Annotated in this window: 50 protein-coding genes and 1 other RNA gene; 15 read left to right on the top strand and 36 right to left on the bottom strand. The window is 73.4% G+C overall.

From position 1 onward, the window contains the following. Window positions 1-39 precede the first annotated feature (39 nt). Window positions 40-1167 carry a sulfurtransferase gene (locus CITRIK5_RS02580; protein ID WP_060974339.1) on the bottom strand — a complete coding sequence of 376 codons (1128 nt, stop codon included), beginning with the start codon at window positions 1165-1167 and terminating at the stop codon, window positions 40-42. Between the two features lie 111 nt (window positions 1168-1278). On the opposite strand from CITRIK5_RS02580, the gene CITRIK5_RS02575 reads away from it, so the two are divergent. After that, window positions 1279-1725: a Fur family transcriptional regulator gene (locus tag CITRIK5_RS02575; protein ID WP_060974338.1), complete on the top strand. Its 447-nt coding sequence runs from the start codon at window positions 1279-1281 to the stop codon at window positions 1723-1725. Window positions 1726-1743: 18 nt separating this feature from the next. Here the strand turns inward: CITRIK5_RS02575 and CITRIK5_RS02570 are convergent, their stop codons facing one another. The 6 genes from CITRIK5_RS02570 to CITRIK5_RS02545 all read right to left on the bottom strand — a co-directional run bounded on the left by CITRIK5_RS02570 (window position 1744) and on the right by CITRIK5_RS02545 (window position 8581). Next, the gene (locus tag CITRIK5_RS02570) at window positions 1744-2562 is read right to left on the bottom strand and encodes a metal ABC transporter ATP-binding protein (RefSeq protein WP_060974337.1); all 819 of its coding nucleotides are present in this window, start codon (window positions 2560-2562) and stop codon (window positions 1744-1746) included. After that, window positions 2559-3458, bottom strand: a complete 900-nt coding sequence (locus CITRIK5_RS02565; protein WP_036313946.1) for a metal ABC transporter permease — start codon at window positions 3456-3458, stop codon at window positions 2559-2561. The genes CITRIK5_RS02570 and CITRIK5_RS02565 overlap by 4 nt, the downstream gene beginning before the upstream one ends. Window positions 3459-3460: 2 nt before the next feature. Then, window positions 3461-4468: a metal ABC transporter substrate-binding protein gene (locus tag CITRIK5_RS02560; RefSeq protein ID WP_041104319.1), complete on the bottom strand. Its 1008-nt coding sequence runs from the start codon at window positions 4466-4468 to the stop codon at window positions 3461-3463. A 75-nt stretch (window positions 4469-4543) separates the two neighbouring features. Next, window positions 4544-5602, bottom strand: a complete 1059-nt coding sequence (locus CITRIK5_RS02555; RefSeq protein ID WP_041104317.1) for a hemolysin family protein — start codon at window positions 5600-5602, stop codon at window positions 4544-4546. Then, complete coding sequence (locus CITRIK5_RS02550; protein ID WP_060974335.1) at window positions 5599-6915, bottom strand: hemolysin family protein; 1317 nt, start codon at window positions 6913-6915, stop codon at window positions 5599-5601. Before CITRIK5_RS02550 ends, CITRIK5_RS02555 begins: the two co-directional genes overlap by 4 nt. 184 nt (window positions 6916-7099) lie before the next feature. Beyond that, on the bottom strand, window positions 7100-8581 hold the full coding sequence (locus CITRIK5_RS02545) for a GuaB1 family IMP dehydrogenase-related protein (RefSeq protein WP_049147194.1): 1482 nt from the start codon (window positions 8579-8581) through the stop codon (window positions 7100-7102). Window positions 8582-8781: 200 nt separating this feature from the next. On the opposite strand from CITRIK5_RS02545, the gene CITRIK5_RS02540 reads away from it, so the two are divergent. The 3 genes from CITRIK5_RS02540 (at window position 8782) to CITRIK5_RS12410 (ending at window position 13311) form a co-directional block, all read left to right on the top strand. Beyond that, window positions 8782-12510, top strand: coding sequence for a multifunctional oxoglutarate decarboxylase/oxoglutarate dehydrogenase thiamine pyrophosphate-binding subunit/dihydrolipoyllysine-residue succinyltransferase subunit (locus CITRIK5_RS02540; protein ID WP_060974334.1), 3729 nt, complete (start codon window positions 8782-8784; stop codon window positions 12508-12510). 76 nt (window positions 12511-12586) lie between these two features. Then, a complete protein-coding gene (locus tag CITRIK5_RS02535; protein WP_004167659.1) occupies window positions 12587-13192 on the top strand; it encodes a GDSL-type esterase/lipase family protein in 606 nt (201 codons plus the stop codon). A gap of 44 nt (window positions 13193-13236) precedes the next feature. Next, the gene (locus CITRIK5_RS12410) at window positions 13237-13311 is read left to right on the top strand and encodes a 50S ribosomal protein bL37 (RefSeq protein ID WP_095346645.1); all 75 of its coding nucleotides are present in this window, start codon (window positions 13237-13239) and stop codon (window positions 13309-13311) included. A gap of 138 nt (window positions 13312-13449) precedes the next feature. Here CITRIK5_RS12410 and rsrA read toward each other — a convergent pair whose 3' ends face one another. Both rsrA and CITRIK5_RS02525 read right to left on the bottom strand, forming a co-directional pair. Beyond that, window positions 13450-13728: a mycothiol system anti-sigma-R factor gene (gene rsrA / locus CITRIK5_RS02530; protein ID WP_060974333.1), complete on the bottom strand. Its 279-nt coding sequence runs from the start codon at window positions 13726-13728 to the stop codon at window positions 13450-13452. Further along, complete coding sequence (locus CITRIK5_RS02525; protein WP_036314006.1) at window positions 13725-14441, bottom strand: sigma-70 family RNA polymerase sigma factor; 717 nt, start codon at window positions 14439-14441, stop codon at window positions 13725-13727. The genes rsrA and CITRIK5_RS02525 overlap by 4 nt, the downstream gene beginning before the upstream one ends. A 216-nt stretch (window positions 14442-14657) precedes the next feature. On the opposite strand from CITRIK5_RS02525, the gene aroA reads away from it, so the two are divergent. The 5 genes from aroA to CITRIK5_RS02500 all read left to right on the top strand — a co-directional run bounded on the left by aroA (window position 14658) and on the right by CITRIK5_RS02500 (window position 19051). Beyond that, window positions 14658-16076 (top strand): 3-phosphoshikimate 1-carboxyvinyltransferase, encoded by a 1419-nt coding sequence (aroA, locus tag CITRIK5_RS02520; RefSeq protein ID WP_159833017.1) that lies wholly within the window; start codon window positions 14658-14660, stop codon window positions 16074-16076. Further along, the gene (gene rsgA, locus CITRIK5_RS02515) at window positions 16076-17176 is read left to right on the top strand and encodes a ribosome small subunit-dependent GTPase A (RefSeq protein WP_044659234.1); all 1101 of its coding nucleotides are present in this window, start codon (window positions 16076-16078) and stop codon (window positions 17174-17176) included. The genes aroA and rsgA overlap by 1 nt, the downstream gene beginning before the upstream one ends. A gap of 29 nt (window positions 17177-17205) precedes the next feature. Beyond that, complete coding sequence (gene hisN / locus CITRIK5_RS02510; RefSeq protein WP_041104303.1) at window positions 17206-18045, top strand: histidinol-phosphatase; 840 nt, start codon at window positions 17206-17208, stop codon at window positions 18043-18045. A 77-nt stretch (window positions 18046-18122) separates the two neighbouring features. Next, on the top strand, window positions 18123-18608 hold the full coding sequence (locus CITRIK5_RS02505; protein ID WP_041104301.1) for a CrcB family protein: 486 nt from the start codon (window positions 18123-18125) through the stop codon (window positions 18606-18608). Next, window positions 18605-19051: a CrcB family protein gene (locus CITRIK5_RS02500; protein WP_041104299.1), complete on the top strand. Its 447-nt coding sequence runs from the start codon at window positions 18605-18607 to the stop codon at window positions 19049-19051. Before CITRIK5_RS02505 ends, CITRIK5_RS02500 begins: the two co-directional genes overlap by 4 nt. 79 nt (window positions 19052-19130) lie before the next feature. Here the strand turns inward: CITRIK5_RS02500 and ssrA are convergent. The 15 genes from ssrA to CITRIK5_RS02425 all read right to left on the bottom strand — a co-directional run bounded on the left by ssrA (window position 19131) and on the right by CITRIK5_RS02425 (window position 30951). Beyond that, window positions 19131-19502, bottom strand: a transfer-messenger RNA (tmRNA) gene (gene ssrA, locus CITRIK5_RS02495). Between the two features lie 135 nt (window positions 19503-19637). After that, a complete protein-coding gene (gene smpB, locus CITRIK5_RS02490) occupies window positions 19638-20153 on the bottom strand; it encodes an SsrA-binding protein SmpB (RefSeq protein ID WP_044659238.1) in 516 nt (171 codons plus the stop codon). Between the two features lie 129 nt (window positions 20154-20282). Further along, a complete protein-coding gene (locus tag CITRIK5_RS02485; RefSeq protein ID WP_044659239.1) occupies window positions 20283-20948 on the bottom strand; it encodes a CoA transferase subunit B in 666 nt (221 codons plus the stop codon). After that, window positions 20945-21754 (bottom strand): CoA transferase subunit A, encoded by an 810-nt coding sequence (locus CITRIK5_RS02480; protein WP_041104295.1) that lies wholly within the window; start codon window positions 21752-21754, stop codon window positions 20945-20947. Before CITRIK5_RS02480 ends, CITRIK5_RS02485 begins: the two co-directional genes overlap by 4 nt. A gap of 31 nt (window positions 21755-21785) precedes the next feature. Further along, entirely contained in the window at window positions 21786-22994 is a 1209-nt protein-coding gene (locus CITRIK5_RS02475; protein ID WP_113913915.1) for an acetyl-CoA C-acetyltransferase, read from the bottom strand. 190 nt (window positions 22995-23184) lie between these two features. Continuing rightward, window positions 23185-24252, bottom strand: coding sequence for a 2,3-butanediol dehydrogenase (locus CITRIK5_RS02470; protein ID WP_041104337.1), 1068 nt, complete (start codon window positions 24250-24252; stop codon window positions 23185-23187). A 217-nt stretch (window positions 24253-24469) separates the two neighbouring features. Then, window positions 24470-25591 (bottom strand): peptide chain release factor 2, encoded by a 1122-nt coding sequence (prfB, locus tag CITRIK5_RS02465; RefSeq protein ID WP_049147200.1) that lies wholly within the window; start codon window positions 25589-25591, stop codon window positions 24470-24472. Window positions 25592-25603: 12 nt separating this feature from the next. Continuing rightward, window positions 25604-26338 carry an alpha/beta fold hydrolase gene (locus tag CITRIK5_RS02460; protein WP_049147203.1) on the bottom strand — a complete coding sequence of 245 codons (735 nt, stop codon included), beginning with the start codon at window positions 26336-26338 and terminating at the stop codon, window positions 25604-25606. Continuing rightward, entirely contained in the window at window positions 26335-26793 is a 459-nt protein-coding gene (locus CITRIK5_RS02455) for a Tad domain-containing protein (RefSeq protein ID WP_036381775.1), read from the bottom strand. Before CITRIK5_RS02455 ends, CITRIK5_RS02460 begins: the two co-directional genes overlap by 4 nt. After that, window positions 26793-27221, bottom strand: a complete 429-nt coding sequence (locus tag CITRIK5_RS02450; protein ID WP_036313982.1) for a hypothetical protein — start codon at window positions 27219-27221, stop codon at window positions 26793-26795. Before CITRIK5_RS02450 ends, CITRIK5_RS02455 begins: the two co-directional genes overlap by 1 nt. Next, window positions 27205-27633 (bottom strand): TadE/TadG family type IV pilus assembly protein, encoded by a 429-nt coding sequence (locus tag CITRIK5_RS02445; RefSeq protein WP_036381779.1) that lies wholly within the window; start codon window positions 27631-27633, stop codon window positions 27205-27207. Before CITRIK5_RS02445 ends, CITRIK5_RS02450 begins: the two co-directional genes overlap by 17 nt. A gap of 2 nt (window positions 27634-27635) precedes the next feature. After that, window positions 27636-27842, bottom strand: coding sequence for a hypothetical protein (locus tag CITRIK5_RS02440; protein WP_010079078.1), 207 nt, complete (start codon window positions 27840-27842; stop codon window positions 27636-27638). An 87-nt stretch (window positions 27843-27929) separates the two neighbouring features. Next, window positions 27930-28871: a type II secretion system F family protein gene (locus CITRIK5_RS02435; RefSeq protein WP_041104286.1), complete on the bottom strand. Its 942-nt coding sequence runs from the start codon at window positions 28869-28871 to the stop codon at window positions 27930-27932. After that, window positions 28868-29725, bottom strand: a complete 858-nt coding sequence (locus tag CITRIK5_RS02430; RefSeq protein ID WP_010079080.1) for a type II secretion system F family protein — start codon at window positions 29723-29725, stop codon at window positions 28868-28870. Before CITRIK5_RS02430 ends, CITRIK5_RS02435 begins: the two co-directional genes overlap by 4 nt. After that, window positions 29725-30951 carry a CpaF family protein gene (locus tag CITRIK5_RS02425; RefSeq protein ID WP_041104284.1) on the bottom strand — a complete coding sequence of 409 codons (1227 nt, stop codon included), beginning with the start codon at window positions 30949-30951 and terminating at the stop codon, window positions 29725-29727. Before CITRIK5_RS02425 ends, CITRIK5_RS02430 begins: the two co-directional genes overlap by 1 nt. Window positions 30952-31188: 237 nt before the next feature. Here CITRIK5_RS02425 and CITRIK5_RS02420 point away from each other — a divergent pair, with 237 nt between their 5' ends. Together CITRIK5_RS02420 and CITRIK5_RS02415 are read left to right on the top strand one after the other, a co-directional pair. Continuing rightward, the gene (locus CITRIK5_RS02420) at window positions 31189-34188 is read left to right on the top strand and encodes an FtsK/SpoIIIE domain-containing protein (RefSeq protein ID WP_119217429.1); all 3000 of its coding nucleotides are present in this window, start codon (window positions 31189-31191) and stop codon (window positions 34186-34188) included. 578 nt (window positions 34189-34766) lie between these two features. Further along, on the top strand, window positions 34767-35345 hold the full coding sequence (locus tag CITRIK5_RS02415; protein ID WP_123244100.1) for a dienelactone hydrolase family protein: 579 nt from the start codon (window positions 34767-34769) through the stop codon (window positions 35343-35345). 19 nt (window positions 35346-35364) lie between these two features. Here CITRIK5_RS02415 and CITRIK5_RS02410 read toward each other — a convergent pair whose 3' ends face one another. Further along, entirely contained in the window at window positions 35365-36768 is a 1404-nt protein-coding gene (locus CITRIK5_RS02410; protein WP_123244099.1) for an MFS transporter, read from the bottom strand. A 71-nt stretch (window positions 36769-36839) separates the two neighbouring features. Further along, the gene (locus CITRIK5_RS02405) at window positions 36840-37421 is read right to left on the bottom strand and encodes an LURP-one-related/scramblase family protein (protein WP_123244098.1); all 582 of its coding nucleotides are present in this window, start codon (window positions 37419-37421) and stop codon (window positions 36840-36842) included. A gap of 141 nt (window positions 37422-37562) precedes the next feature. On the opposite strand from CITRIK5_RS02405, the gene CITRIK5_RS02400 reads away from it, so the two are divergent. The 3 genes from CITRIK5_RS02400 to CITRIK5_RS02390 are packed head-to-tail and all read left to right on the top strand — an operon-like array spanning window position 37563 to window position 39956. Continuing rightward, window positions 37563-38753, top strand: coding sequence for an LLM class flavin-dependent oxidoreductase (locus CITRIK5_RS02400; RefSeq protein WP_123244097.1), 1191 nt, complete (start codon window positions 37563-37565; stop codon window positions 38751-38753). After that, a complete protein-coding gene (locus CITRIK5_RS02395; protein ID WP_123244096.1) occupies window positions 38750-39439 on the top strand; it encodes an FMN reductase in 690 nt (229 codons plus the stop codon). Before CITRIK5_RS02400 ends, CITRIK5_RS02395 begins: the two co-directional genes overlap by 4 nt. After that, a complete protein-coding gene (locus tag CITRIK5_RS02390) occupies window positions 39411-39956 on the top strand; it encodes a MarR family winged helix-turn-helix transcriptional regulator (RefSeq protein WP_227717910.1) in 546 nt (181 codons plus the stop codon). Before CITRIK5_RS02395 ends, CITRIK5_RS02390 begins: the two co-directional genes overlap by 29 nt. Window positions 39957-40055: 99 nt before the next feature. Here the strand turns inward: CITRIK5_RS02390 and CITRIK5_RS02385 are convergent, their stop codons facing one another. The 8 genes from CITRIK5_RS02385 to CITRIK5_RS02350 form a co-directional block, all read right to left on the bottom strand. Then, the gene (locus CITRIK5_RS02385; protein WP_223247523.1) at window positions 40056-41282 is read right to left on the bottom strand and encodes a trypsin-like serine protease; all 1227 of its coding nucleotides are present in this window, start codon (window positions 41280-41282) and stop codon (window positions 40056-40058) included. Between the two features lie 122 nt (window positions 41283-41404). Next, on the bottom strand, window positions 41405-42406 hold the full coding sequence (locus tag CITRIK5_RS02380; RefSeq protein ID WP_060973580.1) for an SseB family protein: 1002 nt from the start codon (window positions 42404-42406) through the stop codon (window positions 41405-41407). Beyond that, window positions 42403-43188: a bifunctional 1-(5-phosphoribosyl)-5-((5-phosphoribosylamino)methylideneamino)imidazole-4-carboxamide isomerase/phosphoribosylanthranilate isomerase PriA gene (gene priA, locus CITRIK5_RS02375; RefSeq protein WP_020628149.1), complete on the bottom strand. Its 786-nt coding sequence runs from the start codon at window positions 43186-43188 to the stop codon at window positions 42403-42405. The genes CITRIK5_RS02380 and priA overlap by 4 nt, the downstream gene beginning before the upstream one ends. 32 nt (window positions 43189-43220) lie before the next feature. Next, window positions 43221-43379, bottom strand: a complete 159-nt coding sequence (locus CITRIK5_RS02370) for a hypothetical protein (protein WP_004167696.1) — start codon at window positions 43377-43379, stop codon at window positions 43221-43223. After that, a complete protein-coding gene (hisH, locus tag CITRIK5_RS02365) occupies window positions 43379-44038 on the bottom strand; it encodes an imidazole glycerol phosphate synthase subunit HisH (RefSeq protein ID WP_004167703.1) in 660 nt (219 codons plus the stop codon). The genes CITRIK5_RS02370 and hisH overlap by 1 nt, the downstream gene beginning before the upstream one ends. Continuing rightward, window positions 44038-44619 carry an imidazoleglycerol-phosphate dehydratase HisB gene (hisB, locus tag CITRIK5_RS02360; protein ID WP_152743305.1) on the bottom strand — a complete coding sequence of 194 codons (582 nt, stop codon included), beginning with the start codon at window positions 44617-44619 and terminating at the stop codon, window positions 44038-44040. The genes hisH and hisB overlap by 1 nt, the downstream gene beginning before the upstream one ends. Before the next feature lie 181 nt (window positions 44620-44800). Next, window positions 44801-45922, bottom strand: a complete 1122-nt coding sequence (locus CITRIK5_RS02355) for a histidinol-phosphate transaminase (protein ID WP_060973582.1) — start codon at window positions 45920-45922, stop codon at window positions 44801-44803. 43 nt (window positions 45923-45965) lie between these two features. Continuing rightward, window positions 45966-46340 carry a LysM peptidoglycan-binding domain-containing protein gene (locus CITRIK5_RS02350; RefSeq protein ID WP_020628151.1) on the bottom strand — a complete coding sequence of 125 codons (375 nt, stop codon included), beginning with the start codon at window positions 46338-46340 and terminating at the stop codon, window positions 45966-45968. 291 nt (window positions 46341-46631) lie between these two features. On the opposite strand from CITRIK5_RS02350, the gene lexA reads away from it, so the two are divergent. After that, window positions 46632-47348 carry a transcriptional repressor LexA gene (gene lexA / locus CITRIK5_RS02345; RefSeq protein ID WP_020628152.1) on the top strand — a complete coding sequence of 239 codons (717 nt, stop codon included), beginning with the start codon at window positions 46632-46634 and terminating at the stop codon, window positions 47346-47348. A gap of 43 nt (window positions 47349-47391) precedes the next feature. Here lexA and CITRIK5_RS02340 read toward each other — a convergent pair whose 3' ends face one another. Beyond that, window positions 47392-49491, bottom strand: coding sequence for an ATP-dependent DNA helicase (locus CITRIK5_RS02340; RefSeq protein WP_060973583.1), 2100 nt, complete (start codon window positions 49489-49491; stop codon window positions 47392-47394). Beyond that, on the bottom strand, window positions 49488-51128 hold the full coding sequence (gene hflX, locus CITRIK5_RS02335; RefSeq protein ID WP_060973584.1) for a GTPase HflX: 1641 nt from the start codon (window positions 51126-51128) through the stop codon (window positions 49488-49490). Before hflX ends, CITRIK5_RS02340 begins: the two co-directional genes overlap by 4 nt. Between the last annotated feature and the right edge of the window lie 318 nt (window positions 51129-51446).

The raw sequence follows: 51446 nt of genomic DNA, 5'->3' as shown, positions 1-51446 counted from the left end.
GTCCTCCTGGGGGTCGGCGGGGCGGGGCCCCGGGGCTCGTCAGTCCCGGCCGGACGCGCCGTTGGGCTCGGGGCCGACCGCGACGGCGTTGGACGGGTCCTGGACCCATGCTGACCACGAACCCGGGTAGAGCGCCACTCCGGGTCGCCCCGCGACGGCCAGGGTGAGCACGGCGTGCGCCGCGGTGATGCCCGAGCCGCAGTACACGGCCACGGGAGTGGCGTCGTCCACGCCGACGGCGTCGAACCGCTCCGCCAGCTCCGCGGCGGGCCGCAGGCGGCCGTCCTCGGCGATGCTCTCCGCCGTGGGCACGTTCCGCGCCCCGGGGATGTGCCCGGCCACGGGGTCGAAGGGCTCGACCTCCCCGCGGTACCGCTCGGCCGCCCGCGCGTCGAGGAGCAGACCGCCGGAGGCCATCGCCTCCGCGCCGGCCGTGTCCACGACGGGCATGCGGCCCCACGACGGCCGGGCGGTGCCGGGCACCGGGATGACCTCGCCGGGCTGCAGGGGCAGGCCCGCGGCGCGCCACGCCTCGAGGCCGCCGTCCAGGAGCATGGAGTCCCGCAGCCCCGCGTGGCGCAGCAGCCACCAGGCGCGCGCGGCGGACAGGCCGTGGTCGTCGTCGTAGACCACGATGGTGTCGCCCTCGTCGATCCCCCACATCCGCACGGTCTCCGCGAACTGGCGCGCGTCCGGCAGGGGGTGACGCCCCGCCGCCGGGCCGGCGTGGCCGGCGAGCTGGCTGGGCAGGGAGACGTAGACGGCGCCCGGCAGATGGCCCTGGAGATAGGCGGCGTGGTCGGGCCCGCCCCCCGTGGCCCGGAACCGGACGTCGAGCAGGATCACCCGGTTCGGGCGGCATCGGCCCGGCTGGGCGTAGGCCGGGCCCTCGGGCACCGGCGGCAGGTCCTCGACGGGGGCCAGGCCGAGCCAGCCGGCCAGCACGTCCACCGTCACCAGGGTGGGCGGCTCGGCGGCCTCGGGATCGACGCCGTCGGTGTCCGCGTCCGGGTCGCCGCCGGCGTCATGGGACGAGGACGGGGCCGCCGTGGGCGCCGGGACGACGCGGCCCTGCCCCTCGTCGACGACGATCAGCGGGTCGGGTCGATCGGGGGCGGCACCGTCGCGGTCCGGGACAGGGGATGGGTCCGGGCTCTCGCTGTGCACCCGGACACCCTACTCCACGCCCCCTTCGGCGTCGCTGATAACCTGGAGGATGGCCCGCGCGGACCTGTTCCGGACCGCGCGGAGGAGGCGGCAGCCGCCGCAGAAGGAGTCGTGAGCACCGTGAGCGCCCCCGAGCCCGGCCCCCGTGCCGCCCGTCCCCGGGCGACCCGGCAGAAGGCCGCCGTCGACCGAGCCCTGGACCGCATCCCGGACTTCGTGAGCGCGCAGGAGCTCCATGCCCGCCTCCAGGACCAGGGCGAACGCGTCTCGCTGGCCACCGTGTACCGGACCCTGCAGCAGCAGCTCGACGACGGGCTCGTGGACATGCTCCGCCGCGACGACGGCGAGTCCGTGTACCGCCGGTGCGAGGACGAGGGCCACCATCACCACCTGGTGTGCCGGATCTGCTGGACCACCGTCGAGGTCACCGCCCCCCACGTCGAGGCATGGGCCACCGCCGTCGCCGCGGAGCACGGCTTCACGGACGCGGACCACACGGTGGAGATCACCGGTGTGTGTGCCCGCTGCCGGGCCGAGGGGCGCACCCGCGCGGCCTGACCCCGGGCCGGGCCCCGGTCAGTGGCGGATGCCGCCCGCGGGGTCGTCCAGGAACTCCGCCGCGTCCTCGACCGCCGTGGAGGGCCCGTGCAGGGCGCCCCGGCCGTACGCGATGTCCAGGTTCTCGACCGTGAGCACGTCCCGCGGCGGGCCGGAGGCCACGACGCGCCCGCTCATCAGGACCACGTGGTCCGCCTCCGCGGCCTCGTCGAGATCGTGGGTCGTGTAGACCACGGACACCCCGCGCGTCGGCTCCTCGTGGAGGAGGTCGTCGATCGTGCGGGCGGAGACGATGTCGAGGCCCGTCATCGGCTCGTCGAGCAGCAGCACGTCGTGGTCCTGGGCGAGGCCCTGGGCCACGTAGGCGCGCTGGCGCTGGCCTCCGGAGAGCTGGTCGAGGTGCCGCCGCGCCAGGTCCGCGACCTGCATGCGCTCCATGGCGGCCCCCACGATGTCCCGGTCCTCCCTCCGGAACCGACGGAACCATCCGAGCGTGGGGTATCGGCCCATCCCGACGACGTCGCGCACCGTCACCGGCACGCCCTGGGGCACGCCGATGGACTGCATCACGAAGGAGGTGCGCTGCGAGCGCCGCCGCGGGTCCTCACCGAGCACCTCCAGCGCACCGGAGGCCGGGTCGCTCAGGCCCGCCAGGGCGGTCAGCAGCGTGGACTTGCCGGAGCCGTTGGGCCCGATCACCGCGATCAGCCGCCGGGCCGGCAGGGTGAAGTCGGAGGGTCTGACGGCCACGTGCGCGCCATGGCGCAGTTCGAGCGCCCGGGCGACCGCGAGGGGAGGCGGGGCCGCCGCGGAGTCCGCGGGGAAGGACGCGCTCATCGGGCGGCCTCCGCTCCGGGCAGGGCCACGACCGGCACCTCCTGCTCACGCTGCGCGCGCGAGCGCACGTGCCGGCCCAGGAGCGCCAGCACGGCGGCGCGGACGGCGAGCACGACGAAGAACAGCAGGATCGGCATGAGCGCCATGGTGGCCGAACCCGCCGTGCCCAGCCGGTAGCTGAGGGTGAGCCCGGTGACGACGCACGCCGCGCCGATACCGACGGAGACGAGCATCATCTGGGGGACGCTGCGCGTCAGCAGCGCCGCCGTCGCGGGCGGTCCCACGAGGAGGCCGAACACGAGCACGGTGCCCACCGCCTGGAACGAACCGATCACGGCCGCGCCGATCATCACCAGCAGCAACGTGTGCGTCAGCCCCGGTCGCATGCCCAGCGAGCGCGCCTTGACCTCGGAGAAGCTCAGCGCCAACAGGGGCCGGTAGAGCAGCAGGGCCAGGGCGATCACCACGACGGCGATGACCGCCTGGGTCACGATGCCGTCCACGCTGACCCCCAGCACATCGCCGAACAGGATCGACGTGAGCGAACCCGTGTAGGAGTCCGACTTGGAGATGATCACCACGCCCAGGGCCATCATCCCCACGAAGAGCAGGCCGATGGCGGTGTCCTCCTTGAGGGTGGTGGCCCGGTGCACCAGCGAGATGCCCGCCATCATGACGACGGCGGCCACCGCGGCACCGAGGTGGGGGCTGCCGCCGGTGACGACCGCCAGGGCGATGCCCGGCAGGACACCGTGCACGAACGCGTCCCCGAAGAAGCTCATCCCGCGCAGCACCAGCCACGTGCCCACGACCGAGCACATCACCACCGCGATGAGTCCGCCGACGAGGGCACGCTGCTGGAAGCCCATCTGGAAGGGTTCGAGCAGCCAGTCCATCCTCAGCCCTCCAGCGCGTCGGCGAGGGTGCGGGCGTTGAGGAGCATGGCCTCGGCGTAGTCCGCCTCCGGGGTGTCCTTCGGGCCGACGCCGCCCTCGTAGACCTCGATGACCGGCAGGTCGCCGGCCTCCTCGGCCACGGTGTCCACGAGGCTGTTGCGCGCGCCCACGGACGTGATCACGGCGTCTGCGCCGCCGTCGCGGATGGACCGGGCGAGCTCGGCGATCTCCTGGGAGGAGGGCTCGCCGTCGGTGGAGCCGCCCGGGACGACGACGCCGGACACGGTGAAGTCGTAGGCCTCGCTGAAGTAGCCGTAGGCGTCGTGGTCCGTGACCAGCGTGCGGCGGTCCTCCGGGACCCCGGCGAGGATCTCCCGGACCTGCGTGTCCGTCTGCTCGAGCTCCCCGCGCACGGTCGCGCCGCACTCGGCGAACCTCTCGTCACCCCGCTCCTGGGCGAGCGTGTCGCCCATCAGCTCGGCGGCCCTCGCCATGCGGGCGACGTCCATCCAGACGTGCGGGTCCTCGGACCCGTGGTCATGGCCCTCGTGGCCCGCCCCCTCCTCGGCGTGGTCATGGCCGCCGAAGGGCAGCGGATCCAGCTGGGGCGCCACCTCGACGACGGTCGCGCCGTCCGCCTCGGCGTTGGCGAGGGCGGACTCCATGCCGCCCTCGAGGCCGAGGCCGTTGGAGAACACGAGGCCGGAGGAGACCATGTCCTTCACCTGCGCGGACGAGGCGGAGAAGTCGTGCGGATCATCCCCCGGGCCCATCACCGTGACGCTGCGGGCGTCGGCGCACGCGACCACGCGGTCGAGCACGGAGCCGAGCTGCGTCGTCGTGGCGACGGCCACGGGCGCGCCCGCGGCCGAGCCGGACCCGGCGGCAGCAGAGGCGCCCGCGGCCTGCTCGCCCGCGGAGTCGCCGCTGGTCCCGCCGCACGCGGCGAGGCTCAGGGTGAGCGCGGTGAGGGCCCCGGTCAGGGCGGGCAGACGACGGCGGCGGAGCATGGGGCGACCTCGTTCGTGTCGGGAGGATGTGTGAAATCGGTTCTCAACAGTAGCACCGCGCCGCCCGCGCGACGCTCACGCGGGCCGGAACCGACGTGGCGACTGCGTCACGTCGTTGATCTCCCCGACGAGCTCCTCGAGCACGTCCTCGAGGAAGAGGATGCCCGCGGTCTCGCCCTCGGGCGTGATGACCCGGGCGAGGTGGGAGCCCGTGCGCTGCATGAGCGCGAGTGCGTCCTCGACCTCGTCCTCGAGCCGCACGTTGGCCAGCGAGCGCACGCGCGTGAGCGGGATCGGCTCGTCGTGTCCCGACGGGCCCACGGTGAGGACGTCCTTCAGGTGCAGGTAGCCGGTGTAGCCGCCGTCGGGGTCCTCGACCACGAACCGGGAGAAGCCCACGCGGCCCACGGTCCACTCGAAGTCGTGCGGCGTGATCCCCTCGGGGACGGTGACGACCCGCTCGAGCGGCACCATCACGTCCCCGGCCCGGTGGTCCGAGAACTCGAGGGCCGAGTGCAGCACGCCGGACTCGTCCTCCAGGGTGCCCGAGCGGGTGGACTCGGCCACGATCGACTGCACCTCCTCGAGCGTGTAGGAGGAGGCCACCTCGTCCTTCGGCTCGATGCGCAGGGCGTGCAGCACGAGGTTGGCCGTCCAGTTCAGCGCGGCCACGACCGGATGCAGCAGCTTCGAGAGCCACACGAGCGGCTGGGCCAGCAGCATCACGGCGCGGTCCGCGAACGAGACGGCGGCGTTCTTGGGCACCATCTCGCCCAGGGTCACGTGCAGGAAGGTGACCACCAGCAGCGCGAGCACGAAGGCGGTCACGTCCGCCGCCGCGGACGGGACCCCGAGGGCGGCCATCGGGACGACGAGCAGGTGGTGCAGCGCCGGCTCGGACACGTTGAGGATGAGCAGGGAGCACACCGTGATGCCGAGCTGGCAGACGGCCAGCATCTGGGAGACGTGCTCCATCGCGTAGAGCGCCACCTGGGCCTGGCGGGAGCCGGCCTCGGCCCGCGGCTCGATCTGCGCCCGGCGGGCGCCCATGACGGCGAACTCGCCCGCCACGAAGAAGGCGTTGGCGGCCAACAGGACCACCAGCCACAGCAGTCCGACGACGTCCCCGTTCATGCGCGCGTCTCCTCGTCCTCAGCGGCCGGGTCGAAGCGCACGCGCTCGATGCGGCGGCCGTCCATCCGCTCGACCGTCAGGACACCGCCGTCCACGTCCACCACGTCCCCGACCTCCGCCAGGCGCCCCAGTCGGGCCAGGATGTACCCGCCGACGGTCTCGTAGGCACCGTCCTCCGGCACCACGAGGGCCGGGATCTGGGTCCGCACCTCGTCGGGCCGCAGCTCCGCCGGGAAGTACCAGCGGCCGGAGGCCGTCTGCAGGACCCCCGGGGTGACGCGGTCGTGCTCGTCCGCGACCTCGCCGACGATCTCCTCCACCACGTCCTCGAGCGTGACCACCCCTGCGGTGCCCCCGTACTCGTCCACGACGACGGCCATCTGCAGGTTCGCGTCGCGCAGCTCGGCCAGCAGCTGGTCCAGGTGCACGGTCTCCGGCACGCGGATGACCTCCGTCATCAGTGCACCGGCCTCGAGGTCGGCGCGGCGCTCCCGCGGCACGGCCACGACCTTCTTCACGTGCACCACGCCGCGGATGTCGTCCGAGGAGTCGCCGATCACGGGGAACCGCGAGTAGCCGGTGCTGCGGGCCAGGTCCAGGACCTCGGGCAGAGCCTGGTCCTCCCTCACCGTCTCCACGCGGATGCGCGGGGTCATCACGTCCGCGGCGGTGCGGTCCGCGAAGCGCAGCGTCCGGTCCAGGAACGTGGCGGTCTGCGCGTCGAGCGTGCCCAGCTGGGCCGAGCGGCGGACCAGCGAGGAGAGCTCCTCGGGGCTGCGGGCGCCGGAGATCTCCTCCTTGGCCTCGATGCCCACGCGGGCCAGCACGCCGTTGGAGAACCCGTTCAGGACCAGGATCGCCGGCTTGAACACGGTGCTGAACACGAGCTGGGGCCGGGCGAGTGCGCGGCCGATCGCCATGGGCTCGGCGATGGACATGTTCTTGGGGATCAGCTCGCCGAGGAGCATCGAGAGCAGGGTCGCCACGACCATCGCGACGACGAGCGAGACGGTGCCCACCACGCCGGCCGGCAGCCCCACCTGGAGCAGCAGCGGGTCGATGAGCCGGCTGATCGCCGGGTCCATCACGTAGCCGGTGAGCAGTGTGGTCAGAGTGATGCCCAGCTGGCACGCGGAGAGCTGGGTCGAGAGTGACTTGAGACAGCGCAGCAGGGGCTCGGCGCCGCGGTCACCCGCGTCCACCATGCGCTGCACGGTGGGCACGTCGATCGCGATCATGGCGAACTCGACGGCCACGAAGAACCCGGTGCCCACGATCAGGGCCAGGCCGAGGATCAGCAGGAGCCACTCCACCCGACCTCACCCCCTCGACGGCGGGCCGGGCGGCGGTGCGGGGCACCGGGACTGGAAGGCTCCGATCCGGCCGCGTCCGCGTGGGCGGACGAGCGGTCTGGCACACAGGTGTCAGGGTGATCCATAGTCCGCCCAGTATAGGGGCGTCAGGCCCCGGCGGAACGAGCAGGGGCATGCGGCCGCCTCACCACGACGAGGCGACCGGCCGGCCCTCCTCGTAGCCCGCCGCGGACTGCAGGCCGACGACGGCGCGCTCACGGAACTCCGCCAGGTCGTGGGCGCCGGCGTAGGTCAGCGACGAGCGCACACCGGACGTGATGGTGTCCAGCAGGTCCTCCACCGAGGGGCGGCGCGGGTCCACGTACATGCGCGAGGAGGAGATGCCCTCCTCGAACATCGCCTTGCGGGCCTTGGTGAAGGCGTCCTCGTGGCGGGTGCGGTGCTGGACCGCGCGGGCCGAGGCCATGCCGAAGCTCTCCTTGTACCGCCGACCGTCCGGACCGTGCACGAGGTCGCCCGGAGACTCGAGCGTCCCCGCGAACCACGAGCCGATCATCACCGAGCTGGCTCCGGCGGCCAGCGCGAGCGCCACGTCCCGCGGGTGCTTCACCCCGCCGTCCGCCCACACGCGTGCCCCGAGCTCGCGGGCCGCGGCGGCGCACTCCAGGACCGCCGAGAACTGGGGCCGGCCCACCGCGGTCTGCATGCGCGTGGTGCACATCGCGCCCGGTCCCACGCCCACCTTGACGATGTCCGCGCCGGCCGCGACCAGGTCCCGGACGCCGTCGCCGGAGACGACGTTGCCGGCCACCACGGGCACGCCGGGGTCGAGGGCCCGCACGGCGGCGAGCGCGTCCAGCATGGTCCGCTGATGACCGTGCGCGGTGTCCACGACGAGCACGTCGACGCCGGCCTCGACCAGGACGGCGGCCTTCTCCCCCACCGCCCCGTTGATGCCGACGGCGGCGCCGACGCGGAGCCGTCCGTCGTCGTCGAGACCGGGCGTGAACAAGGACGAGCGCAGCAGGCCCGCCGCGGTGACGACCCCGCGCAGCACGGGGGCGGCGGTGCCCACCGCCGGGTCCACGACGGGGGCCATCTCCTGGTGCGCGGCGTGCAGGCGCTCGAAGGCCGCCCGCAGCGCGTCCTTGTCCGGGGCGCCGTCCGTGCCGCCGAGCTCGGCGAGCGTGAGGGTCACCACCGGAGGGTGCATGACGGAGGCGGCCGAGGTGAAGCGGTCCACGTCCTCGCAGTCCTGGGGGCGGACCACGCCGAGCAGCCCGCCGTGCGCGTCCACCACGCAGACGGCCCCGTGGTTGCGGCGGTCCACGAGGTGGAGCAGGTCCAGCACCGTGTCCTGCGGGCCGACGGTCAGGGCGGTGTCCGCCACGGGGTGGGCCGCCTTCACCCGACGCACGACGTCCCGGATGACGTCCGCCGGGATGTCCTGCGGCAGGATCCCGAGACCGCCGCGCCGGGCCATGGTCTCGACCATCCGGCGCCCGGTGACGGCGGTCATGTTGGCGGAGACCAGGGGGATGGTGGCGCCCGTGCCGTCATCCGGGGCGATGTCCACGTCCATGCGACTGGCGACGTCCGAGTGCGAGGGCACGAGGAAGACGTCGTTGTACGTCAGGTCGACGGCCGGGTCGGTGAGGAAGCGCATGGTGTCAGTCTCCCAGACGCGGTGGACGCCGAGAGCCCCCCGCGCGTCCGCCGGGAGCGGAGTCGAGCCGAGGCCGCGGCATTCCGACCGGGGGCGTCGAAGAACTATGATGTCTCGAGGCGTTCCCGGCCCCACGCGCGCCGCGCGGGTGGCCCGGCGCAGCACATCGCATCCCAAGGCTCAGGAAGAGGCGTTACACAGTGCCAGAACTCACGTCGGACCGGCTCGCACAGGAGTTCCCGGGGAACGAACGGCTCGTGGCCGAGATCTACCGGAAGTACCGCGAGGACTCCGGTTCCGTGGACCGGCAGTGGGCACAGATCTTCGCCCGTCTTGAGGCCAGCGCCCCCGCCGAGGCCGAGCCGAAGGCCGGCGCCCAGACCGAGCCGAAGGCCGCCGCCCAGACCGAGCCGAAGGCCTCCGCCAAGGTGACCGAGCCGAAGGCGGCGACCGCCCCGGCCCGGGGTCCGCAGCCCAAGGAGACCTCGGTCAGCACCGGCCCCAAGCCCAAGAAGACCCCGGCGGCCCAGGCCGTGCCCTCCGAGCCCGCCGACACCACCGCCACCACCGCGGACGAGAAGCAGGAGAAGGCCACCGTCCTCAAGGGCATGGCCAAGGCCGTGGCCACGAACATGGACGCCTCCCTGTCCATGCCCACCGCCACCACCGTGCGCGACCTGCCGGCCAAGGTGCTGATCGACAACCGCGTGGTCATCAACAGCCACCTGGCCCGCACCCGCGGCGGCAAGGTCTCCTTCACCCACCTCATCGGCTACGCCGTGGTCCGCGCGCTCGCGGCCATGCCCTCGATGAACGTGACCTACGAGGAGCGCGACGGCAAGCCCACCATGGTGGAGCCGGCCCACGTGAACTTCGGCCTCGCCATCGACCTGCCCCGCCCGGACGGCACCCGCGCGCTCGTGGTCCCCAACGTCAAGGCCGCCGAGACCCTCGACTTCCGCGGCTTCTGGAAGGCGTACGACGACCTCGTCCAGCGCGCCCGCAAGAACAAGCTGACGATGGACGACTACGCCGGCACCACGGTCTCCCTGACCAACCCGGGCGGCATCGGCACCGTGCACTCGGTGCCCCGCCTGTCCCAGGGCCAGGCCGCCATCATCGGCGTCGGCGCGCTGACCTATCCGGCCGCCTTCCAGGGCGCCGCCGAGTCCACGCTGCACGACCTGGCGATCTCCAAGACGATCACGCTGACCTCCACGTACGACCACCGCGTGATCCAGGGCGCCGGCTCCGGCGAGTTCCTGAAGATCGTGCACGGCCTCCTGCTGGGCGAGGACGGCTTCTACGACGAGGTCTTCCACTCCCTGCGCATCCCCTACGAGCCCGTCCGCTGGGCCCAGGACGTGCAGGTGAACCCGGAGGAGCAGATCGGCAAGGTCGCCCGCATCCAGCAGCTCATCCACGCGTACCGGGACCGCGGCCACCTGCTGGCCAACGTGGACCCGCTCGAGTACTCGATGGCCTACCACCCGGACCTCGACATCCGCGAGCACGGGCTGACCCTGTGGGACCTGGACCGCAAGTGGCCCACCGGCGGCTTCGGCGGGGCGAGCAGCCTGACGCTGCGCAAGATCCTCGGCGTGCTGCGTGACGCGTACTGCCGCACCATCGGCGTCGAGTACATGCACATCCAGGACCCGGCCGAGCGCGCCTGGTTCCAGGAGAAGCTCGAGCAGCCGTACGCCAAGCCCACCCGCGAGGAGCAGCTGCGCATCCTGGGCCGACTCAACGCCGCGGAGGCGTTCGAGACGTTCCTGCAGACCAAGTACATCGGCCAGAAGCGCTTCTCCCTGGAGGGCGGCGAGTCCCTCATCCCGCTGCTGGACGGCATCCTCGGCGACGCCGCCGACGCCGGGCTGGACGAGGTCGCCATCGGCATGGCGCACCGCGGTCGCCTGAACGTGCTGACCAACATCGCCGGCAAGACCTACAGCCAGGTCTTCCGCGAGTTCGAGGGGGCCACCCCGGGCGGCGCCTCGGGCTCGGGCGACGTGAAGTACCACATGGGCACCGAGGGCACCTTCGTGTCCGACGCCGGCAACAGCACCCGCGTGTACCTCGCCGCCAACCCCTCGCACCTGGAGGCCGTGGACCCGGTCCTCGAGGGCGTCGTGCGTGCCAAGCAGGACCGCCTCGATCTGGGTGGCCAGCGCCCGGACTCCTTCTCCGTGCTGCCGATCCTCGTGCACGGCGACGCGGCCTTCGCGGGCCAGGGCGTCGTGACCGAGGTCCTGCAGCTCTCGCAGCTGCCCGGCTACCGCACCGGCGGCACGATCCACGTGGTCGTGAACAACCAGGTGGGCTTCACCACGCCGCCGACCCAGGCGCGCTCCGCGGTGTACTCCACCGACGTGGCCAAGACCATCCAGGCCCCGATCTTCCACGTCAACGGCGACGAGCCGGAGTCCGTGGTGCACGTGGCCCAGCTCGCCTTCGAGTACCGCCAGCGGTTCAACAAGGACGTCGTCATCGACCTCGTCTGCTACCGCCGCCGCGGCCACAACGAGGGCGACGACCCGTCGATGACGCAGCCGCGCATGTACAACCTCATCGAGCAGAAGCGCTCCACCCGCAAGCTGTACGTCGAGTCCCTCGTGGGCCGCGGCGACATCACGCAGGAGGAGGCGGACAGCGCCCTGAAGGACTACCAGCAGCAGCTGGAGCGGGTCTTCGCGGAGACCCACGAGGACGCGCCCGCCTCCGGCGGGGAGGGCCTCCGCCCGGCCGAGGACCGGGACGCGGCCCCGGAGGCGCCGGCGTCCACGGCCATCTCGGCCGAGACGCTGCGGGCCATCGGGCAGGCGCACATCGACGTGCCCGAGGGCTTTACGGTCCACCCCAAGCTCGCGGCCCTGCTCGAGCGCCGCGCCAAGATGGCCGTCGACGGCGGCATCGACTGGGGCTTCGCCGAGCTGGCGGCCTTCGGCTCGCTGCTCATGGAGGGCGTGCCGGTCCGCCTGGCGGGCCAGGACTCCCAGCGCGGCACCTTCACGCAGCGCCACTCGGTGTTCCACGACCGGATCACCGGCGACACGTGGGCGCCGCTGAGGCACCTCTCCGAGGACCAGGCGAAGTTCTGGGTCTACAACTCGCTGCTGTCCGAGTACGCCGCCCTCGGCTTCGAGTACGGCTACTCCGTGGAGCGCTCCGACGCCCTCGTGCTGTGGGAGGCCCAGTTCGGCGACTTCGTGAACGGCGCGCAGACGATCATCGACGAGTTCATCTCCTCGGCCGATCAGAAGTGGTCGCAGACCTCGTCCGTGGTCCTGCTCCTCCCCCACGGCTACGAGGGACAGGGGCCGGACCACTCCTCCGCCCGCATCGAGCGCTTCCTGCAGATGTGCGCCGAGGACAACATGCGCGTGGTCAACCCCTCCACGGGCGCGAACCACTTCCACCTGCTGCGCGAGCACGCCTACGCCCGCCCGCGTCGGCCCCTCATCGTGTTCACCCCGAAGCAGCTGCTGCGCCTCAAGGCCGCCGCGAACTCGGTGGAGGACTTCACCGAGGGCGGCTTCCAGCCGGTCATCCCGGACGCCGGGGTGGACGCCAAGGACGTCACGCGCGTGGTGCTGGTCTCCGGCCGGCTGTACTACGACCTGCTCGCCCGCCGCGAGAAGTCCGGTGACACGTCCACCGCGATCGTGCGGGTGGAGCAGCTCTACCCGCTGCCGCTCGACGAGATCCGCAAGGCGCTCCGCGCCTACCCGGTCGCCGACGTCACCTGGGTGCAGGACGAGCCCGCGAACCAGGGCCCGTGGCCGTTCATGGCACTGAACCTCGTGCCGCAGCTCGACGGCCCCGTGACCCTCGTGTCCCGCCCGGCCTCGGCCGCGACCTCCGCGGGCACCAAGGGCCGCCACGACCAGGAGCTCAGCACGCTGCTGGACGCCGCCTTCGGCCGCTGACCCGGACCGACCCTGCGCCGCCGCCGCACCCTCCGGTGCGGCGGCGGCGCCGGATCGGCCGACGAAAGGACACACTGTGCACAACCGCCGGATCCGGATCGCCGCCGTCGGCGACCAGCTGCTGGCCGGTGCGGGCGACGCCCGCGCCATCGGCTGGTGGGGCCGCGTGCTCGCCCGCACCCAGGCCCCCGACGTGGAGCTGGAGAACTACGTGCTGGCCGTGCCGCACGAGACCACCGAGGACCTCAACGAGCGCTGGTGGGGCGAGGCCTCGCGGCGCTTCTCCGAGGAGACGGAGAACCGCCTCGTCGTGGCCCTGTCCGACGCGGACCTGGACCTGGAGGCCACCTCGACCGCCCGCTCGCGGCTGAACCTGGCCAACGTCCTGGACACCGCCTCGCAGCGGAACATCCCGGTGCTCGTGGTGGGCCCCACGCCCACCCTGGACGAGCAGCGCAACGCCCGGCTCGCCGAGCTCAACGCCGCCTACCTGGATGTGGCCGACCGGCGCAACCACGTGTACGTGGACACGTTCACCCCGCTGGTGGGCCACGAGCAGTGGCGCTCGGACCTGGCCTCCGGCCAGGGCCGGCCGGGCCAGGCGGGCCACGGGCTCATCGCGTGGCTCGTGCTGCATCGGGGCTGGTACCAGTGGCTCGGTCTGCCCGAGCCCACGGCCTGATGTGACAGAATGGACCACCGACCGACTCGTTGAAGGGAGACGTCATGAGCAAGCGTGCACGCAAGCGTCGCGACCGCCGCAGGAACGGCGCCAACCACGGCAAGCGTCCCAACGCCTGATCCGCTGATCGGCGTCGCGGACCGGCCGGGTGCCACCCGGCGACCGCAGAGACCACGAAGGGCCGTCCCCTCAGGGGACGGCCCTTCGTCATCGTCGGGGCGCCCGATCGGGTGCCCACGGGTCCGCATGTCGCGGTGTCAGCCCCAGGTGACGGTCGTCGTCGAGATCTGGGTGATGCGGGTCATGATGGTGGCCCGCAGCTGCGCGGGCGCCTTCTCCTGACAGCACCGACGCACCGCCGAGCGGATGAGCTCCTCGAGCTCCTTCTGGTGCCGGCAGTCCGGACACTCCGCCACGTGGGCGCGCACCTGCTCGATGTCCTCGGGCGTCAGGGCGCCGTCCAGGTACTGGTACAGCCGCTCCAGGGAGGCGTCCTGGGCGACGCGGCACTCATGGCCGTGCTGGTCCGCGGTCATCGCGTGGCCTCCTTCGTGCTCGTCTCGGTCTGCTTCGTGCCGCCGCGCCCGGTCTTCTTCTTCGGCTGGGCCTTGATGCCGCGCGCGGCCGCGTAGTCCGCGAGGCGCTCGCGCAGCTGCTTGCGGCCGCGGTGCAGCCGCGACATGACGGTGCCGATCGGCACGTCGAGGATCTCGGCGATCTCCTTGTAGGCGAAGCCCTCCACGTCCGCGAAGTAGACGGCGAGCCGGAACTCCTCCGGGATCGCCTGCAGGGCGTCCTTCACCTGGGAGTCGGGCAGCCGGTCGAGGGCCTCCGTCTCGGCCGAGCGCAGGCCACCGGAGGTGTGCTCGGCGGCCCGGGCCATCTGCCAGTCCTCCACCTCAGGGTTGTCCGCCTCGAGGGGCTGGCGCTGCCGCTTGCGGTAGAGGTTGATGTACGTGTTCGTGAGGATCCGGTAGAGCCAGGCCTTGAGGTTGGTGCCGGGCCGGTACTGGTGGAACGAGGAGTAGGCCTTCGTGTACGCCTCCTGGACCAGGTCCTCGGCGTCCTGCGGGTTGCGCGTCATGCGCAGCGCAGCGGAGTACAACTGGTCCACGAACTCGAGGGCGTCACGCTCGAACCGGGCACGGCGCTGCTGTTCGGACTCGGCGGCGACGTCGATGTCGGCGCGGTCGTGCTCGGGGGCGTCCTCGGGCCGGGCGAATTCCGGCCGGCTGTTGTCAGTGCTCATCGCGGGCCAGTCTACGGTCCGGGAGGGATGCGTCAGCAGGGCGGCGCTCATGCGGGGCTCCTCTCCGGCTGCGGTCCGCGGCGAGCGGGACCGGTGCGCCGACACGGGTACGGGGTCGTCCAGTGGAGCGCCAGGAGCGTTCCAGGTATTCCCCCGCGACAGGCCGACCCCGGCCGACAGCCGCCGGATAGGCTGGTCCGGTGACCCGCCCCACGCGTGCCGCCCGCCGCGCACTCCCCCGCCCCCCGTCCCGACGCCGCCGAGACCTGGCCCGCGCCCGTGGCGCGCGGCCCGGTGCGCGGAGAGGTGCGGCTGCCGGGATCGAAGTCGCTGACGAACCGGCATCTCGTGCTCGCCGCGCTCGCCGACGGTCCGTGCGTCCTGCACGGCGTCCTCGAGTCGCGGGACACGGCATTGATGCGCACGGCGCTCACAGCGCTCGGGGCCCGGTTCGAGCCCCTGTCCGACGGCGGACTGCGGGTGCATCCGATGCCGGTCGGCGAGCCGCTGGCCGGGGATGTCGCCGTGGACTGCGGACTGGCGGGGACGGTCATGCGCTTCGTCCCGTTCGTCGCCGCGCTGCGGCCCGGCCGGGTCCGCTTCGACGGCGACGCCGGCGCGCGCCTGCGCCCGATGGCCCCGGTCCTGGACGCGCTGCGCCAGCTCGGGGTGGCCGTCAACGAGGAGGGCGAGCCCGGTCGCCTGCCCTTCACGATGACGACCCGCGCGGACGCGGCCACGGTGGCCCCCGACGGCGACGTGCCGGAGGTCGCGGTCGACGCCTCCGGCTCCTCCCAGTTCCTGTCCGCCGCGCTGCTGGCGGCCGCGGGGATGCCGCGCGGCCTCCGGCTGCGGCACACCGGGCAGACCGTGCCGAGTCCGGAGCACGTCGCGATGACCGTCGGGGTGCTGCGCGCGCTCGAGGTGGACGTCGCCGAGACGGGTCCCGGGGCGTGGACCGTGGCCCCGGGGCGCATCCCGGCACACGAGGCGACCGTCGAGCCGGACCTGTCCAACGCAGGCCCCTTCCTGGCCGCCGCCGTGGCCACGGGCGGCTCCGTGACGGTGCCGGACTGGCCCACCCGCACGACGCAGATCGGCGACCGCTGGCGGCGGATCCTGCCGCAGTTCGGGGCGAGCGTGGCCCTCACGGTCGACCGCACGGACCGCTCCCGCGGCCGGCTCACGGTGACGGGGGCGGTCCACGACGACGGCGCGCCCCGCATCACCGGCGCCGGTGAGATCGCGGACACGGCCGAGCTCGCCCCCACCGCGGCCGCGCTCGCCCTGCTGGCCTCCGGGCCCACCCGCCTGACGGGGATCGGCCATCTGCGGGGCCATGAGACGGACCGGCTCGCCGCGCTCACCGCCGAGGCCGCCCGCCTGGGGATCACCGTGGACGAGGACGAGACGTCGCTCGGCTTCCCGGGGACGGACGCGTCGGGGCCGCTGTCGCCCGCCGCCCTCGAGACCTACCACGACCACCGGATGGCGACCTTCGCCGCCGTCGTCGGCCTGCGCGTGCCGGGGACCGGCATCGTGGACGTGGCGACCACCGCGAAGACGATGCCGGACTTCCCCGCACTGTGGACCGCGCTCGTGGCACCCGGCGATGCGGCCGAGGAGGCCCGCTGATGGCCCGGCGCCTCGATCCCTCCGCGTGGGACGAGTCCGATGTCCGGGTGCGCCCGTCCAAACGCGGCACCCGCCCGCGCACCAAGGAGCGGCCCAAGCACGAGGATGCGCAGGTCGGCATGGTCACCACGGTGGACCGCGGCCGGTACGCCGTGGTGCTGCCGGATCGCCTGGACGAGCGGATCACGGCGATGCGCGCCCGCGAGCTGCGCCGCACGCCGATCGCCACGGGCGACCGGGTGGCCGTCGTCGGGGACCTCTCCGGGGACGAGGGCACGCTCGCACGCATCGTCCGTGTCGAGGAGCGCAGCACGGTCCTGCGCCGGTCGGCGGACGACTCGGACGAGGTCGAGCGGGTGGTGGTGGCCAACGCCGACCTGCTGGTGATCATGGTGGCCGCGGCCAATCCGGAGCCCCGGACCGGCTTCATCGACCGCGCCCTGGTCGCCTGCTACGACGCCGGCATCCACCCGGTGCTGCTCATCACGAAGACCGACCTGCGTGATCCGGCCGCGCTGGTGGCGCACTACGAGGCCCTGGACCTGGAGGTGATGACCTCCGGTGCGGCGACCTTCGAGGCCGAGACCGGGGACACCGCCCTGGACGCCTCGCTCGTGGCCCGGGTGGCCGAGCGGCTGATCGGGCACACGAGCGCGTTCGTGGGGCCCTCCGGCGTCGGCAAGTCCACGCTGCTGAACGCGCTCACCGGCGCGGAACGGGCCACCGGCCACGTCAACGCCGTCACCGGCCGGGGCCGGCACACCTCCTCGTCCGCGCTCGCACTGCCGCTGACGGGCGACGACGGCGCCCCCCTGCCGGACACCTGGGTGGTGGACACCCCCGGCATCCGGTCCTTCGGGCTGGGCTGGGTCGAGCCGGACCGCGTGGTGGAGGCGTTCGACGACCTCGCCGGCGGGCTGGCGGACTGCCCGCGCGGCTGCACCCACACCGCCGACTCCCCCGGCTGCGGCCTGGACGCATGGGTGGCCGCGGGCCACGCCGGCCCCTCGGGAGCGGCACGCCTGGCCTCGCTGCGGCGTCTGCTCGGCAACCGGCTGGCCCCCTCGGGGGCGGAGGACGCGGCGTCGTCCGAGGACTGAGGCGGCCCGCGCGGTATAGCGTGGGCGGCATGGAGCGACCTGAGAACCCTGCGACCCGCGGCCGCGACCTCACGGAGGACCTGCGGCTGGCCCACATGCTGGCGGACAACGTGGACTCGATCACGATGTCCCGGTTCAAGGCCCAGGACCTCGAGGTCAGCACCAAGCCGGATCTCACCCCTGTCACGGATGCGGACCGCGCCGCGGAGGAGTCCATCCGCTCCACCCTGTCCCGTGCCCGGGCGCGCGACGGCATCGTGGGTGAGGAGTTCGGCGGATCTCTGAGCCGCTCCGGCCGGCAGTGGGTGGTCGACCCCATCGACGGCACCAAGAACTTCGTGCGCGGCGTGCCCGTGTGGGCCACCCTCATCGCGCTGCTGATCGACGGCGAGCCCGTCGTCGGCGTCGTCTCCGCCCCCGCCCTGCACCGGCGCTGGTGGGCCGCGGCCGGCCAGGGCGCCTTCGCGGGCACCTCGCTCACGCGTGCTCAGCGGATCACCGTGTCCGGCGTGGATCGGGTCGAGGACGCGTCGCTGTCCTTCTCCTCGATCGAGGGCTGGCGCGAACGCGGCTCGATCCGCGCGTTCCTGCAGCTCACCTCGGACGTGTGGCGCGTGCGCGGCTTCGGTGACTTCTGGTCCTACATGCTCGTGGCCGAGGGCGCCGTGGACATCGCGGCCGAGCCCGAGCTCGAGCTGCATGACATGGCCGCTCTGGTGCCGATCGTGCGCGAGGCCGGCGGCCGCTTCACCTCGCTGGACGGCGAGGACGGCCCGTTCGGCGGGCACGCGCTGGCCACGAACGGCCTGCTCCACGACGACGTCCTCGCCCGCCTCCGCGCGGGTGACGAGACCGAGGGCGGCGCCTGATAGCAGTGCGGGGGGAGACGACGGCCGACCGGAGGGGCGGGCGCGGGACAGATCGCCGGCCCGGCACTGCGGGTGCGGTGGCCCTCGGCGGTGCCGCGGGCGTGCTGTGCGGTGCGGGGGTGATGAACGCGGTGACCGCGCTGGCCGGGGCGCCCAACTTCCGCGGCACGTTCGGCGCCGCGTTCGGGGCGGTCGACGTGCTGGTCCAGGCCCTGCCGCTGTTCGTGGTGAACGTGCTCGGCTCGTTCCTGCTCGGCCTGCTGTGGGCGGCCTCGCGACGCCGCGGGCCGGACTGGCGTCCACGCCTGGTGGCGGGGCTGGGAACCGGCTTCCTCGGTGCGTTCACCACCATCTCCAGCGCCGTCGCCCTGGTGCTGTGGCCGGTGCGGCTGGGCGCCGCGGCGTCCGGGGCGGGTGGCGTCCTCGCCGCGGCGGTAGCGGTGCTGCTGGTGCTCGCGCTGATGGCTGCACTCTCGACGGCGGCGGCCGTGCTCGGCCTGCGCGCCGGTGGCGCCCCGGGGTCGCGCGCGGTCGGGACGGATCGTTCGGCGGAGGACGCATGAGCGGCGCGGGATACGAGGTCTTCGCTCTCCTCCAGGTGGCCCTCCTGGCCTGCCTCGCGGCGGGCGGGGCGCTCGGCGCCCTGGTGCGCCGGCGCCTGACCGACCGGCTCGGCCCCCGGGGTCTGCTCACCGCCAACACGACGGCGGCCCTGCTCCTCGGCGTCACCGTCGGCCTGGCCGTGCCGGAGCTGGTGTACGCCTCCGAGAGCTGGGGCGACGGGCAGGGGCTCGTGCTCGTCGCGGCGGTGTCCGCCGTGGTGTCCGGGTTCTGCCTCGCCCTGGGGACGTGGTCCACCGTGGCCGCTGAGGCGGCTGACGCCGCGCTCGCCCGTCGATGGGGCACAGCCGCCCGCCTGTGGACCGCGCATCTGGGGCTGGGGCTGGTGGCCGTCGTCGTCGGCTGGGGCGCCGGCCTGGGCCTGCACGCCGTCCTGGCCGGCTGAGGGGCGGGCCGCCGCACACCGGCATGGACACGACGAAGGCCCCGGAATCGGGGTGATTCCGGGGCCTTCCCGTGGTGGTGAGTGGAGCCGGCGGGAATTGAACCCGCGTCCGATGAGGTGTTGCCAGGTCTTCTCCGGGCGCAGTCTGCTGTGGGTGTTGCTCGGTCCTGGCCGTCCCGCAGACGGGCGGCCAACCCGGACCCAGCCGGATTGATGTCGGCGTCACGACCCCCGGCGAGGGTGACGCCCAGTGGCTATCTAGCTGACGCCACGATCCGAGGCGACAGCGACCTCGGGGTGACGGACTCGATCACTGATCAGGCAGCGAGAGCGAAGTCAGTGCGCTTGGATTCGGCACTTATTGGTTTGCAGAGAGCGTTTGACGAGATGACTCTGCATCCTCGGCCCGCTTCTCCCGACGCGACACACACCGTCGAAACCGATCGGCCCCATGGGGGCGACTCCTCTATGAGGTTGTCAATCACCACTGCAGGCGGAGGGCGCGAGGCCCGCCGGTCCTGAAACCGGCCCTGCGAGAGATACAACGTAGCACGCCCCCGAGGCATTCCCAAGGGGTCCACCGCGCTCAGGCCACGCCGGCGCGCCGGTTGCGCATCCGCATGGCCCGCTGGGCCTCGCGGTTGTCCTGCTGCTCGCGCAGCTTGTGCCGCTTGTCGTATTCGCGGTTGCCGCGCGCGACGCCGATCTCCACCTTCACGCGCCCGTTCAGGAAGTACAGGGACAGCGGCACGATGGTCAGGCCCGGATCCTGGATCTGGCGGGAGATCTTCGTCAGCTCGGCGCGGTGCAGCAGCAGCTTGCGGCGGCGGCGGGCGGCGTGGTTGGTCCACGAGCCGTTGAGGTACTCCGGGATGTAGACCTGCTCGAGCCACAGCTCGTCCCGGTAGAAGACCGCGAAGCCGTCCACGAGCGAGGCCTTGCCCTCGCGCAGCGACTTCACCTCGGTGCCGGTGAGCACCATGCCGGCCTCGTACGTGTCGAGGATGGTGTAGTCGTGGCGCGCCTTCTTGTTGTTGGCGATCACCTGGCGCTCGCCGGGGGCCGGCTGCTTGGCGGCCTTGCCCTTGCTGTTCTTGCCCATGGCCTCACGTCCTTCCAGCGTCCACGGCGACGGCCGCGCCCCGATCAGGGCGCGGCCGTCCAGTCTATCCCGTGCCGGCCCGATGCCCGCCGAGGCGGTGCGCCGGGGCCGCGGGGCGGCGTCGTCGGCTCAGTCCAGCGGCGCGCCGGTGAGCGCGCGGACCTGCTCCTCGGTGATGCCGGGCGCGGTCTCCACGAGCGCCAGGCGGGGCTGTTCCGGGGTGCCGACGACGTCGATCACGGCCAGGTCCGTGATGATGCGGTCGACGACGGCGCGGCCGGTCAGCGGCAGGGTGCACTGGTCGACGATCTTGGGGGTGCCGTCCTTGGACACGTGGTCCATCATGACGATCACGCGGCCGGCGCCGTGGACGAGGTCCATCGCACCGCCCATGCCCTTGACCATCTTGCCGGGCACCATCCAGTTGGCCAGGTCGCCCGCGGCGGAGACCTCCATGCCGCCCAGGACGGCGACGTCGATCTTGCCGCCGCGGATCATGCCGAAGCTCAGCGCGGAGTCGAAGAAGGACGCCCCCGGGTTCACGGTGACGGTCTCCTTGCCCGCGTTGATCAGGTCCGGGTCCACGGCGTCCTCCGTGGGGTACGGGCCCGTGCCGAGGATGCCGTTCTCGGACTGCAGCACCACGGACCGCCCGGCGGGGATGTGGTTGGGGATCAGCGTGGGCATGCCGATGCCGAGGTTGACGTAGGCGCCGTCCGGCAGCTCCTGCGCGGCGCGGGCCGCCATCTGGTCGCGGCTCAGGCCCTGGGGACGCCCGGTGGTCTGCTCGCTCATGCCCGCCCCTCCCCCGACGCGCGCACGGTGCGCTTCTCGATCCGCTTCTCGATGTCCGTGCCGACCTCCACGATCCGGTGCACGAAGACACCGGGCAGGTGCACGTCATCCGGGTCGATCTCGCCGGGCTCGACGAGCTCCTCCACCTGCGCGATGCACACGCGGCCGGCCATGGCCGCGGGCGGGCCGAACTGGCGGGTGGCCTTGCGGAACACGAGGTTGCCGTGGCGGTCGCCCTTCCACGCGTGCACGAGGGAGAAGTCGGTGACGATGGAGCGTTCGAGCACATAGGTCTCGGGCTCGTCCGGGGTCTGGCTGAGGTAGCCCTCGCCGAGCACGAACGTGTCCGTGGGCTTGGCCTGCGAGGACTTCACCACGGTGCCGTCCGCGTCGTAGCGCATGGGCAGGCCGCCTTCGGCCACCTGGGTGCCGACGCCGGAGCGGGTGTAGAACGCCGGGATGCCGGCGCCGCCGGCGCGGAGCTTCTCCGCGAGGGTGCCCTGCGGGACGAGCTCCACCTCGAGCTCGCCCTTGAGGTACTGGCGGGCGAACTCCTTGTTCTCCCCCACATAGGAGGAGGTCATCTTCCGCAGCCGGCGCGCGCCGAGCAGGATGCCCAGGCCCCAGCCGTCCACGCCGCAGTTGTTGGAGACGACGGACAGGTCCGTGGCGCCCTGCTCGAGCAGGGCCTCGATGAGCTGCACGGGGTTGCCGGAGAGCCCGAAGCCGCCGACGGCCAGGGACGCGCCGTCCGGCACGTCCGCCACCGCCTCGGCGGGCGTGGCCACGGTCTTGTCGAGAGCCATGTCCGGGGTCCTTTCTGTCAGGGGCGGTCTGTCAGCGGAAGAGGATCAGGGCCTCGCCCTGGCCGCCGCCGCCGCAGAGCGAGACGGCCGCGCGGCCGCCGTCGCGCCGGTCGAGCTCGAGGGCGGCGTGCAGGGCCAGCCGGGCGCCGGAGGCGCCGATCGGGTGGCCCAGGGCGATGGCGCCGCCGTGGATGTTGGTCTTCTCGTGCGGGTAGCCGAGGTCGCGCAGGGACTGCACGGCCACCGCGCCGAACGCCTCGTTGATCTCGATGAAGTCAAGGTCGGCCACGTCCCAGCCCTGCTTCCGCACCGCCGCGGCGATCGCGTCCGAAGGCTGCGAGTGCAGCTGCGAGCTGTCCGGGCCGGCGGTCTGGCCGGGTGCGCCCACCGTGGCGAGGATCGTCAGGCCCTTCTCCTCGGCGAAGGCCCGCGAGGTCACCACGAGGGCGGCGGCGCCGTCGGACAGGGGCGAGGAGTTGCCGGCCGTGATGGTGCCGTCCTTCGCGAACGCCGGGCGCAGGGCGCCCAGCGACTCGGCGGTCGTGTCCGGGCGGACCCCTTCGTCCTGGGAGACGACCAGCGGGTCGCCCTTGCGCTGCGGGATCTCCACCGGGGCGATCTCGCCCTCGAAGACGCCCTCGGACTGGGCCCGGGCGGCCCGCTGGTGCGAGGCCGCGGCGACCTCGTCCTGCTCGGCGCGGGCGATGTTCCGCTCGCCGTTGCCGGACTCGGTCAGCTCGCCCATGGCCTCGTGGCTCAGGGAGTCGGTGAGGCCGTCCCACGCGACGGCGTCGAGCATGGTGGCCGGGCCGTACTTGAAGCCCTTGCGCGCGCCGGGCAGCAGGTGCGGGGCGTTGGTCATGGACTCCTGACCGCCGGCCACCACCACGTCCACCTCGCCGAGGCGGATGAGACGGGCGGCGTCGATCACGGCGGTGAGGCCGGACAGGCACACCTTGTTGATCGTCATGGCCGGGACGTTCAACGGGATGCCCGCGGCGAGCGCGGACTGGCGGGCCGGGTTCTGGCCCGCGCCGGCCTGCACGACCTGGCCCATGTAGACCATGTCCACGTCCTCGGGGGCCACGCCGGCGCGCTCGAGCGCGTGCGTGATCGCGTGGGCGCCCAGGTCCACGGCGCGCAGGTCGGCCTGCTGCGAGAGCAGCCGGGTGAAGGGCGTGCGGGCACCGCCCACGATCACGGCATCGGTGGGCTGAGGCTGGGGCAGCTCGGCGGTCATGCGGTCCTCCTGGGACGTTCAACTCGGTTCATCACGATTCACTCAAATGCAGTCTATGACCCCGGTCACAGGCGCGCCAGGGAGCGACGCGTCTGTGACGGCGCGCCGCGGCACAGGGACCACGACGGCCCGCACCCGCAGCGCGCGGGTGCGGGCCGTCGTCGGGACGTCCGGGGATCGGGCCGGAGCCTCAGAGGCCCTGGCCGGTGGGCGAGACGAGGATCTTCACGGCCGTCTCGTTGTGGTGGATGAGGGTCTCGAAGCCCTGGTCGACCAGGTCGTCGAGGCCGATCTTGCCGGTGATGAACGGCGCGAGGTCCACGGCGCCGTCCTCGACCATGCGGATGGTGTCCGCGTGGTCGTTCGCGTACGCGATGGTGCCGCGCAGGTCGATCTCCTTCATCACCAGCTTGTGCAGGGCCACGGCGGGCTCGTGGCCCCAGATGGACTCGTTGACGATCACCCCGCCGGGACGCACCGCGTCCAGCAGCATGTCCAGCACCACGTCCACCGAGGTGCACTCGAAGCCCACGTCCGCGCCCTGGCCGTCGTGCAGCTCGCGGATCTTCGCGGGCACGTCCACCTCGCGGGGGTCGAATGCCTCGTCTACCACGCCGGCCTCGAGCACCTTCTGGCGGCGCAGCTCCGAGAGCTCGGAGACGTACACCGTCAGGCCCTTGCCCTTGAGCACGGCCGCCGTGAGCGCGCCGATGGGGCCGGCGCCACCGATCACTGCCACGCCCGACGTCGGAGAGCCGGCCCGCACCCACGCGTGGTGGGCCACGGAGAGCGGCTCGATGAGCGCGGCCTGGTCGAGAGGCACGGAGTCGGCCACCGGGTGGACCCAGCGGCGCTGCACCGCGATCTGCTCGGCCAGTCCGCCGCCGTCGCCGCCCAGGCCGATGAAGTTCATGTCCGGCGCGAGGTTGTAGTCCGGTCGGTCCCGGTCCTCCTCGCGCACGATGTACGGCTCCACGACGACCTTCTGGCCGACCTCGAGGTCCGTGACGCCCTCGCCCAGGGCGGCGACGGTGCCGGACATCTCGTGGCCGAGCGTGACGGGGGCGGCGTCGCCGGAGATCGGGTGCGGGTGCCCGGCCGGCGGGATGAAGATCGGGCCCTCGAGGTACTCGTGCAGGTCCGTGCCGCAGATGCCGCACCACGCGACGTCCACGAGGACCTGCCCCGGGCCGGCCGTGGGCGAGTCGATCTCCTCGATGCGGATGTCCTTCTTGCCGTGCCAACGGGCGGCGCGCATGGTCATGCTGGTCGACCTCCTGGGTGGGAATGGAGTCTGGTGCCGGACCGGCGCGCGGGGGCGCCTGCCCGGTGCTTCGAGCATCCCACCGGGCCGGTCTCCCGGGCCAGGCCCGAGGCCCCTGCGGGGGCTTGAACGGCGACGCCGGCCGGCGCCTCACTGCGGAGGTGCGGGCCGGCGTCGTGGTGGCCTGGGCGGCGGGGCCGCGCCGTGGGGCTCAGTCCTCCTGGGCGGCCTTGACCTGCTCGGCGCGCCAGCGGATCCCGGCGTCCACGAAATCGTCGATGTGGCCGTCGAACACGGAGGAGGGGTTGCCCTCCTCGTGGCCCGTGCGCAGGTCCTTGACCATCTGGTACGGGTTCAGCACGTAGGAGCGCATCTGGTCGCCCCAGGACGCCTTGACGTCGCCGGCCATCTCCTTCTTCTTCGCGTCCTCCTCGGCCTTGCGCAGCAGCAGCAGACGGGACTGGAGCACGCGCAGGGCGGCGGCACGGTTCTGGATCTGCGACTTCTCGTTCTGCATGGACACGACGATGCCGGTGGGCAGGTGCGTCATGCGGACGGCGGAGTCCGTGGTGTTCACGGACTGGCCGCCGGGGCCCGAGGAGCGGAACACGTCCACCTTGATCTCGGACTCGGGGATCTCGATGGAGTCGTCCGACTCGATCAGCGGCACCACCTCGACCGCCGCGAAGGACGTCTGGCGGCGGCCCTGGTTGTCGAAGGGGCTGATGCGCACGAGGCGGTGCGTGCCGGCCTCCACGGAGAGGGTGCCGAACGCGTAGGGCGCGTTGACCTCGAAGGTGACGGACTTCAGGCCGGCCTCCTCCGCGTAGGAGGTGTCCATGACCTTGGTGGACCAGCCGCGCTGCTCGGCCCAGCGCAGGTACATGCGCATGAGGGTCTCGGCGAAGTCGGCCGCGTCCACGCCGCCGGCGCCCGCGCGGATGGTCACGACGGCGTCGCGCTGGTCGTACTCGCCGCTGAGCAGCGTGACGACCTCGAGTTCCTCCAGGGCCTTGCGGATGGAGGTCAGCTCCTGGTTCGCGTCGTCGAGGAGGGAGGGCTCGTCCTCCTCCGCGGCGAGCTCGACCATGGTCTCCAGGTCCTCGATGCGGCTCTCCAGGGAGGTGATGCGCTTGAGGTCCGTCTGACGGTGGGAGAGCTTGGAGGTGACCTTCTGGGCCTCCTCCGGGTCGTCCCAGAGGTCCGGTGCGGAGGCCTGCTGCTCCAGTTCGGCGATGTCCGCCTTGATGCGGTCGAGGTCCGAGACCTGCTCGATGGAGGCCAGGGTGTGGCGCAGGGAGTCGATCTCCGCGGAGAAGTCAGTGTCAGCCATGATTCGGCCAGCCTACCGCGTGGGGTGGACGCCGGTCGTGTGCCAGCGGCGGATCGCCGCCGCGACGGCCTCGGGCTCCGTGACGTGCGGCCAGTGGCCCGTGCTGACATCGACGACGGTGGCGTGCTGCGTGACCGCGTCCAGGTCCCGTTGGTGGACGTCCCGGGTGCTGCGCACGTACAGCGTCGGGACGGTGATGCCGGCCCAGAGGGCACGGGTGTCCGCGGCGAGGACGGCGGCCCAGAGCTCGCGCATCGGATGGTCCGGCGTGGCGTCCAGGTCGGTCAGGATCCGCTCGCGCCACGGCTCCGGGACGAGGAGGTCCCGCGCGAGCGAGGCGCGGAGCACGCTCCGCCAGTCCGGGCGGGCGGCGAGGCGGGCCTTGGCCGCCCGGGCGGCCAGGGCGGTGTCCGTCACCGGGACGTTCGAGTCGATGACCACGAGGGCGCGGGGCCGCACCAGCCCGTCGGCGACGGCGCGCAGCGCGATGACCCCGCCCGTGCTGTGGCCGATCAGCAGCCCCGGCACGGGGCCGGCCTGCGCCGCCCAGGTGCGGGCGGCGTCGAGGACGGGGTCCGCATCGGTCGCCGGCCGTGCGGCCCGGGGGCGGCCCTGACCGCCGGCGTCCGTGCCCGGGTGGCCGGGCAGGGCGGGCGAGGCGGCGAGGTCGGCCACGGCGCCGAGGGCGTCAGCAAGGGGCTCGAAGTGGGCGGGCCGGCCACCGATGCCGTGGAGGAAGCGGATCACCGGGCCAGGCTAGTGCGACTGCTGCCCGTCGCCTCGAGGGGGACCGACAGGGGCAGTGTCCCCGCGAACGGGCCGGTCATGGCGAACAGATCGGCCCGGGCGTCGAGGGTGACGACGACGGTGGTGCCGTCGTCGGCCACGCGGGCGTTCATCCCGCCGAGCCCGGGCACGGCCTCCTGGGCACCGACGGCCGCGAGGTGTGCGCTGGCGGAGGCGGCGACGTCGTCGTCGGAGAGCACGACGCCCGGGTCCTCCCCCAGCCGGAAGCCGAGCTCCTCTGCCCCGGCGATGGCGGCCGAGTCCGCGAGCGACTGCAGGCGGCGGTGCTGCAACTGCACGGTGGTGACCGCGAGCATGACCAGCATGAGGGCCACGAGCACGGCGCACAGGCCGACGGTGAGGACGGTGGTCTGCCCGTCGTCGTGACCCAGGCGAGCGGTGAGGCGGCGGCGCATCAGAACCTCGGCACAGTCTGCCGGGCGTCGGAACCCACCGTCACGGGGGTCAGCGACCACGCTGCCGGCGTGAGAGGGACGGGCACCCCCACGTCCACCCGCACGGCGACGACCTCGCCCGGTTCGAGCGTGCCACAGCCGCCCTGATCGCAGCCGACGGTCAGGTCGTACTGGCCGGCGCCCACGCCGTAGTCGGCCAGCGTGAGCTCGACGGTGGCGTGGGCGGCGCCTGCGCTGGGGTGATCAGCCTCGGCGACCACGGCCTTGACGGCCTGGTCAGCGGCGGCGACCGAGGCGAACGCCGCGGCCTGGACCTGGGAGACGTAGATCATCAGGTACACCACGGGGATCAACAGGACGAGGGTGAGGCCCAGGAATTCGACCGTGGCCGCTCCCCGCTCGTCGCGGACGTCATTGACGGAACGCATGACCGCTCACCTCCACGGGGATCGGGCCCGGCAGGAACCCCAGGCCGGGCAGCGAGCTCGAGACCGTGACGCGCAGGACCGGGACCCCGTCCTGGCTGGTGAGCTCCGCGGCGACGTCGGCCCCGGACTGGCCGGGCACGCCGGCCGAGAGCAGCTCCCGAGCCCGCTGGACGCCGTCCTCGGGGCTCCGGTCCGCGAGCGCCCCGTACCGGGCGCCGGCGGAGGCGGCGTCGATCATCACGTTGCGCGTGTGGATCACGACGCCGGCCTGGAGCAGCGCCGCGAAGAGCAGGACGACCAGGGTCATCACCATGGTGGACTCGGCCACCGCGGCGCCCCGGTCGTCCCGCCAGCGGACACCCGTGTGGCCGCCACGGGGCGCCTGCGCGCCGTGGGCAGCACCCCGGGGCATGCTCAGCCGCCCTGGGACACCTGGGAGATGGCCTGGTTGAACAGTCCCTGGAGCGCCGGCAGGGCGAGGGCCAGCAGGCCGGCCACGAGCACGGCGGACATGAGGGTGATCATCACCCAGCCGGGGACGTCGCCGCGCTCGTCGCGGACGTCGTCGTGGATGAGGGCGCGCAGGGCGGCCAGGACGGTGATGGCGTGGTGGTGGAGCATGGTCCCCTCCTCGGGTGGCCGGCCGCCCGTGCGGCCGGAGTGGATGGTGATCGTGGGTGGATGGATGGACTATTCAGTTGTGGGTCTTCAGAACCCCAGGCGCATCAGGGAGATGCCGGGGAAGACGGCGAAGATCACCGTGAGCGGGAGGATGCCGAACACGAGGGGCACCATCATCTGTATCTCCTTCCGGCCGGCGGCCTCCATGAGCTCGCGGCGACCCATCTCACGCACGTCCTGGGCCTGCGCGCGCAGGACGTCGGCGAGGGGCGTGCCGCGGTCGAGCGCGATGAGCACGCCCCCGATGAACCGTTCGACGGGGGCCAGCTGCACGCGCCGTCCCATGGCCTTGAGCGCCGCGGACAGCGACGCCCCGGCACGCATGTCGGCGAGCGTGGTGCGGAACTCGCCGGCCAGCTCCCCGCGCGCCGTCCCCGCGATGCGTTCGAGCGCTCCGGCGGCGCTCTCCCCCGCGCCCACCGAGAGCGCGAACAGCTCGGCCACGGACGGGAACTCGGAGAGGATGGCCTCGCGCCGCCGTCGCACCCGCAGGGAGAGCAGCTGCTCCCGGAGCAGGAACCCGGCCATGCCGCCGGCGATCACGAGGGCGACCCCCGTGATCACCGGCACGCGGCCCGTGACGGTGAGGCTGAGCGCGAGGACGGCCGCCACGGCGGCCCCCGCGGCTCCGCTCAGGACCTGCTGGGCACGGAAGTCCGTCGACGTGACCGCGAGCCCCGCGGCGGCCAGCTTGCGGTCGAGCGCCACCCCGCCCGGGGAGATGCGCTGGACCCAGCCGACTCCGGCCTGCACCACGGGATCGAGGATGCGTCCCCACGCTCCCCAGGGTGAGGCGCCCGCACGTTCCTCCTCGAGGAGGCGGGAGGCCGGGATGTGGTGGCGCAGCTGCGGTTCGACCCGTTGCTCGAGGCTGGGGCGCCAGCCCACCGGCTGGGTGACCAGGATGAGGAGCAGTCCCGCCCCGAGGGTGAGGCCCAGGAGCGCGGCCCAGATCAGCGCGGACGTCATGCGAACACCCGCTTCTCCCGGGGCAGCGCGCCGATGCGGAGCATGACGCGGTAGCAGACGACGGAGGCCACCATGCCGGCGAGGAGCACGGCCCCGCCGGCGGCGGACCGATAGGCCGCGACCGCGGCGGGCTGGGTCCCCAGCAGCAGAAGCACGAGCCACGGGGCGCACACCGCCAACCGGGCCGCGTTCACGGTCCACGACTGCCGGGCCTCGAGCTCGGCGCGGATGCGGGCGTCCTGCCGGAGGAACTCGGAGAGGGTCTGCAGCAGACGGCCGATGTCGGCGCCCCCGACCTCGCGGGTCAGGCGCAGCGAGACCACCAGGCGGTCCGCGACGGGGTCGGCCATCCGGGCCTTGAGCCGGTCCAGTGCGTCCACGAAGCGGGCTCCGGCCCGGTAGTCCCGGGCGAACTGCTGGAACGGCTCGCGCAGCCCCTCCGGCCCGGTCTCCCCGAGCTGGATGAGCGCCTCCGGGAGAGTCAGGCCCGCGCGGATGGCCGACCGGGCGTGGTCGATCGCGTCCGGCCACAGCTCGCGCAGTGCCGTGGACCGCCGGCGGGCCTGCCAGGACAACAGCAGCCAGGGCACGGCCGCGCCGAAGACGGCGAAGCACGCGGCGATGGTCCACGTACTGGTCAGCGACAGGACGAGCAGCCCGACCACGAGACCGCCGACGGCCATGGCGGACACGACGCCGGCCGGGCTGAGACGCTGGATGCCGGACTGGGCGATCAGCACACGCAGGCGCGAGTCGGGGCGGGCGGCCCCGGGTTTCTCCGTGGGAGGGGACCAGAGGGACCACCACAGCAGGAACAGGCCGCAGCCGAGCGCGAGCCCCAGCAGCGCGGCCATCAGCGCAGCCCCACCAGCTCGTGGACGTCCACGCCGCGACGGGCGAGCGCCTCGAACTCCAGGTTCGCACCCTCGTTGAGGCGCAGGTCGCCCTCGGCGTCACGCTGGAAGAGCGCCGACGTCTCGATGACCCCGCCCTCCACCCGTGAGCCGACGGTGAGGATCTCCCGCACCCGCCGGCGGCCCTGACGGTCGCGCTCGCAGTGCACGACGACGTCGATGCACGTGGCGACCGTCGGGACGACGAAGTCCCGGGAGATGTTCTCCCCGGCCAGCAGCGGCAGCGTGCAGAGCTTCGTGAGCGCGTCCGCGGCCGAGTTCGCGTGGATCGTGCACATGCCGGCCAGGCCGGAGTTCAGCGCGACGAGCATGTCCAGTGCCTCGGCCTCGCGCACCTCGCCGACGATCAGGCGGTCCGGGCGCATCCGCAGCGCCTCCTTGACGAGGCGGCGCAGCGGGATCTCGCCGTGGCCCTCCAGGTTCGGCTGGCGGCACTGCAGCCCGACGACGTCGCGCACCGGGATCTGCAGCTCGAAGATCTCCTCCACGGTGATCACCCGCTCCCGCGGGCCGATGGCCGAGGCCAGGCAGTTGAGCAGGGTGGTCTTGCCCGCCTGGGTGGCCCCGCTGACGAGGATGTTCATGCCCACGTCCACGGCCGCGTCCAGGAAGCGGGCCGCCGTCGGAGTGAGGGAACCGCCCCGGACGAGGTCGTCCAGCCGGCGCGCCCGGGCGATGAACTTCCGGATGTTCACGGCCCAGTGCCGCCGCGTGATGTCGGGGATGGCCACGTGCAGGCGCGAACCGTCCGGCAGGGCCGCGTCGACGAACGGCATCGACAGGTCCAGCCGCCGGCCCGAGGACTTCAACATGACTTCGACGAGGTCCTGCACCTCCTCCTCGGTCAGGACGATGCCCGTCAGCTCGGAGCGGCCGGACCGCGCGCAGTAGACGGCGTCCGGCGCGTTCAGCCAGATCTCCTCCACGGACGGATCGTCCATGAGCCGCTGGAGTGGCCCGAGGCCCGCGATGCGGTCGAACAGGTCCTGCCGCGCCGCCACGGGATCCTCCAGGTCCGGCAGCGAGCTGACCATCGCGCGGGACTCGTAGTCCGCCGCCGCGTCCTGGATGAGCGTCAGGACCCGGGCGTGCTCACGCTGCGGGTCAATGCCCTGCCGCCGGACGATCTCCCGGATCTCGTCCTCGAGAATGCGCACCGCATCCATGTGTCCCTCCTGTGCCCGATTCGGCGCCATCCCCAGCGCCGCACACGTCTCGATCAGGAAGATACCCCGTTCCGTCGACGCGTGTGGTCCAGGACACCATGACTGTGGACAACGTGGTGGCGGTCCCGTTCGACGGGGAGTTGTCCACAGGCCGCCCGAACCGCCATCCGGCCGTGGCAGGGTCGTCCCCAGGCGGCCGGACGGGCCGGTCGCCGTTCTCGGGAGGGAGGGGCGGGGATGGCCTGGAGCGTGCGGATCCTGGGCGGGGCCGCTCCCGAGACGTGGCGGGTGGAGCACTTCCCCGCCGACGCGGGCGAGCAGGATCGGGCGGTGCGGGAACGTTTTCCCGCCCGGTCGCTGCGCCGGTGCGCTGCCGGGCCGCGCAGCGTGACGTACGCGGAACGGGTCGGGAGTGCACCGACCCGCGGGCCGGAGCTCGCGGTGGTCACCGAGCACGGACCCGACGCCGGCCGCCTCGTCCCTCTGGGGGAGGGCGGGTTGAGCGTGGGACGCGGCGAGGCGCGGCTGTTGCTGGACGATCCCTCTGCCCCGTCGCGGCCGATGCGTCTGCGGCTCGCGCCCACCGGGCTGCACGTCCACGACGGCCCTCGGGGCACCGGACGCCTGTGGGACGGCCGCAGCCCGCTCCCTGTGGGCCGGACCGCCCTGGGCCTGGTCCGCGGGCCCGGGTCCGCCCTGCCGCGGCCGATCACACCGGAGCCGCCCGCCATCGACCTCGGATCCCCACCGGCCCGGCAGTCCGTCGTGATCCCGCTGGTGGCCGCCCTGGGCCCGCTGGTGCTCGGGGTCGCCCTGGTCCTGATGATGGGCAACCCGATGTTCCTGCTGTTCGGCGTGCTGTCCGTGACGGTGGCGCTGGTCATGCTGGCGATGCAGCGCCGCACCCGGCTGCGGCATGCGCGGCTGCTCGCCGCCCGCGCGGACGCGGTCGTCCGCCGGCGGGCTCGGGCGGCACTGAGCCCCGGTGGGGTGGCCCGCGCCGTCCGCTCCGGCGCGACGGACCGCTTCGGACTGACGGCGGGGGCCGACGAGGCCGTGGCGGTCTCGTGGGGTTCCGGCATCGGGGCGCTGTCCCTGTCGCGGGACGACCCGGACGAGGCATGGGTGGAGGCCGTCACGTCGCGGCGCACCGTGATGACGACGTCACCGCCGGAGTCGCGCGTCGTCGTGGTCGGGCCGCCGCGCGATGTGGCCGGGGCCTGCCGGTGGGCGGTGTTCCAGCTCCTGCGGCACGCGGTGGCCGCCGACGGCGCGTTCGTGGTGGAGGCCGGTGGAGTCCGCCGCACCTGGCGGTCGGGCGGGTCCGGCCCGCGGCTGCTGGTGTCGGCTCCTGAGGACGCGGCACTGGATCCGGCGTGGCGAGCGTGGCGGGCCGCCATCGGCGACGACGCGGGGACGACGCCCACGGCCCGGACGGATCTGCCCTGGACGCGGTACGACTTCACCGGGCCGTCGCCTGCGCCGGGGGACGCCGTCGTCGACCTGCGCGGGCGCACCGTCGTGGTCCCGGCGGAACAACAGCGCTTCGAGGACGTGACCGCCGACGGCCTCGCCGACGGCACCCTGGTCGCCTGGCTGACCGAGCTGGCCGACGACGTCGTGAACCTCGGCCTGCTGCCCACCGACGACGGGGACGGCACGCTCACACCACCGGGGCAGGTGGGCGCCCGTGATGCCGTCGACGGGCTCACCGTGACCCTCGCCCGGGGCGGCGACGAGACGGGCGTCGTCGAGATGGACCTGGCCGCCGACGGTCCGCACCTGCTCATCGCGGGCACCACGGGATCCGGGAAGTCGGATCTCCTGCTGTCCCTCCTGCTGGGAGCCGCGGCGCACCACCCGCCGGCCGAGGTCGCGTTCCTGCTGCTGGACTTCAAGGGCGGCGCGTCGTTCGGCTCGCTGGGCGCGCTCCCCCACACGATGAGCCTGGAGACCAACCACGTGGGAACGGCCTCGTTGCGGGCGCTGAGCGCCATCCGGGCGGAGCTGCATCGCCGCGAGGCCCTCTTCGCGGAGGCCGGGGTCAGCGACTATCCCGGTTTCCGTCGCCGCCATCCGGACGCGGCGCTGCCTCGGCTCGTCGTGGCGATCGACGAACTGCGCGTGCTCGTGGACGACCACCCGGACGCGGCCGCCGTCCTGCAGCGTCTGGCCGCCACGGGCCGCTCCCTCGGCTTCCACCTCATCCTGGCCACGCAGCGGGCCACGGGTGCGGTGGGCTCGGACCTGCGCTCGAACCTGGGCAGCACGATCGCCCTGCGCACCGCGACGGAGCAGGAGTCGTGGGACCTGGTGGGCACGGCCGCCGCGGCCCGGCTCGACCCGCGTCGCCCCGGCTCCGCGATCCTCTCGACGGCGGGGCGCCCGACGGTCGCGTTCCGCGCGTCCCAGTGGACGGTCGACGGCGGCACGCCCGTGTGGCGACGGCTGGGCGAGGCCGCGGCCGCCCCGGCCGTCGCCCCCTGGGAGGCCGTCGTCTCGGTCCTGGTGGAGAAGTACGCGGCGGGTGACTGGCCGACACCCCCGCCCGTGGTCACCCCCGCCCTGCCGGAGCGCTGGGTGCCGGACCGCGCTCGCCGGGCGGAGGCCACGGCCCTGGCCCTGCTCGACGACGCGGCCCACGGCCGGCACCGTCCCTGGCGGTGGCCGACCGGCGCGGAGGGACGCACCGCATGGATCGTCGAGGCCGCGGGCGGTCGCGCGGAGACGCTGGCCGCCGTCGTCGAAGTGGCGCTGCGCAGCGGCCGGCCGGTGGCCGTGCTGGACGGCACCGGGGAGGCCGCGGCGGCCGCGCGGTCCGGGACGCCGGTGCTGACCCCGGACGTCGAGGGGGCCGGGGAGGCCGCCCTGGCCCGCCTGCGCGAGCTCGCGGCCGCCGGCGGCACGGCGGTGATCACGGGCTGGAACGCGTGGTCCGGCCTGCGCGTCGGGGACACCTACCGCACGGTCGAGGAGGACGTGCACGACTGGCTCGGCCGTCCGACCGCCGCCGGCCTGCGGTTGGCGGTGTTCGGCGGCCGAGAGCTGGCGACGGGCCGGCTGCTGCTGCACCTGCCCCACCGCTTCTTCGTGCCGGCCGGGACGAACGCCGAGCACCGGCTCATCTGGCCACGGCTGACCGAGGTCGAGCCCCTGCCGGGGCGGGCCGTGCACATCAGTCCCGCCGTCCCCGAACCCGGCATGCCCTGCCAGCTCGCGTCTCCCGCCCCGGCGTGACCGCACTGACGGCGATTCCCGTGTGACCGCAGCGGAACGGTGGACTCAGCTCCGACGTCCACCCGGCGAGACGTTCTCCCGTCCTCCGTCGAACGTGGATGCCGTGGTCGAGGTCGCCAGGAGCAGTCGGACAGGGCGCCCCTTCGTCGCCGTCCGTCCAAAGGGGACGCCGCATCGTCCGGCGAAGACGTCCCGAAGGTCGCAAGACGGATGAAGCGAGGAGGCTGCTGTCCGGTCCTGCCTCGAGTAGCCCCGTGACCGTTCGCACGAGTGCCTCGGCACTCATGCAGAAGATTCCTCGCCGCTCGCTCGCGCAGTCTCCGGTGGGCAGGAGCCTCCTTTCCGCATCCGCACCGACAGCATGCGTCCCCGAGTCTCGCCCCCACCCAGCAGAGCACGCCCGGGGAGGAGCGCTGCAACGAGAACCCAGGGCACCGGTCGGAGAAACACTGCGCTTGCCCTCCACGCAATGAGCGGCAACTCACCCGTGGCGACAGACGCGAGCCACCTCACTTCTTCGCCCCGATCACCCACCCGCACTCTGGGGCAGCCGCTCACCGCGGTCTACGCTCTGACCCATGGCGCAGATCGTCCTCTTCCACCACGCCCTCGGTCTCACAGACGGCGTGCGCGCGCTCGCCGAACAGATCGCCAGCGGCGGTCACACCGTCCACACCCCTGACCTCTACGACGGCCGCACGTTCGCCACCGTGGACGAGGGTGTCGCCCACGCCCAGCACCTCGGCTTCGAGGAGATCGGCCGACGCGGCATGCGGGCGTGTGCCGAGCACCAGGAGGCCTCCGTCGTCGCGGGCATCAGCATGGGCGTGATGCCCGCCTGGCGTGCCGCCCAGGTGGTCCCCGGCTTCCGCGCGTGCATCGCCATGGCCGGCGTCCTGGCCCTCGACGCCTACGCCCCGCTCTGGCAGCCCCACACCGCCCTGCAGATCCACCTCGGCACCCGCGACCCCTGGGCCCTCGAGGGCGACCTCGAGACCGCCCGCTCCTATGCGGCCACCGCCGAGCACCCGGACCGCCCCGCCGACCTCTTCGAGTACGACACGGACCGGCACCTGTTCATGGACTCCTCCACCGCGGACTTCGACGCGGACCTCACCGCCATGCTGATCCGACGCATCCACGAGCTCCTGGCCTGAGCCGCGGAGCGGGCCCGACTCAGGCGGAGCGCCGCCCGCGCGCCACCGTCGCCAGGGCGGCCAGCAGCACGAGCACGAAGCCCGCGGCCGCCGCGAACACGTAGCCCGCGGACGGGGCGATGCTGTCGATGAACACGCCGGCCAGCGGGGCGCCCATCGCGGCGCCCGCGGTCATGGCCGAGCCGTAGAAGCCCATCGCCTCGCCACGCCGCTCCTCCTCCACGAGATGCGACAGCCGCGACGAGGCCGAGGCCAGGGTCGGCGCCGTCAGCAGGCCGGAGGGGATCGAGGCCAGCGCGAGCGCCCACACGCCGTCCACGAGCGCGAGCGGCACCGTCGCCACGGCGAACAGCGCCATCAGCAGGTACGGGTGCACCTGGCGGCCCCACGCCCCGTAGAACAGCCCGCCCACGGCGGAGGCGCCGCACCAGAACGCATACACCAGACCCACCGACGCCGCGGCGCCCTGCGACTCCAGCTCGGCCACCATCGAGACCTCGGTGCCGACCATGACGATCCCGGCCGCCATCGACACCACGAGCACGCCGAGCACCTCCGACCCGACCCAGGAGAAGTGGCTCCGCCGCCACTGCCGCAGCCGCTCGGCCCGGGCCCGGCGCGGCGCCGTCGTCGGCCCGGAGCCGTCCGCGGCGATCACCGGCAGCGCCCCGCTGACGATCGGGATGGCCTCCGTGATGGCCGGCAGTGCGCCAGTGGCCAGGCTGGGGGCGGCCATCTCCACGTGCATGGGCGCGGCGGTCACCGCCTGGGCGATCGCCTCCTGACGGTCCTGCTCCTCGGTGTACGGGTCCTCGGTCGCCGGTCCGACGACGGCCAGCTGACTCGACCGTGTCGGCGGGTTGAACCACATCAGCAGGATGCCGCCCAGCGCGCTGGACAGGCCCACGATGGTCAGGCCGAGGGCGCTCGACCACGTGGCCGCGACGACGGCGCCCAGCGCCGGGCCCATCATGAAGATCGTCTCCGTGACGATGGAGTCCAGGGCGAAGGCCGTCTGCCGGTCCTTGCCGCGGGTGAGCACGCCGAGTCCCTGACGGACGACGGAGAAGATCGGCAGCGAGAACACGCCGCCCAGGAACACGGCCAGGAGCATCGGCCAGAACGGCAGCCACGGGACGATCGGCCAGATCACCGCCTCCGCGATCACGGAGGGCAGCAGTGCGCGGCGCAGCCCCTTCGCGTCCACCACGCGGCCCCGCCACGGCGAACCCACCGCGATGCCCAGCGTCATCGCCGCCGCGGCCAGGCCGGCCTGGCCGTAGCCCAGCCCCAGCGTGAGCGCCACGTGGAGGGTGAGGATCACCCCGGCCGCGGTGTGCGGGAAGCGGGCGATGAACCCCACCGCCAGCAGATGGCGGATCCGAGGGTCCTGCAACAGCCGTCCGTACGCTCCGAAGTCCACCGTCGAATCCTATGGGAGGCGTCAAGGCACGCCCCGGAGGCGCCGCCGAGACGGCCGCACGTCCAGCGGACTCAGCTGGTGCTGCGCCGGTCCTTGGCCCGGATCAGGTCGAGGGCGATGGCCGTGCCGAGCACGGCGCAGCGCACCACGGGCGGCATGCCGGGCTCCAGGCGCATCTCGTACCGCGAGCGCCCGGCCAGGGCGTTCATGACACCTCCGAACCGCGCGGTCACGCGGGCGATCGGCTGCTGGCCCACGGTCATGGCGTAGTCGTGGTCCCACAGGTCGCCGATCACCGCGAAGCACGTGCCGTCCACGACCTCGACGCTCACGGACGTCCGCAGGAACGCGAACTGGCGGGCGAGGTGGGCCAGGGGCAGCCCGTCGGCGTCCAGGATCGCGAAGCGGTCGCGGCCGAACGTGGCCGGGTCGGCGAGGCGGAAGAGCACGCGGCCGTCGTCACCGTCGACCACGTCGAAGCTGCGGTTCCCCATCAGCATTCGGCCCAGGCCCCCGCCCGTAGTGACCACCGAGACGACGGTGCGCCCGTCCGGGTCCGTCACCTGGATGTCGTTGGACAGGAAGCTCGTCACCTGCTGCAGGATGAGGACGTCCGTGTGGGCGAGGCGACCGGCGTCGAAGGCGGGGCTCATGGGACCAGTCTGCCGTGTCGGGCCCTGCGGAATATTCAGGACGGGGCGGCTCGTTGTGCGGTATAGTTCATTTTTGAAGGACACGGCGACGGCGCGGCCGGCACCGTGAGACCCTCCCCCGGGCACACTGAGGAGCACACCATGCAGTTCGGCGTCTTCACGATCGGTGACATCACCGCCGATCCGACGAACGGGACCGCCCCCACCGAGCATCAGCGGATCAAGGACACCGTCAAGATCGCCCGCCACGCCGAGCAGGCGGGCTTCGAGGTGTTCGCGACCGGTCAGCACCACAACCCGCCCTTCGTGGCCCCGGGCAACCCGCCCACGCTGCTGGCCTACCTGGCCGCGCAGACCGAGACCCTCCAGCTCTCCACGGCGACGACCCTGATCACCACCATGGACCCGGTGCGTCTGGCCGAGGACTACGCGTACCTGCAGCACCTCGCCGACGGTCGCGTGGACCTGACGATGGGCCGCGGCAACACCGGCCCCGTGTACCCGTGGTTCGGCAAGGACATCCGCCAGGGCATCCAGCTCGCCGTGGAGAACTACAACCTCCTCTATCGCCTGTGGCACGAGGAGACCGTGGACTGGAGCGGCAATCACCGCACCCCGCTGCAGGACTTCACCCTCACCCCGCAGCCCCTGGACGGCGTCGCCCCCTTCGTGTGGCACGGCTCCATCCGCTCCTCCGAGATCGCCGAGCAGGCCGCCTACTACGGCGACGGCTACTTCCACAACAACATCTTCTGGAACAAGGAGCACGTCATCCAGATGGTGCGCCTGTACCGCCAGCGCTACGAGTACTACGGCCACGGCAAGGCCCATCAGGCGTACGTGGCCCTGGGCGGCCAGGCCTACATGGCGAAGAAGTCGCAGGACGCCGTGGCGGAGTTCCGCCCCTACTTCGACAACGCGCCGGTCTACGGCCACGGCCCCTCCCTCGAGGACTTCTCGAGGATGACGCCCCTGACGGTCGGCTCGCCGCAGCAGGTCATCGAGCGCACGCTCACGTTCCGCGACTGGGTGGGCGACTACCAGCGCCAGATGTTCCTCATCGACCACGCCGGCCTGCCCACGGACACCGTCCTCCGGCAGATCGACCTCTTCGGCGAGGAGGTCCTGCCCGTGCTCCGCAAGGAGTTCGACGCTCTGAAGCCGGACGACGTCCCGGCGGCCCCGACCCACGAGTTCCTCGTGGCGCGCGCCCGCCGCGGCGAGGCCCCCGTGCCCGGCGGCAAGGAGGGATCGCCGGCCCAGCTCGACCGCGCTGCGGCCGCCGAGCAGCGCGCCGCCGCCGATGCCGCGAAGGGCGGTGCCGCGAAGTGACCACCCCCGGCGCCGTCGATGCCTCCGCCCCGTTCACGCCGCAGGCCCGGCACCTCGCCGTGGTCTCCGGCGGGTCCGGGGACCCGTCCCAGACCCGCATGCTCGCCGAACGCATGGCGGAATCCGCCTCGGCCGCGCTCTCCGAGCACGGCGTGGTCCCGCAGATCCACCTGATCACGCTGCGGGAGCTCGCCGTGGACATCGCGCAGGCCCTGGTGACCTTCGCCATCTCCCCGGCCCTGCGCGCCGCCCTGGACGAGGTCGCCCAGGCCGACGCCGTCATCGCGGTCTCGCCCACGTACAAGGCCTCCTACTCGGGCCTGTTCAAGTCCTTCTGGGACCTCGCGGAGCCCACGTCCGTCGTCGGGGTGCCCGTGCTCCTCGGCGCCACCGGCGGCACCGCCCGCCACTCGCTCATGATCGACACCGCCATGCGGCCGCTGTTCGCCTACCTCAAGGCCCGCATCGTGCCGACCGCGGTCTTCGCGGCCTCGGACGACTGGGGCGAGGCGGCCGGCGTGCAGGCCTCGATGCGGACCGACCCGCTGCAGTCCCGCATCCGGGCCGCCGGACGCGACCTGGCCGAGATCACCCTGAACCGCCCCCCGCGGGCACGCGCCGCCGCGCCCGCGGACCTCGACCTGGAGGTGACCCCCTTTGAGCAGCTCCTCAACCCCGGCCCCTGAGCCCGCCACGCAGGACGCGGCGCCGGCGGAGCCCGACGGCGGCTGGTTCGGCTCCGCCTCGGAGGCGCACCGCCCGGTGGACCCGCCCAAGCGCGCCTGGCGCGCGTACTTCGAGGCCACCCAGATGCTCACGGAGGTCCTGGAGCGCCGCCTGAAACAGGACTGCGGCATGTCGCTGGCCGACTACAACCTGCTGCTGCTCCTCTACGAGTCCCCCGAGGGCCGGCTCCGGCTGGGAGAGCTGGCGTCCCGGATGGTCTTCTCCCCGTCGCGCATCACCTACCAGGTGAAGACGCTCGTGGCCCGCGGCCTGATCGACCGCCGCCCGGTGGCCTGTGACCGGCGGGGCTTCGAGGCCGTCCTCACCGACGAGGGCCGGTCCGCCTTCCGGCGCGCCGCGATCGAGCACGCCCGGCAGGTGGACGAGCTCTTCCTCGGCGACCTGGCGCCGGGCGAGGCGGAGTCCCTCACCCGGATCTTCTCCCGCCTGGGACGGCGGCTCGAGGGGCTGTGCTGACCGCGTCCCCACCTGGCCGGGGCCGCCCCGGGACGTGACGAGGCCCGGTGATCCGTGCGGGATCACCGGGCCTCGTCGTGTCGTTCGGGGCGGAATCGATCAGCCGACCAGCTGACCGCCCAGGGTCACGGTGGCGTCCGTGGCGGCGCCGGCGGCGTCGACCACGGTGACCACCACGGAGCCGCCCGCGGGCACCTCGGCCGGCACGGGCAGCCAGGCGCGGTACTCGCCGGTGAGGTCCAGGCCGTCCTGGCCGAGGACCGTGCCGTCGGCGTCGTAGGCCGTGACGGTGACGGAGGCGAAGCCGCCCTGATCCGTCTGCGCGACCACCTGGGTGCCGTAGGCGACACCCTCGGCGGGCGCGGCCACGACGTCGGTCACGCCCGGCGCAGCGGCCTCGGCGACCGGGGCCTCAGCAGCGGGGGCCGCCTCGGCGGCCTCCTCCTCCGCGGCGGCCTCGGCGCGGGCCTTGAGCTCGGCCGCGATGGCCTCCTCCTCAGCCGGCGTGAACTCGGTCAGCTCGGACTCGTCCACGGCGGGCTCGCCGCCGGTGGGCAGGTCCTCGTCGGCCACGGGGCCCGCGACGTCGGCGATCGCCGGGGCGGTCTCGGCGGCCGGAGCGGTCTCCGCGGCCGCGGCGGTCTCGGCGGCGGGCGCCGCGGAGGCGTCCAGCGCGTCGAGGGACTCGACCGGGACCATGATCGAGGACATCGCCTGGGCGTCGCAGCCCACCACGTTGCCCTCGGCGTCGAAGGTCACCGGGGCGATGCCCGAGATGACCCCGACCACCCGCTGCTGGGCGTCATAGACGGCCCCGCCCGAGTCGCCGGCGTAGGTCGAGGCGGTGTCGAGGGCAACCTGATCCGCGTACGCGTCGTCGCAGACCGTGGCGGCCTCGAAGGTCTGCGTGTGGGACACGGTGTTCGGCGCGCCCAGCGGCACGGACGAGCCGTGGGTGTAGACGGTCTCGCCCACACCGATGGACGAGGCCGGCCGCGTGGACCAGTCGCCCACGACGTCGACGTCGTCGGCCAGGGCCACGCGGACCGCGTCCACGCCCGAATCGCCGGGCAGTGCCGAGACGGTGCCGATCGCGGTGCCGTCGACGTCGCGGACGGTCGAGCCGATCTGCCACTGGCCCGCACCACAGTGGGCCGCGGTGTAGGCGGTGGCGTCGTCGACGATGGTCAGGCTGCACGCCCCGGCCGGCGCGGTGATCGCCGAGCCCTGGGTGAGCGTGGTCTGCGCGAGGGCGGGGCCGGCACCGGCCACCACCACCGCGCCCAGCGCCGCGGTGGCGACGCCGGTCAAGGTTCTGGTTCTCATGGGTACTCCTCGGAGGATGGGAGGCATGGGGCCGGCGCGCGGCGCACGGCCTCCAGGATGGGGTGGGGCCACCACGGGCCCTCCCCTCCCCCTCAACGGTACCGGACAGGCCGGGCAACCGATCAGGGTCGGCGGACCGTGATCTCCACGGAGTCGGCCCGCTCGGCCAGCAGCGGCAGGTCTGCCAGGAGGGTCTTGAGCGTGGCCGTCATCAGGCGCACCCCGGCCGCGTCGGCGTCCCGGGTGGGCATCGCGACGATCTGCAGCTCGGGCCCGGCCCCGCCTCCGTTCATCACCGCGCCGGAACCCGTGTGTGTGGCCACCCCCGACCCGGGTGCGAGGCCCAGGTTCAACAGGTTCGGGACCAGGTCGGCGATCTCGGCGATCTCGTCCGCGATCTCCTGGTCCCGATAGGCGGGGGTCCACTCCCTCTGCTGGGCGAGCGACCACACGGCCGGGCGTCGCACCACGTACGTGTGCTCGGCGCCGGCGTCGATGACGACGAGCTCACAGCCCTCGTCCACGGCGGACAGGCAGGCACGCGGCAGCCACACGGCCACGGGTCGGGCGACCGGGTTCCACGCCGTCAGCGCGGGCACGTTCGTGAACACCGGCAGCGCCTGCCGGCCGTCCGGCGCGCGCATGGTCACGAGGGCCACGTCCGCGGCCTTGTCCCCGTGCGCCGCGACGTCGTGCTCGTGGCCGGTGTGGTCGGCGTGGTCGTGGACGTCGTCCTCGTCCCCGGCGAGGGTGGGCACGACGGCGGCGAACACGCGGATGCGCGCGAGCACCTCCGTCACCTCCCGCTCACCGGCGGAGCCGTCCGTCAGGGCCGCCATGACGGCGGTCCACTCGGCCGGGCTGGTGCCGTCGTCCTCGTCGAACACGTGCAACGGGTTCGCGGAGCCGTCCACGCCGGGGCCGGAGAGGTCGCGGCCCTGCCACGGGATGCCCGCGGTGTCCGCGGTGTTCTCGCCCGCGGTCTTCTCCCGCATGCGGTCGAGTGCGGCCCGGATGTGCCCCGGCAGCTCCCGGGCCGCCGGATGCGGCACCGCGACCGTCTCGTCGATCGGACCGAGCCCGTCGCCGCGGGCCAGGCCGCCGTCGTCGTGCGAGCCCGTCACGGGGCGACCGGGCCGGGCTGCTCGGAGCGCGCCTGCTCCACCGTGGCGCCGCCGGCGACGGCCAGCGCCTGCTCCAGGCTGAAGCGGCCGGCGTACAGCGCCTTGCCCATGATCGCGCCCTCGACGCCCTGGCCGGTCATGGCCGCGAGCGCGGCAACGTCCTCGAGGGAGGAGATGCCGCCCGAGGCGACGACCGGCTTCGCGGTCTTCGCGCAGACCTGGGCGAGCAGCTCCGTGTTCGGCCCCTTGAGCGTGCCGTCCTTCGTGACGTCGGTGACCACGTAGCGGGCGCAGCCGGCATCCTCGAGGCGGGCGAGCACCTCCCAGAGGTCGCCGCCCTCCTTGGTCCAGCCGCGGGCGGCGAGCGTGGTGCCGCGCACGTCGAGGCCCACGGCCACCCGGTCGCCGAAGCGCTCGATGACGCGCGCGGTCCAGTCCGGGTCCTCGAGGGCGGCGGTGCCCAGGTTCACGCGCGCCGCACCCATCTCGAGGGCGTTCTCGAGCGAGGCGTCGTCGCGGATGCCGCCGGACAGCTCGATCTTCACGCCGATCTCCTCCACCACACGGCGCATGACCTCGCGGTTGTCACCGCGACCGAAGGCCGCGTCCAGGTCCACGAGGTGGATCCACTCCGCGCCGGCGCGCTGCCAGTCCAGGGCGGCGGTGACCGGGTCGCCGTACGAGGTGGCGCTGCCGGCCTCGCCCTGGACGAGGCGGACGGCCTGGCCGTCCTGGACGTCGACGGCGGGCAGCAGCTCGAGGGCGGGGGCGTTCGGGGTCATGGGGTTCCTCTCGGGTGGGGCGGCCGGCGCGGTCAGGCGCCGACGGTCAGGAAGGAGGCGGCGATGGCCATGCCGGCCAGCACGAGGACGATCACGATGGCCCACAGCGGCGCCTTCTGCGTGCGCATGGACCAGGCGGCGCCGAGCAGCAGCCCGCCGAGGGCGAGGTAGAGGACGGACCAGTAGGGCATCAGAGGGTCTCCAGCCAGTTGCGCAGCAGCTGCAGCCCGGCGTCCCCGGACTTCTCGGGGTGGAACTGCGTGGCCGACAGGGGGCCGTTCTCCACGGCGGCGATGAAGTCCGCGCCGTGGTGCGCCCAGGTGACCTGGGGCGGACGCATGGCGGAGATCGTCTGGTCGAACTCCCATTCGAGCACGCCGTAGGAGTGGACGAAGTAGAACCGCTCGTCCTCGATGCCCGCGAAGAGGGCGCTGCCCTCGGGCGGCCGGACGGTGTTCCAGCCCATGTGGGGCAGGACCTCGGCGGGCAGCTCGGCGACGACACCCGGCCACTCCCCCATGCCTGCGGTGCGCTCGCCGTGCTCGACGCCGGCGTCGAAGAGGATCTGGTGGCCCACGCAGATGCCGAGGACGGGTCGGCCCCCGGCCACGCGGCGGCCGATCCAGCGGGTGCCGCCGACCTCGGTCAGTGCCCGCATCACGGACGCGTACGCCCCGACGCCGGGCACGAGCAGCCCGTCGGCCTCCTGCACGGCCTGCGGATCGCGCGTGAGCTCGACCTCCGCGCCGGCCCGCTCCACGGCACGCAGCGCCGAGTGCACGTTGCCCGAGCCGTAGTCCAGGACGGCGACGCGCGGCCGCACGCCGGGGACGGTGGTGGGGCGGGCCATCAGAGGGCGCCCTTGGTGGAGGGCACGCCGGTCATGCGGGGGTCGTCCTCGACGGCGGCGCGCAGGGCGCGGGCGAAGGCCTTGAACTGCGCCTCGACGATGTGGTGCGGATCCCGGCCTCGCACGACGTCCATGTGGAGGCAGATCGCCGCGTGGTACGTGATCGACTCGAACACATGGCGGGTCATGGAACCGGTGAAGTGCCCGCCGATGAGGTGGTACTGCTGGCCCTCGGGCTCGCCCTCGTGCACGAGGTACGGCCGGCCGGAGACGTCGACGACGGCGCGCGCCAGCGCCTCGTCCAGCGGCACGGACGCCTCGCCGAAGCGGCGGATGCCGGACTTGTCCCCGAGCGCGGTCTTGAGCACCTCGCCCAGGGTGATGGCGACGTCCTCGACCGTGTGGTGCACGTCGATGTGCGTGTCCCCGGTGGCACGGACCGTCAGGTCGATCTGGGAGTGCCGGGACAGCGCGGTGAGCATGTGGTCGTAGAACGGCACGGTGGTGGAGATCTCAGCGCGGCCGGTGCCGTCCAGATCCATCTCGACGTACACGTCCGACTCGCTCGTGGTGCGCGTCATGCGCGCACGGCGTCCGGAGATCAACTCGGCTGCCACGGGTCCTCCTCGGGCTGGGTCCGCACCGGTCCGGGACGGGTGCGGGGGGATGCGGGTGCGCGCGGCCGGTGCCGGCGGGCCGGGGCGCCGCGCGCGCTGTCCCTATCCTAGGGAGCCGGGCGGACGCCGAGACTCCGGTGACGCCTCAGGACCGGTCCCCGGTCTCGCCGAGGACCTCCGCGAGAGCGGTGAGGAACGCCGTCGTCTCCGCCTCGGTGCCGGCGGTGACGCGCAGGTGGTGCGGGATGCCGACGTCCCGCACGAGGACGCCGCGGTCGAGCAGGCGGCGCCACACGTCGGACGCGTCCTCGAGGTGACCGAAGAAGACGAAGTTCGAGTCGGACACCGAGGGCCTCAGTCCCAGGCCGCGCAGGGTGGAGACGATGCGGTCGCGCTGGGCCTTGATGTCCTCCACGGTGCGCAGCAGCGCGTCCACGTGATCGAGGGCGGCCTCCGCCGTGGCCTGCGTGACCGCGGAGAGGTGGTACGGCAGGCGCACCAGGCGCAGGGCGTCGGCGACGGCGGGGTCCGCGGCCAGGTAGCCCAGGCGCGCGCCGGCCAGGGCGAACGCCTTGGACATGGTGCGCGTGACGATCAGCCGCTCACGGCCGGGCAGGAGGGTGAGGGCGGAGCGGGTGCCGGCGAGGGCGAACTCCGCGTAGGCCTCGTCCACGACGACCATGGCGCCGGGCCCGCCGGCGGCCTCGTTCTGCGCCTGCGCGGCGTACACGGCCTCGATGGTCGCCAGGTCCAGGGCGGTGCCCGTCGGGTTGTTGGGCGAGGCCAGGAAGACGACGTGCGGACGGTGCTCCCGCACCATGGCCGCCGCGTGCTCGGCGCTGAGGGTGTGGTCTTCGGCACGGCCGCCGTCCACGAACACGGTGTCCGTGCCGCCGGCCAGCAGCGGGTACATGGAGTACGAGGGCAGGAAGCTCAGCAGTGTCCGCCCGGGGCCGCCGAAGGCCTGGAGGATCTGCTGCAGGATCTCGTTGGAGCCGTTGCCGGCCCACACGTGGTCCGCCGTGAGGCCGTGGCCGAGGTAGCCGGCGAGCGCACGTCGCAGCCCCGTGAACTCGCGGTCCGGGTAGCGGTTCAGCCCCCCGGCGACGGCCGCGACCCGCTCGGCGATGGCGGCGGCGACCTCCTCCGGCACCGGATGCGTGTTCTCGTTGGTGTTGAGCATGTACGGCACGTCCAGCTGGGGGGCGCCGTAGGGGCTCAGGCCGCGGAGGTTCTCACGCAGGGGCAGAGAGCTGAGGTCGGTCATGGCCGCCAGTCTAGGAAGCGTGGAGGGCGAGGCCCGCCGTGCGTCACCGCGTGGCCGGGACGAACAGCTCCTCGCCCGGCGCGGGGGCCCGGCCCTCGAGCCCGTTGAGCTCGTCGATCGTGGCGATCACCTCGTAGACGTCCGCCTCCGGAGCCACCGTGGTGGCGATGGTCCACAGGCTGTCCCCGGGCATGACCGTGACGGACTGGGTGGCGGGCCCCGCGGTGTCCGCGGACACCGCGGCGGGCGACAGCAGCACACCCAGGAAGAAGGCGGCCGCCAGCGTGGCGGCCACGGCCGCGGCGATCACGGGGATCCCCCGCAGCACGAGGCGGCCGCGGCGGGTCAGACGGATGGTGGCCGGACGCGGCCGCGCCGTCGCGGGCGAGCCGGCGAACTGGGCGGTGGTGAGCGTCATGGTGTCCTCCTCCGGGGCGGATGCCCTCCAGGTGATCGAACATGTGTTCGAATCCGTTCGAATGCCTTTCTAGCACAGGTGTTCGAGACATGCCACGACGAGATCGAACATATCTTTGAAGGAGAGGCGGCTCTCCTCTAGGCTCGAGGCCATGCACGGACGCCCCGGAACGCCCCGGGACCGCCAAGACACAGGCAACCAGCGGGGGCGGACACGGTAAGCGTCCGGACGGCAGCCGGACGCCGGAACACGAGTCCGGCCACCATCACCCCGGGAGAACGGACGGCAGCCATGAGCACCACCGACGATCAGCCGGCGGCGCGCGCGCCGCTCACCGACCGCCAGCGGCGGATCGTGCAGACCATCCGGGACGCGATCGCCGACCACGGCTACCCGCCCTCCATGCGCGAGATCGGCGACGCCGCGGGCCTGGCCTCGCTCTCCTCCGTCACGCACCAGCTGGGCCGTCTCGAGCGGCACGGCTACATCCGGCGCGACCCCGGACGCCCGCGTGCCCTCGAGGTGCTGCTCGACGTGGACGGCACCCCGCTGGGCGAGGCCGCCTCCCCCACCGCTGCGCCGTCGTCGCGGGTCTCCGCGATCCCCGCGTGGCACACCGGCGCAGACGAGGCGGACAGCGTGCCGGTCCCCTGGGTCGGCCGCATCGCGGCGGGCGGCCCGGTCCTGGCTGAGCAGCAGGTCGAGGACGTCATGGCGATCCCGCGACGCCTCACGGGCGAGGGCGAGCTGTTCATGCTGCGCGTCACGGGCGACTCGATGGTGGACGCCGCGATCTGCGACGGCGACTGGGTGGTGGTGCGCCGGCAGGACACGGCGGAGAATGGCGACATCGTCGCGGCCCTCCTCGACGACGAGGCCACCGTGAAGACCTTCCGCCGCCGCGACGGGCACACCTGGCTCCTCCCCCAGAACACGGCCTACGAGCCCATCCTCGGCGATCACGCCACCGTGATGGGGCGGGTCGTCACGGTCCTGCGTTCGCTCTGACCCGCTCCCTCCGGCCGGGCCGACGGCCCGAGGCCGAGCGAGGTCAATCGCCCGAGGCGAGCCGTGCCAGCACCCCGCGGACGACGTCGCGGTCCGTGGTGCGCCAGAAGTCCGGCAGGGCGCTCGTGATGTAGCCGCCGTACCGCTCGGTGGCCAGGCGGGGGTCCAGCACGGCCACCACGCCGCGGTCCGTCACGGAGCGCACGAGGCGCCCGGCGCCCTGGGCCATGCGCACGGCCGCATGCGTGGCGGAGATCCGCATGAACCCGTTGCCGCCGTGCCGGGCGACGTCCCGGGTGCGGGCCTGGGAGAGCGGGTCGTCCGGCCGCGGGAACGGGATGCGGTCGATCACCACGAGCCGCAGCGAGTTCCCCGGCACGTCCACGCCCTGCCACAGGCTCATGGTCCCGAACAGGGACGTGTCCGGCTCCTCGGAGAACTGGCGCACGAGGGCGGAGAGGGTCGCGTCCCCCTGGCACAGGATCGTGGTCTTCGGCCCGAGCCGACGGCGCATCTCGGCGGCGGCGTCCTCGGCCGCCCGGCGCGAGGAGAACAGGCCGAGGGCCCCGCCCCGCGACGCCCTCAGGAGCGCCTCGAGCTCATCCAGGGACTCGGGCGAGGCCGTCCGGCCGGGCCGGGGCAGGTGCCGGGCCACGTAGAGCACCCCCTGACGCGGGTAGTCGAAGGGGCTGCCGACGTCGAGGGCCTCGAACTTCGGGGCGTCCGGGCCGGCCAGGCCCACGTCGCCGGCCACCGAGTCGAACCGGCGCTCCCCCGAGCCCACGGTGAGCGTGGCGGAGGTGAGCACCGTCGTCGCCTTGCCGAACAGGCCCTCCCGCAGCTTGCCGGCCACCGAGAGCGGGGCCACGTAGAGCTGGGGCGGGTCGGTCTCGTCCCCCGGCTGCCAGCCCACGCCGGGCTCGAAGTGGCCGGGGCGGGTGGCCCACAGCACCTCGGGGAAGTCGGCCTCGGGCCGGGCCGCGAGCATGCGCTCCACCACCTCGAGGACCTCGAGGATCCGCGAGCGCGCCATCTGCCGTCCGCCGTCGGCGTCGGCCTCCTTGTCCTTGTCCTGGCCGAGGTCGGACAGGCACTGACGCGCGGCGGTGAGGACGCCGGTGAGGGCCTGCTCCTGCACCTCGTCCGGGCCCGCGGCGATCAGGCCGGACGGGGTGTCCGTGAACGCGCGGTCCAGGGCCGCCCCGGCCTCGATCAGGTCCTCCACGGCCACCGTGGTGTGGCGGCGCAGCGAGGTGGCCGCGCCGTGCACGATCGACCCGGACAGCTGCCCGGTGACCGCACCGGTCACCCGGTCCTGCAGCTCGTGGGCCTCGTCCACGACGACGGCCGAGTACGCCGGCAGCACCGCGAGCCCCTCGAAGGCGCTGATGGCGAGCATCGCGTGGTTGGTGACCACGACGTCCGCGTCCGCCGCGTCCGCGCGGGCCCGCTCGGAGAAGCACTCCTCGGCCTGGGGGCAGCGGGACGCGCCGAGGCAGTCGACCGCGGTGACGGAGACCTGCCGCCACGCGCGGTCGGTGACGGGGACCTCGAGGTCGTCGCGGTCCCCGGTCTCGGTCTGGTCCGCCCACGCCCGCAGGTACATGACCTCCTTGCCCAACAGGGAGGAGGGCCCGGCGGCGCCGTCCGTGGCGGAGCCGATCACCCCGCCGTCGTCGGCGACCGTGAAGAGGGCCTCCTCGCCCTCATCCCCGGGGTAGCCGCCGTCCACCTTGTGGCGACAGAGGTAGTTGGAGCGGCCCTTGACCAGGGCGACGACGGGCTCGCGAGGCAGCTCGTCCTTGAGCGCCTCGACCAGCCGGGGGGCGTCCCGCTTCATGATCTGGGCCTGCAGGGCGAGCGTGGCCGTGGCGACGACGACGGGGTCCTCCTGCGTCATCGCGTGCTGGAGCGCGGGGATGAGGTAGGCGAGGGACTTGCCGGTGCCGGTGCCGGCCTGCACGAGCAGGTGGCGGCGCGACTCGAGGGCGCGCGCCACCTGCAGCACCATCTCCCGCTGGCCCGCGCGGTGCTGGCCGCCGGTGGCCTGCACCGCGGCGTCCAGCAGGCGCAGTGCCTCGCGCTCGTGCTCCGTGCGGGGCTGCGCGCCGCCTGCCCCGACTTCCTCCGCCCCGCCGCTCACAACGCGTCCGCCTCCACGACGAACTCGGCGAAGTCCGGCGCGATGTCCTCACGGACCAGCACGGACAGGCGGGTGCCGCCCTCCTCGTACCCCTCGGCCAGGATCTCCGCGTCCGCCGAGTGGAGGCGGGAGACCAGCTCACCCCGGGTGAACGGGATCAGCAGTTCGAGCCGCACGTCCGGCCGCGGGATGGTGGCCGCGATGGCGCGCTCGAGCTCGTCGATGCCCTCGCCGGTGCGCGCCGAGACCACCACGGCGTGGGGCTCCTTGGCCCGGATCCGGGCGATGACGGCCGGGTCCGCGGCGTCCGCCTTGTTCAGCACGATGATCTCGGGGATCCGGTGCGCGTGCACCTCCGCGAACACGGAGCGCACCGCGGCGATCTGGCCCTCGGGGTCCGGGTGCGAGCCGTCCACGACGTGCAGGATGACGTCCGCGTCCGCGACCTCCTCGAGGGTGGAGCGGAACGCCTCGACCAGCTGCGTGGGCAGGTTCCGCACGAAGCCGACCGTGTCCGAGAGGGTGTAGCCGATGCCGTCCGGCGTCATGGCCTTGCGCACGGTGGGGTCCAGCGTGGCGAACAGGGCGTTCTCCACGAGCACCCCGGCGTGGGTGAGGCGGTTGAGCAGGGAGGACTTCCCGGCGTTGGTGTACCCGGCGATCGCCACGGACGGCACCCGGTTGCGACGACGGTTGGCGCGCTTGGCCTCGCGGGCCGGCTTCATCCCGGCGATGTCCCGACGCAGCTTCGCCATGCGGGTGCGGATGCGGCGGCGGTCCAGCTCGATCTTGGTCTCACCGGGGCCACGGGAGCCGATGCCCTCGCCGGCGGCGGCACGGCCGCCGGCCTGCCGGGACATGGACTCGCCCCAGCCGCGCAGGCGCGGCAGCAGGTACTCGAGCTGCGCGAGCTCGACCTGGGCGCGGCCCTCACGCGAACTCGCGTGCTGGGCGAAGATGTCCAGGATCAGCGCGGTCCGGTCGATCACCTTCACCCGCACCACATCCTCCAGCGCGCGACGCTGGGACGGGGTGAGCTCGGAGTCCACCACCACGGTGTCCGCACCGGAGAGCGCCACGATCTCGGCGAGCTCCTGCGCCTTGCCCTTGCCGAGGAACGTGGCCGGGTCCGGGGTGGCGCGGCGCTGGATGACGCCGTCGAGCACCTCCGAGCCCGCGGTCTCGGCGAGCGCGGCCAGCTCCCGCAGGGAGTTCTCCGCGTCCTCCGCGGACCCCTCGGTCCAGACGCCCGCCAGCACCACGCGCTCCAGGCGCAGCTGACGGTACTCGACCTCGGTCATGTCTTCGAGCTCGGTGGACAGGCCCTGCACGCGCTTGAGGGAGTGGCGCGCGGCGAGCTCGTCCTGGTCACCGTCGGCGTCCGTGTGCCCGTCCTCGCCCTCGTCCAGGGCGAGTGCACGGCCCGCGAGCGCGCCGGAGCGGTCCGGGGTGCCGGCGTCGGGGGCGTCCTCGTGGTCCGCGACCACACTGTCCGCGGAGCCGCGCCCGGTCGCCTCGCGCTCGGAGGCGCGGCGAGCGTCATCGGCGCCCAGGATGCGGTCGATCACGGCCTGGATCTCGTCCTCGGAGCCGTGGGCGCCCTGGGGGCCGGGGGTGTGCTGGTTCTTCTCAGTCATGGTCTCCTCTGGGCCGCCGCGGTCGGGCGACCCGATCGTCTCAGGGTAGAGGGGTCGGCGGACGCGTTAGGCGGCTGTCCGCAGGGGGCGGACGTGGCGGGTGACGCGCACGGCCGGTTAGGCGGAGGTCGGCGCCGCGCTGCGACGATCTCGCGGCGGCTCCGTTCGCGGGAGGAAGGTGAGCACGCGGCACCGCAGCCACGAGGTCTCGTCGGCGGGCGTGCAGGGGCGGACCACATCGTCCATGGTGGGATCTCCATCAGGTGCCGGGGCGCGCTCGACGGCCTCATCCGAGGCGGGCGCGCGAGGGGGCGGGGG

The sequence above is a fragment of the Micrococcus sp. 116 genome (assembly GCF_902506395.1).
Classification (GTDB): domain Bacteria; phylum Actinomycetota; class Actinomycetes; order Actinomycetales; family Micrococcaceae; genus Micrococcus; species Micrococcus luteus.
The sequence above is the reverse complement of the archived record's forward strand: the minus strand, read 5'-3'. Positions and strand labels throughout refer to the sequence as shown.

What these genes read in the sequence shown, in the direction of transcription:
- CITRIK5_RS02570 (WP_060974337.1), bottom strand. Translation starts at nt 2,562, where the DNA reads ATGAGCGCGTCCTTCCCCGCGGACTCCGCGGCGGCCCCGCCTCCCCTC.
- CITRIK5_RS02565 (WP_036313946.1), bottom strand. Translation starts at nt 3,458, where the DNA reads ATGGACTGGCTGCTCGAACCCTTCCAGATGGGCTTCCAGCAGCGTGCC.
- CITRIK5_RS02560 (WP_041104319.1), bottom strand. Translation starts at nt 4,468, where the DNA reads ATGCTCCGCCGCCGTCGTCTGCCCGCCCTGACCGGGGCCCTCACCGCG.
- CITRIK5_RS02555 (WP_041104317.1), bottom strand. Translation starts at nt 5,602, where the DNA reads ATGAACGGGGACGTCGTCGGACTGCTGTGGCTGGTGGTCCTGTTGGCC.
- CITRIK5_RS02545 (WP_049147194.1), bottom strand. Translation starts at nt 8,581, where the DNA reads ATGCGCTTCCTCACCGACCCGGCCGTCGACCTGACGTACAACGACGTC.
- rsrA (WP_060974333.1), bottom strand. Translation starts at nt 13,728, where the DNA reads ATGACCGCGGACCAGCACGGCCATGAGTGCCGCGTCGCCCAGGACGCC.
- CITRIK5_RS02525 (WP_036314006.1), bottom strand. Translation starts at nt 14,441, where the DNA reads ATGAGCACTGACAACAGCCGGCCGGAATTCGCCCGGCCCGAGGACGCC.
- rsgA (WP_044659234.1), top strand. Translation starts at nt 16,076, where the DNA reads ATGGCCCGGCGCCTCGATCCCTCCGCGTGGGACGAGTCCGATGTCCGG.
- hisN (WP_041104303.1), top strand. Translation starts at nt 17,206, where the DNA reads ATGGAGCGACCTGAGAACCCTGCGACCCGCGGCCGCGACCTCACGGAG.
- CITRIK5_RS02500 (WP_041104299.1), top strand. Translation starts at nt 18,605, where the DNA reads ATGAGCGGCGCGGGATACGAGGTCTTCGCTCTCCTCCAGGTGGCCCTC.
- smpB (WP_044659238.1), bottom strand. Translation starts at nt 20,153, where the DNA reads ATGGGCAAGAACAGCAAGGGCAAGGCCGCCAAGCAGCCGGCCCCCGGC.
- CITRIK5_RS02485 (WP_044659239.1), bottom strand. Translation starts at nt 20,948, where the DNA reads ATGAGCGAGCAGACCACCGGGCGTCCCCAGGGCCTGAGCCGCGACCAG.
- CITRIK5_RS02480 (WP_041104295.1), bottom strand. Translation starts at nt 21,754, where the DNA reads ATGGCTCTCGACAAGACCGTGGCCACGCCCGCCGAGGCGGTGGCGGAC.
- CITRIK5_RS02475 (WP_113913915.1), bottom strand. Translation starts at nt 22,994, where the DNA reads ATGACCGCCGAGCTGCCCCAGCCTCAGCCCACCGATGCCGTGATCGTG.
- CITRIK5_RS02470 (WP_041104337.1), bottom strand. Translation starts at nt 24,252, where the DNA reads ATGCGCGCCGCCCGTTGGCACGGCAAGAAGGACATCCGCATCGAGGAG.
- prfB (WP_049147200.1), bottom strand. Translation starts at nt 25,591, where the DNA reads ATGGCTGACACTGACTTCTCCGCGGAGATCGACTCCCTGCGCCACACC.
- CITRIK5_RS02455 (WP_036381775.1), bottom strand. Translation starts at nt 26,793, where the DNA reads ATGCGCCGCCGCCTCACCGCTCGCCTGGGTCACGACGACGGGCAGACC.
- CITRIK5_RS02450 (WP_036313982.1), bottom strand. Translation starts at nt 27,221, where the DNA reads ATGCGTTCCGTCAATGACGTCCGCGACGAGCGGGGAGCGGCCACGGTC.
- CITRIK5_RS02445 (WP_036381779.1), bottom strand. Translation starts at nt 27,633, where the DNA reads ATGCCCCGGGGTGCTGCCCACGGCGCGCAGGCGCCCCGTGGCGGCCAC.
- CITRIK5_RS02440 (WP_010079078.1), bottom strand. Translation starts at nt 27,842, where the DNA reads ATGCTCCACCACCACGCCATCACCGTCCTGGCCGCCCTGCGCGCCCTC.
- CITRIK5_RS02435 (WP_041104286.1), bottom strand. Translation starts at nt 28,871, where the DNA reads ATGACGTCCGCGCTGATCTGGGCCGCGCTCCTGGGCCTCACCCTCGGG.
- CITRIK5_RS02430 (WP_010079080.1), bottom strand. Translation starts at nt 29,725, where the DNA reads ATGGCCGCGCTGCTGGGGCTCGCGCTCGGCTGCGGCCTGTTCCTGCTG.
- CITRIK5_RS02425 (WP_041104284.1), bottom strand. Translation starts at nt 30,951, where the DNA reads ATGGATGCGGTGCGCATTCTCGAGGACGAGATCCGGGAGATCGTCCGG.
- CITRIK5_RS02420 (WP_119217429.1), top strand. Translation starts at nt 31,189, where the DNA reads ATGGCCTGGAGCGTGCGGATCCTGGGCGGGGCCGCTCCCGAGACGTGG.
- CITRIK5_RS02415 (WP_123244100.1), top strand. Translation starts at nt 34,767, where the DNA reads ATGGCGCAGATCGTCCTCTTCCACCACGCCCTCGGTCTCACAGACGGC.
- CITRIK5_RS02405 (WP_123244098.1), bottom strand. Translation starts at nt 37,421, where the DNA reads ATGAGCCCCGCCTTCGACGCCGGTCGCCTCGCCCACACGGACGTCCTC.
- CITRIK5_RS02400 (WP_123244097.1), top strand. Translation starts at nt 37,563, where the DNA reads ATGCAGTTCGGCGTCTTCACGATCGGTGACATCACCGCCGATCCGACG.
- CITRIK5_RS02385 (WP_223247523.1), bottom strand. Translation starts at nt 41,282, where the DNA reads ATGAGAACCAGAACCTTGACCGGCGTCGCCACCGCGGCGCTGGGCGCG.
- priA (WP_020628149.1), bottom strand. Translation starts at nt 43,188, where the DNA reads ATGACCCCGAACGCCCCCGCCCTCGAGCTGCTGCCCGCCGTCGACGTC.
- CITRIK5_RS02370 (WP_004167696.1), bottom strand. Translation starts at nt 43,379, where the DNA reads ATGCCCTACTGGTCCGTCCTCTACCTCGCCCTCGGCGGGCTGCTGCTC.
- hisH (WP_004167703.1), bottom strand. Translation starts at nt 44,038, where the DNA reads ATGGCCCGCCCCACCACCGTCCCCGGCGTGCGGCCGCGCGTCGCCGTC.
- hisB (WP_152743305.1), bottom strand. Translation starts at nt 44,619, where the DNA reads ATGACGCGCACCACGAGCGAGTCGGACGTGTACGTCGAGATGGATCTG.
- CITRIK5_RS02355 (WP_060973582.1), bottom strand. Translation starts at nt 45,922, where the DNA reads ATGACCGACCTCAGCTCTCTGCCCCTGCGTGAGAACCTCCGCGGCCTG.
- CITRIK5_RS02350 (WP_020628151.1), bottom strand. Translation starts at nt 46,340, where the DNA reads ATGACGCTCACCACCGCCCAGTTCGCCGGCTCGCCCGCGACGGCGCGG.
- lexA (WP_020628152.1), top strand. Translation starts at nt 46,632, where the DNA reads ATGAGCACCACCGACGATCAGCCGGCGGCGCGCGCGCCGCTCACCGAC.
- hflX (WP_060973584.1), bottom strand. Translation starts at nt 51,128, where the DNA reads ATGACTGAGAAGAACCAGCACACCCCCGGCCCCCAGGGCGCCCACGGC.